Raw genomic sequence first — 56,572 nt, 5'->3', positions numbered from 1 at the left:
ACCTTCTATTCAAGTTACGTAACAATACAAACACTGTAATGGATTGTTTTATGAATTGTAAAGCAATTTTGAAAAAAGATTGACATGTGAAGCGCAGCTCTGATAATATCTTGAATTAAGAAATGCAAACAGGCACGAAACAATTACATATTGATTTCTCTTATCGAGAGTTGGGCGAGGGATTTGGCCTTTTGACCCCAACAGCAACCGACCGTAAATACCACTGTGAAGTGGGGCGCAGCAAGTAAGCGCCAAGACAATTGTCTTATAGGGCACGGTGCTAATTCCATCAGACGTATGTGCTGAGAGATAAGAGAGGCTTTGAGCATACACGCCATCAAGCCTCTTTCTCTCAGGAGAAAGAGGCTTTTTTATATGATTTGGAGGGATAGCAATTGGTTACACTTACGGCATCATATGAAGAATTAACAGAAAGCTCGGCAGTTGCACTCGCAATTAGACTTGGCTTGATCCAAGAAAGCAGTCATTTGACATGTACGGAAATCGGTGACGGGAATTTAAATTACGTCTTTCATATTTTTGATCACAAACAAGAAAAAGGATTGATCATCAAGCAGGCTCTGCCCTATGCCAAGGTGGTCGGAGAGAGCTGGCCGCTTACATTAGACCGCGCGAGAATTGAAAGTGCTGCCCTGATCAAGCAGTCAGAATATACGCCGCACCTTGTACCTGCAGTCTATTATTCAGATACAGCTCTTGCTGTGACGGCAATGGAGGATCTATCACACCTGGAAATCGTCAGAAAAGGGCTAATTGCCGGAAAACAATATCCGCATTTATCCGATCATGTAGGAGAATTTTTAGGAAAAACACTTTTTTACACTTCTGACTTTGCCACAAATCCTAAAATCAAAAAACAATTTGTGAAGCAATTTACGAATCCGGACCTTTGTGACATTACCGAAAAGCTCGTCTTCACAGATCCTTTCTTTGATAGCGGCACAAATGATTTCGAAGAAGAATTAAGAGAAGCTGCCGAAGCGCTTTGGGCAGATCTTGAAGTGCAGGCCAAAGCAGCCGAACTGAAGCGTATTTTCCTGACATCTGCTGAAACACTCGTTCATGGAGATCTTCATACAGGCAGTATTTTTGCAAGTGAGACGGAAACAAAAATCATTGATCCAGAATTCGCCTTTTACGGTCCCTTTGGATTCGATATTGGCCACTTTATCGCTAACCTGTTCCTCAATGCTTTGTCTCGTGAGAATGAACACGATCAGCAGCACCTTTTTGACCATGTCATCAATGTATGGGCGACATTCAAAGAAGTGTTCGCAAAAGCTTGGAAAGAAGACAGCATTGAAGCATTTAGTGTATCTGACAGTTTTTTAGCAACAACCTTTGACCGTATTTTAAAAGAAGCGGCAGGCTTTGCGGGCTGTGAGCTTGTCCGCCGAACAATCGGCCTTGCTCATGCCGCTGATCTCGATGCGATTCCATCACCATCTAGAAGGATTCAGCAGAAAAAAGCAGCACTAACGCTCGGAAAAACAATGATCAAACAATATCATGCAGTGGAAGCAGCGTCTGACCTCGTCGCATTATTCCAGCAATCTGTAAAGGAGTGACGGGTTTTGTCTAAAGAATTTGAAGTCCCCCGTTCTGTCGAATGGGAAGAAAACCATATTAACATTTTGAATCAGCAAAAATTACCGGCCGAAACTGAGTTTGAGCATTTATATACAAAAGAAGACGTGTATGATGCCATTGTCACGTTAAAAGTGCGGGGAGCACCTGCCATTGGCATTACAGCAGCTTTTGGACTGGCGCTCAGTGCCCAAGACATTGAGACAGAAGAAATTGATGTTTTTAAACAAGAAGTCATTCAGATAAAAGAATATTTAAACAGTGCTCGTCCAACCGCTGTGAATTTAGCCTGGGCTTTAGAGCGATTATTGCAGCGCATTGAGCGTGCAGCTTCGGTCAATGCAGCCAAAACAGACCTTGTCCATGAAGCCATTCAAATTCAAATTGAAGATGAAGAAACATGCAGACAAATCGGTCAAAATGCACTCCAGCTCTTTAAATCGGGTGATCGTATTATGACCATTTGCAATGCAGGCTCCATCGCCACGAGCCGGTACGGAACAGCCCTTGCTCCATTTTATTTAGCCAAAAAGAAAAATCTCGATCTTCACATTTTTGCCTGTGAAACACGCCCTGTTCTTCAAGGGGCTCGTCTGACAACATGGGAACTCATGCAAGGCGGCGTAGATGTGACGCTCATTACAGATAACATGGCAGCCCATACGATGAAAGAAAAGCAAATTTCCGCTGTCATTGTTGGAGCTGATCGTATTGCCCGTAATGGAGATACGGCGAATAAGATTGGAACGTTAAGTCTCGCCATTTTAGCTAAGCATTTTCAAATTCCGTTTTTTATAGCTGCACCGCTTTCCACCTTTGATGTATCAACCCAAGACGGGGCAGATATTCCAATTGAAGAGCGTGATCCGCTGGAAGTAAAGGAATTAAACGGCGTCCAAATTGCACCGCCTGATGTTCAGGTATTCAATCCCGCCTTTGATGTCACTCCTCACCATCTCATTTCAGGTATTATTACAGAGAAAGGGATTATCACGTCGAACTATACAGAAGAGATTGATGCTCTGTTCGCTGAAAGCACCTCACTCTAATCATAAAAAAAGCGCCGTGTACTTATTATTTAAGAGCACCGCGCTTTTTTATTTCATTCGTTTTTGCTAAGATTTCTTTTTTCTGTTCTTCTGTCAAAACGTTCATTTTGACACATAGTGATGTGACGGCATACATTTTATTCTTTTTGCCCCAAAACATTCCCTAGCGCCCTCCTTTTTCCCTCAACCAACTTTTTTAGCTTAATAAAAGGATATGTCGCTTGACAAACATTTGGAACAGGTCAATCGATTTATTTTTGAACAAATGGGATACCTTCTAATTCTAGCAGAACCGCTTTCATGTCTGTTTTTGTTCCTGCATAGCCCGTCAGAGAGCGGTCTTTTCCAATCACTCTGTGACAGGGAATAAAAATAGGTAATGCATTGCGTCTGTTCGCTTGTCCAATCGCTCTTACAGCTTTTGGGTTGCCAATCGCTTCTGCAATGTCTGCATAGCTTTTTGATTCACCATATGGAATAGTCGAAAGTGCTTCCCACACCTGCTCTTGAAACGGAGATCCCTTTTGCTTGAGCGGGAGATCGAATACTTGGCGCTCTCCCTTGAAATATTCATCTAGCTGCTTTTTCGCTTCTTGTAATACAGGCGTTTCTTCTTCTTTTAGATCGGCTTTCTGCTTTTTTACTAAAAATGGCTCATCATCAAACATCACCTCGATGATGGCATCGTCTTTTTCTAGTATGTATAATGCCCCAATTGGTGCGTGATAGACGGTATAATACACGTTAGTGCTCTCCTTCTTGTTTCTTCTGCCTCAGTGGAAGCGTGAGATGGAAGACGGTTCCTACCCCTTCCTCACTTTCTACCTCAATCGTTCCTTGATGCTCTTCAATAATTTTATAACTAACCATTAAGCCAAGTCCAGTTCCTCTTTCTTTTGTCGTATAAAATGGTTCCCCTAGACGCTTGAGCTTGTCCTCTGCCATTCCGCAGCCTTCATCCCGCAGTGAAATGACAATATGCTCTTCGCCCTTCCGCTGAATGCTCACATAGACATTTCCTTTTCTCGGCATGACTTCAATTGCATTTTTCAAAATGTTAATAAAGACCTGTTTTAATTGGTTTTGTTCACAATAAATGAGCGGAATCTCATCCAACACATTGAGATGCATTTGAACGTTGCCGAGGTTCGCCTGTGCGTGCAAAAGATCCATCGTGTCTTTCATAATTTGCACCACATTTTTTTCTTCATATACGATGGCTTGCGGTTTCGCTAAAATCAAAAATTCGGTGATGATGGATTCAATTCTTTTCAGCTCTGAAGTGATGACATTGAAATAGAGCGAATACTCCCCTTCTATATTTCCTTTTAACAGCTGTATGAAGCCTTTTAATGCTGTCATCGGGTTTCTAATTTCATGAGCAATTCCAGCGGCAAGCTCTCCCACCACATGAAGGGTATCTGATTTTCTCACCCGCTCTTCTAATTCCTTCCGCTCTGTCACATCTCTAAAGATCGCCAAATTCATATTATGAATAATGTTGCGTTTAAAAGAGAATTCCAATATACGCTGATCTGGATGGTTCAGCACAAACGGAACTTCATTGTCCATTTCATCTAACGACATCGCCTGAGCAGGCTGTGCCAAATGTTCAATTTGATAAGGCGCAAGGATATGGAAAAGGTTCATTTCCGTTAAATGATCGTCTTTCAATCCGAGCAGCTCGCTTGCGGATGGATTGACTTCGATAATGCGGTACTGGTTATCAAAAAGAACAATGCCGTCCATTGATCCATTAAATACTTTACGGAATTTGAGCTCACTTTCGCGCAGCTCCTCTTCCATTCTTTTTCGATCACTCACATTACGTAAAATGGTTAAGTGCTGTCCTTCTAATACCGCATGCTTTGATGTAAACTCGAGCTCTTTAAACTGACCATTTGCCATTCTGAACAACAGCTCTTCCCTTATTTCATGATTCCGAATATAACGTCTTCTAGTCGGCCTATATCTCTGATCAGATTTCACGAGAAAGTCTGTGAGTTTCTTGCCAATCAGTGAGTGCATAGGCAATTCAAAAATTCGGCAGGCTGATTCATTGGCTCTCACAATCTCTCCATCATCTGCCCATATGATGATCGCATCCATTGCATTTTCGAAAATTTCTCGAAAGCGTTCCTCACTTTTTAACAGCTTTTCTTCCATTAACCTTTTTTCTGTAATATCCCGCATGATGGACATATAAAAACCGCTCATGACATTTGATGTAATGGTGAGCTCGAATAATTTTTGCTGGCCAGATTGAAGGGTAACGGGAAGCTCTCCCTTGGCTTTCCCTGTTTCTTTAAGTGACGTTAAAAGGTGCTGCAAGGCTGGAAGATTTTCATCTTCGACAAATTCATTTAAATAACGATCGGTTAAATCGGTCTTTTGCAGCTCAAAGCTCTGACAAAAAGAGTGATTGGCGTCGATCATGCAGCCATCCTGATCAAAAATGACCATCCCGTCAATAGCTCGGTCAAACAAATCTTTGAACAGCTGCTCATTCATGGAGCGTTCTCGTTCTAGTATTTTCTTTGAGGAAATATCTCGCATGACCACGATATATTGCTGATTCACGACGTCATGCTCTGCGACAAATTCAATGTATTTTGTTTCCCCGTTTTCAAGCTGAATGGAGATTTCTCTTCTTAACGTTCCTTTTCGAAAAAATAAATCAAGGGAGCATTCAATTTTGTCTTTCGGGATGCCGTATAGGAAATCTAGAACGGATTTATTGAGGAGGTCTTCTTTCGATGTCTGTACAAGCCTGCATGTCGCTTCGTTGGCTTGGATAATATTGAGGTGCTGATCAAATATGAAAATGGCATCTAACGTCTTATTTAACAGCCTCTTTTGCTGCATCAACTCTGTTCGCAAATATTCGTTCTCTTTTTCTAATTTTCTGATATCTTCTGCGCCATCGAGCGTTTCAGTCATTCTCTTACACTCCTTTTCCAGCCTCATTCCTCTACAATATTTCTACAATATTTTCATTGTTCCTTCATTCGACTCATAAAAAAAAATAACTTTTTACACGAAGACTGTCTCATTTATTTCATTTGGATGACAGGATCGAACTGCGATTCTCTTTTCTTACGCTTCTTTTACAACCGTTCTACAATTTCACATCAAATAGCGAAATGAGCCAAAATGTATTTTAAAATGGGGCAAATACGGGAACAGTGCACATAGAACATTTATGTTTGAAATCAAGCAGGAAAGGTGATGTTATGGCATCTTCACGAGATAGTTATTTTGATAATGCAAAATTTCTTCTGATTTTTCTAGTTGTTTTTGGTCATTTGTTACGATCATTCATTCATGATAATGATTGGATGCTCTATTTATACAAGTTTATTTATACTTTTCATATGCCCGCCTTTATCTTGGTTTCCGGCTTCTTTGCAAAAGGCTTTAGAAAGCCAGGTTTTATGAAAAAAGTCGCCGTTAAGCTGATCATCCCATATTTAATTTTTCAGGTGATCTATTCAGTTTACTATTATCTCTTGCAGGATCAAAGCATGGCCAATTTAAATCCAATTGATCCGCAATGGTCTTTATGGTTTTTAATTAGTTTATTTTTTTGGAATTTGCTGCTCATTCCTTTTTCTAAACTTCCGTTTCACGGGGCGATGATCGTCAGTTTGTTGATTGCGTTACTTGTCGGTTACGTGGACAGCATCAGCAATACGCTCAGCTTATCGCGTACGTTTGTCTTTTTGCCGATGTTTTTAGCTGGCTTCTATTTGAAAAAGCAGCACTTTGAATTCATCCGTACAAGCAAAGGAAAGCTGGCAGCACTTCTTGTATTAATGGCTGTATTCCTGTTTTGCTATTTCTATGAATTTGATTATTCCTTCTTATTTGGATCACAGTCATATGCTTCTCTTGGAGATGAGGGATTGATTGCGGCGATGAAACGAATGGCATGGTATCTGCTTGCATTTGGCGCTACATTCAGCTTCTTTGCTTTAGTGCCAACACGCCGTTTCTTCTTTACAAAATGGGGCACAAGAACGTTATATGTGTATTTACTACATGGCTTTGTGATCAAGCTGCTTAGAACGACTTGGTTTGACGACTGGGCCCTGAATGCAGCAAGTGTACTGATGTTATTGCTGCTGACCATTCTGTTAACCTTTACCCTGTCTAGCACCTTTGTTAAAAACGTTGCACAGCCAGTGATTGAGCTCAAAATGAACAATCTTTTGCGTACAATCACCGGCAGGCAAGGCAGTTATATCAAATAAAAAACGATCCCGCGAGGATCGTTTTTTCTATTTTTCATCCATGTGTCCATTGTGACATTCAGCATCTTTCTTAGGTTTTACAAGAGTATCAATCCATTTGCTGCTGTTGATATCTCCAAGCTCACTGCCAAATTCCTCTTCTAAGATATCTGGGTCCATTGGCCTCTTATGGTCTTTCATGTCCTTGCTCTTCACATGCTTTTTAGTCATGAGATCCTCCTCCTTGTTTCCCTTTGTGAGAATTTCGGTTTGCCTGACGATCTCTTGATTGTTCATCAAATTGGGTTTGTCCTTGATCATGTGCCATGCTTTCTGTCGGTGTCATATTATTTGTCAGTGCTTCATTTTTCGCTGCTTTTCTTTTCATCTGAAATCAGTCCTTTTTTAACATATTTAGTTCTTCTCTTAATTGGTCTAGGAGTTCCTTCATTTGTTTGACCGTCACGGGCTTTTCTTCTGGCTTTAATTCATAGCCAATTTGTCCATTGGCTTCTAGGGTGGCTTTTTTGAGACAGCTGATGTCTGTAATGCCTTGCTGCTTTAAGCGCATTTTGAATTCATCCCTTGTGAGCCTCGTTTTCTTCAGCTTGTGATCAAGCATTTCTCCATCCTGCAAAATGACCACAGATTTCCCTGAAACCAATTTTTCAAAGAAATCAGATTGGATAGACAATTTTTCCATGATGACGAGTGCAATGATAAATGTAGCAGCGGCATAAATCGTTTCAAGTAAATTGTGCTCAATAAAGGGTTGGATAATAATCGATCCGATTGAAATCATGATCACTGTTTGTTGAACAGTTAATTGACTAATGGATTTAGGCCCTGCTATTCTCAGCAGCAAGGTACCAACTAGCAGCATGACAATTGCTTTCCATATTACATCCAGCACGTCTCGTTCACCTCTTACCTATAGATTGCGAACATCTCGCGTGATTTAGCCAGTTAGATAATGGAAATAAAAAAACAGCATTCGCTCGGAATGCTGTTTAGCCGATGATGACACGCTCTTTCGGATAATGGTAATTCGCTTCGCTTTCTCTTCGGCCAATTAAGTACAAGAAGCTTGGAATGCCGATCCGTCCAATAAACATGACCATCATAATGATACACTTACCGAAAACAGAGAGCTCAGAGGTAATCCCTAGTGATAGCCCTGTTGTTCCGAATGCAGAACAGACTTCAAATAAATTTTGAAGAAGCGTATTTTGCTCGGATAAGGTTAATAAGAATGTAGCGCCAAACACCAATATAAAGGCCATCATCGTCACCATTAGAGATTTGTTTATATCCGCTTGATGCAGCTCTCTTTTGAAGATTTTAATGGACTTATTTCCCCGAGCAAAATGAAACAGTGCGAGTAAATTAAGGGCAAAGGTGGTTGTCCGAATTCCGCCCCCAACCGAGCTTGGAGATGCCCCGATAAACATGAGCAGACATAAAAATAACAGCGTCGGTTCTGTCAATTGAGTAATATCTAATGTGGAAAGTCCACCACTTCTTGTGGCGGTCGATTGGAACAATGAATAAAACAAAACTTCGTGCCAGCTCTTCCCTAAAAACGTAAACCGGGCTTCAAGGGCATAAATCCCAATAGCGCCAACAATGACTAAGCTGCCAAACGTAATCGTTGTGATTTTTGTAAACAATGAGAACGATGCGTGCTTTCGGTCCTGATTAAATAAGTAATCCTTTACTTCTACGAGGACAGGAAAGCCAATGGCTCCAAAGATGATCAGCAGCATCGTAATAAATTGGACAAAATAATCATCTTTGTAAGGGATGAGCGAGTTCCCTGTAATATCAAAGCCCCCATTGGTGGTCGCACTAATACTTGAGAAGAAGCCATGTAAGAATGCTGCCTGCACATCGTAATATTTGAGAAAATACATGCTTAAAATCAGACCGCCTACAAACTCAATGAGCAAAATTAAATATAAGACCTGCTTCATTAATTTCACAATTCCTGATAAATTGCTCTGGTTTTGATCTGCCATGATGAGCTTTCTTTCTTTAATCCCGATCCTTTTTCGCATGACAATCCACACAAAGGTACCGAGCGTCATAATGCCGATACCTCCGATTTGCAGGACAAACGCAAGGATCCACATACCTGCCACACTAAATGTTTGGGAGGTATCAACAACGGTGAGTCCTGTGACACTTACCGCACTCACTGCCGTAAATAATGCATCGATAAATGTCCACTTCACCACCCCATCTTGATGAGCGACTGGCAAACTTAGAAGAATAAACGAGACGGTCACAGCAAGAAAATAATAAAGGGCAATCAGCTGGAAAGCCGATAGCCGGTCAATTAGCTTTTTAATTGGGTTCATTGTCATTCCTTCTTTTAACTTTCAATTTTCAATACTTATCATTTTAATGAAAAGAGACATGATTTTAAAGGTATTTTATGCTTTATTTACTTTTTCATCAAAAAAGAAAAGACATCCTGTAACAGAATGTCTTTTCGTCTCTCTTATTTTGCTTCTAGTCTTCTGATTCTTTCGTTTAAATCAGGGTGCGTTGAGAAAAGAGAAGCTTTTCGTTTACCACTGATTTTAAGCGTAGCAACTGCTGTTTGATCATCATCTTTGATTCTTGACGTATACGCCTCAAGTGAGCGAAGCGCATGAATCATTTTATCTTTACCGGCAAGGTCAGCTCCGCCGCGGTCTGCATGGAATTCACGGTGTCTAGAATATGCAAACACGACAAGGCTTCCTAAGATAGAGAAAATAATTTGGAAAACAATCACTGCGATAAAATGAACAATCGGCACAAGCTCTTCACGCGGAACAAAGCGGCTTGCGATCCATGCCGCAATTCTTGAAAGGAAGACAACGAACGTGTTGACGATCCCTTGAAGCAGCGTCATTGTCACCATATCACCGTTCGCAACGTGAGCAACTTCGTGAGCGATTACACCTTCAACTGCTGCATCATCCATTTCATGAAGCAATCCAGTGGAAACCGCAACAAGTGATCTTCTCTTAGAAGGACCTGTCGCAAAAGCATTTACTTCAGATGATTGATAAATACCAACCTCAGGCATTTTAGAAAGGCCTGCTGCTCTTGATAATCTGTGCACGCGGTCAACAAGCTGCTGCTCATCATATGTTAATGAATCCTTTTCAGGGTTTAACACACGCACACCCATCATCATTTTTGCCATCCAGCGAGACATTGCAAGTGACATGAACGAGCCAACAAAACCAACAACTGCACTGAATACTAGCAATGCCACAATATTAATTCCACCATCTGCTCCTATATAAGAACCAACACCAGTTGCTGCACTAATAACCGATAGTACAATACCAATCGTAGTGATAACAAGAATGTTCGTTAATATAAACAGAAATATTCTTTTACCCATACATAACCTCCGCTGTCATATTAAGTTCATTTGAACTTATTAATAAAATTATAAAAATAAACGTCTCAAATTGCAAGGAAAAAGGAATCATTTCCTATGTTTATCATAACGGCTTAAGCCCCGTCACTTCAAAATTTACGACATTTGCTACAGCTGAAAAGTGAACAAATTGTGACGCCGCTTTCTGGATTTTAGTTTATTTTGCATTTTCATCAAAAAGAGATTATGATGTTGAATTAGATCAATTATGACGTTTTTGACGTACAAACGAGGTGGAATAATGGGTGCTTTTAAATTAACGAGAATTGACATGACAAGTCTTCTCTATTCTCTAAAAGGAGAGGGAGATCTGACTCCGCTTCAGCTATTAAATTTATCTGTAAAAAAAGACAAACATCACGAACATGACGAGCTAAAAATCCCTTCTTTTTTTGAGAGGCTTGAACGTCGGAAACACAAATCAGAGCATGGACTCTCCACAAATGAAATTGTAGAATTAGGAAACCTATGCGAACTGACTTCTCTTAAATCGACAGCGATTCAAAACTGGATCAAACGTGATATTAAAGATATGATTGGCCACCCTGAGCTTGGAAAGAAGTACTCAATTGATCAGGTCGTTATTTTATTAATTGTTAGAGATTTAAAATCAGTTTTTGACTTTGATGCCATCCGTACCATCTTATCTGCCTTATTTAACACAATTACGGATCGAACTGATGATATTATTAGTCCACTGCGCTTTTATGAAGCATATGCGCATGTCCTTGATTTTATTTATCATCATACTCATTTTCCGTTAAAAGAAACAAACTTACGGGAAATCACAGAGGAACAGACAGATAAGCTCCGTGAAGAATTTTCTGAATTGACACAGCATCAATGGCATTTGATCAAAGGCATTATCAGTTCAACCGTTTTTTCTGTCTTTACTTCACACTTGCAAAGTACGGCACAAGAAATGATGTTTCATACATTGCAGCATCAGGATAAAGAAGAACCGAGGTGAATCATCACCTCGGTTTTTTGTGCAGCAATTGCCAGCATAATTGTACGCTGTTTTCTTCAAAATAAGAAGGCGCAACAAACATGAGGTGAAAGGAGGAATATGGACATGGCAAACCGAAATCAACTTCTTGTTCCTGGAGTAGAACAAGCATTAGATCAATTTAAATACGAGATCGCTCAAGAATTTGGCGTGACTCTCGGTTCAGATACAGTCGCACGTGCAAACGGTTCTGTTGGCGGTGAAATTACAAAAAGACTCGTTCAACAGGCTCAATCACAAATGGGCAATCAATCTAAATAAAAACATGGTGAAATACGCCGGAGCTATTCTGGCGTTTTTTTATTGTTCATATGTGTGCTCATCCCGGTTCTCACGATAAGGGGACGGGTACACCTTTTCCTTGCTTCATATGTTCTCTTTTTCGTTCAGCGGACGGCCGTTTCTGATCCCTGTCGTTTTTTTTTGTGTCCTTTTCAGCGCCACCACGTGATGTGCCGTTTGGATTTCTTTTGTCATCAGGTTCCGTTGAGTGATTTTTTTTTTGTTCTTTATCGAAAGAGCGATCCTTTTCTTCCTTTATTTGATTGTCTTTGCTTTCATCATCAGGTTTTGTTTGGTGAGGCTTTTGAATAGATCCTTGCTCTTCCCTCTCTTGATCCTTCTGCTCTTTGTCTTCAGCTTCAGGAGCCTCTTGATCTGGCTTCATCTCTTCGCTATCGTCTGTCTTGACGTCTTCTTGTTTGTCTTTGTCTGCTTGATCTTCATCATCTTTTTTAGGGTCTTCCTCTTTGACAGCATCACTCTCTGCTGCGTCTTCATCCTTTTGAATGTCTTCTTGATCTTTGTCTTGCATTTCTTGATTTCTGATATATGTGCCTGTTGAGATGCCTGCCTTTTGAGCTTTTTCTCTTGTTTCCAGGTCACTTTCCACAGTTTCTAGCTTGTAATCGCGCTTTTGATATTCACCAGAGATGGTGTTAATTTTACTTTTGACGTTGGTTTTATATGTATGGTCCTGCTTGTTTTCATAAACCGTTGAAATATAAATGCTCTTAGAGTGGTTCACGTAACCTTTTTTGTCACAGTCATCTATGATTTCCTGCACGACTTTGGTCATGTCGTTTTTTTCTAAATCCTTCATACTGGCCAGTACTTGTTTCGCATCTTTATTCAGTGGTGTGACACCGATCACTTGATAATCGTGATCAAGCTTCAGTTCAAAGCTTGGGTTAATGTCAATTGTCATATATGCATATGCTTTTTGACTTGAGAAAGATGGCATCATAGTAAAAATCACGACAATAATCGCTGCGATTGATAGGATTCCTGCATTTAACGGACGTAAACGAAGCAGGTCAAAAAAACCGGCTCTTTTTCTTTCGAGACGTGATTCATTCGGAAATGTCACTTCTTGACCGATTTCATAGTCTTGCTGTTCATATTTTGTCCGCAGAAATTGTCCATCAGGGGTCAGCAGCGTGACATATTTTTTGTTTTTCTCTACTATAATGCCTCTTCTCATGAATTAAGCACCCCTTTAAGGTAATCTTTCAAATACACATAATCACCCGTCATAATGATCGCCATCGCAATGATGTATTTTCTATTTCTCTCAATCGTTTTGCGGCTGACTTCCACTAGCTTTTCAAGCTGTTTGACCGGCAATTGTTTTTTCTGAAATAAAATGGTTCTGAGCTCATCGTGTTCAACGAGTGTGTGAGCTACTTTAATAGCATTTTGCCTGGCATCTGCATGCTTTGGTGAATGTTCAAGCAGCTCTTGAAACGTGAGACCGTATACTTTTAATCGTTCTTTAAAATGTTCTATTTCTTCTCTTCTATGTTCTTGTTCAATTAAACGTCTATATTCATTTGTAGACAGCTCTGCTTCAATCATGCTTTGAGAGTACTCGCCATTTTCACTTTCTTGCAGGTCCATTTGAACCGTTGGCGCATTTCTCGCTTCTTTTCGAATATAGTCGATCACTTTTCTTTTAATAATTAATTCCGCGAAAGCAAGGAGTGAATTTCCTTTTTCGGCAGAGTATTTTTCTATCGCTTCATTAAAGGCAATTAAGCCTATGCTGAATTCATCATCTTTTTCATCTATATATCGTTTACAAACGGATGAAACCGTCTTAGCGACAAATGGTTTGTATTGCTCTATTAATGCATTTTGCAGCTCGATATCACCTTGTTGAATACTGATAGCCGACTGCTCTAATGTTTGCTTTTTCTTTCCTTTTTTAAACAAAAGGCTAAGCAATGGTTTCACCTCAGTTCTCCCTATATTACTCATTTATGATAGCTAATTTATGAGGGAAGCGCAAAGGAAGAAATGAGGAATTCATTTCCTGTTACTCAATTATGACATGTATATCATCATCTACTTTACAATGTTTCGTCTAAAAGCAAAGAAATAAGGGGGTATCTCCCCCTTATTTGTAATATACGTGTTATGAAAATGAAATGATATTTCTTTCAAAAAACCTACTCTTCTAGGCGTCCCTCTTGTTTTTCCTTGTTTTGTTGCCCGCCTTTTCTTGATGGGCTTGATAAAAACCAGCCAAATGCTGCAATTGCGAGAAGCACTGTCCAGAAAATCACTTTCCATAATGCTGAATGAATAAAATGAGAGGACACGATACCAATGGCTGGATGTGACAATGTATAAAGCGTGAGCTTCACACCAACCCATCCGACAATGACAAAGGCTGCTGTTTCTAGGCTCGGTCTTGTTTTGAGCAGTTTCACAAAGACAGTAGCTGCAAATCGCATGATGATAAGACCGATGATACCACCTAAAAGAATGACAATAAATTGACCGCCATCGAGTCCGCCGATTTGCGGAAGACTCGTTTTCGGCAATGTCACGGCTAATGCGACGGCCGCTAAGATGGAATCTACAGCAAAAGCGATGTCGGCAAGCTCGACTTTTACGACTGTTGCCCAGAAGCCGCTTTGCTTCATGTTTGTGTCTGATTCCTTTTTCTTAAATACGTGCGATTTTAAAATATGGTGAATGGAAATATAAAGAAGATAAATTGCGCCAATGGCTTGAACTTGCCACACATCCACTAAAAACGAAATAAGAAACAGGGAACCAAATCGCATGACAAACGCACCCGCAAGTCCGTAAAACAATGCCTTTTTTCTTTGCTTTTCAGGAAGGTGTTTAACCATCACAGCCATGACCAGCGCGTTATCAGCTGCTAAAATCCCTTCTAATCCAATCAGTACGAGAAGAACCCACCCGTACTCTAAAATAGTTGCTGCATCCATCATCATTCCTCCTTGTTTTTATCTATTGTCCCACAACAGACAAAGGCTTATGAATACAAAAAAGACCTTTGCCTGTAATGGCAAAGGTCTTGCTAGACATGTGATATGTAGAATCATGCCAACAAAGCCGATGGAACGTAAGTCCATGTAATGACGACTTTGTTTCCGGTAGAACCGGACGCTACTCCCCTTTGGTGGGATTTAAGAATATTTAGATTACTTATATCATAATCAATAGACACTGTATTGTCAACAGGTGACTTTCAGTGATTAGACCGTTGGTGTTTCTGTTTTTCTTTTTCTACGTTTCAGCCATATATAAACAACGAACAACAACACAACCCCGATCCCAATCGGTAAAAGATATGGATCTAACATAGCGCCAACCTCTTTCCAGTTCTCCCCGAGCACAAACCCAAGATACACATACACAAATGTAATGGGCGTAATCGCCAAAAACGTATACAAGCAAAAGACCCACACATTCATCTTGGCAATACCGCACGGGATGGAAATAAGCGTTCTGACCCCTGGAATAAACCGGCCGCTAAAGGCGACGAAACCACCATGCTTTTCAAAGAAAGCATCCGATTTATCAAGCGACTCAGGTTTGACAAAAAAGTACTTCCCATATTTATTTAAAAAGGGTCTGCCGCCATAACGTCCTAACCAGTACAAGGTCAAAGGGCCAGCCACGCCGCCAATGGAGCCGGCAGCCACAACACCGATGAAAGCCATGTCCCCTTCTGAGACCCAGTAACCCGCAAGAGGCAGAACCACTTCAGCAGGAACAAATTCAATGCATAATGCGAGGAAGATGCCAAAGTACGACAAGTTCTTAAAAGCATCAGCTAAAGAAATAATAAAATCTTCGATGTTTATCAATCCCTTTCACACATAATCGTTTGACGATTCTATCTCTTTTAGAATCACACCATATATTAAACGAATAAAACCGAAGAAACGATTCACTTTTCGTCGTTTTTTTACATTAAATTTGATTTTACTATAAAAGACACGTGAAAAAAACGTTGATTGTGGTATTTAAGTGAAGGAAAAGTGAACACAGAAGCCATTCGATCCGATATATTAAGTATATGTCTGTTTTAAGATACTGGAGGTTTTCTCACATGACCCAATTAACAGGAAGCTACAACGGATGGCTTGTCTTTCTGTCAGTCGCTGTCGCCGCTGTGGCCTCCTACTCAGCTCTTCAGTTAGCCAGCCGAGTGATACAGTCAAGCGGTGCAAAGAAAAAGGTATGGCTGGTCATTGGTGCAATGATCATGGGGATGGGCATATGGTCGATGCATTTTATTGGCATGATGGCATTTCACATGCAAACCGGCATCACATATGAAACTCCCTTACTGATTTTATCGATTTTGGCGTCTTTTGTCGGTTCTTTGATCGCATTCTCGATATGCATTCAAGAGCAGCTCTCCATAAGACGGCTGCTCATTAGTTCAATCACCATGGGCTCAGCTATTTGCAGCATGCATTATCTTGGAATGGAATCAATGGCCAATGTCTCAATCAGCTATGATCCAGTCCTCTTTTTTCTTTCGTTTTTCATTGCTGCGCTGGCATCTTTCTTTTCACTGCATCTCTTTTTTCGGCTCCATCGATCCGAGAAAAAAAAGGAGGATCATCTGTTAAAAATAGCTGGTGCACTCGTGATGGGTGGGGCTATTTCTGGCATGCATTATACTGGTATGGCTGCTTCTACTATGTTTTTTCATCCAGATGGACAGTCCGCTACAGGCGGCTCTCTTGAAATGTCGCCATTCAGTCTGTCGATTTTCATCGGCTTGATGACACTGATTGTCCAAACACTGATGATCTTTGGTGCCTATATAGATCACCGAATCATGAAGCAGTCAGATCAGTTAAAGGAAAATGAACAGCGGTTTCAATCGCTCATTAAACATAATATCGATGGCATTATCGTGTTATCTGTCGATCGAAAGGTGCTTTCTGCGAACGACTCAGGTAAACAAATCTTAAAAATGTGCCATTCTTGGATTGGTGATGATGTCAGTCAATACGTGATGCCGACTGAGATGTGGGAAGAATTTATTTCCCGGTCAAAAAAAGCCATCACACGTGAAGCAGAACTGAAAGCAGCAGATCGTTTTTATTATTATCATGTCACTTACATACCTGTTCATGTCAACAATACACTTGACAGTATTTATCTTGTCTTAAAAGATTTAACGCAGCAGCGGATTGCAGAAAAAGAAATTCATGTCATGGCTCATTATGATGCGTTAACTGAGCTTCCTAATCGGCGCCACGCCATCAACCATTTAAATGATGTTCTCTCCGCTCAAGAAGAGACAGGAACATCGACGGCTGTTCTGTTTCTTGACTTGAATCGTTTTAAAATTATTAATGATGCACTTGGTCATAACATAGGAGACTTACTACTTAAAGCAGCTGCAAACAGACTGACACAATGTTTACCGGACAATGGCTTTATTGCAAGACTAGGCGGGGATGAATTTTTAATGATCTTCCCCCACATGGGACATGACACACACAAAATTGAGCAGCTTTCTCAAAATATCATTCGTCAATTTGAACGTCCTTTTTTCATCCAGAATCATCAGCTCATTACATCTATCAGCATTGGGATCGCCATCTCACCTCAAAATGGCAAAGATGGGATGGAATTGATGAGGAAAGCCGATATGGCGATGTATTTATCCAAAAAACATAAGCAAAGCCGGTATGAGTTCTTTACCGAATCAATGGAAAGATCAAGTGAAGACAGGTTAAATCGAGAGCTTGAGTTGCGGGATGCCATTCAGAGAGAACAGTTTGTGCTTCATTACCAGCCGCAAGTCAGTGCGAAAACAAGAAAGATGACTGGCGTAGAAGCTCTTCTAAGAATGAAGGCACCAGATGGTTCCTTAAAATCACCTGAGGCTTTTATTGAGCTGGCAGAGGAATCAGGGCTGATCATTGATATTGGCAGATGGGTCATTGATACCGCATGCAGGCAGGCTAAAACGTGGTATGACAACGGGCTGAAAATTCCTGTGGCTGTCAATTTATCTGCGAAACAATTCAATTCTGAAGACTTAATTGATTTGATTAAGCTGACACTGAAAAAATACAACCTGACATCGTCACTGCTCGAGCTTGAAGTCACAGAAAGTATGACAATGGACAATATCAAGCAATCAAAACAGGTGCTGACGTCGCTGAAACATCTGGGCGTTCGCATTAGTATTGATGACTTTGGTACAGGTCATAGCTCCTTAAGCTATTTAAAGGATTTGCCCATTCATCGACTGAAAATCGACAAATCCTTCATTGAAGATATTTTAAATGATTCGAAGTCTGAACAGATTACAGGTGCCATTATCGCGATGGGACATCAATTATCTCTCGAAGTCATAGCAGAAGGTGTTGAAACCTTTGCGCAGGCGCAGCTTTTATCTGCGCAAGGATGTGACGACCTGCAAGGTTTTTATTATGCAAAGCCCCTTCCAGCAACCGATATCGAAAAATTCATTGCCTATCCGGCGCATCAGCTGGACACATAAAAAAGGTGCCAATCATGGCACCTTTCAGCGTGTAGACAAACCCTCGCATTCGTTGTCAGTTCTGCGCTCCGATGCTCACGAATGTCAAATTCGCTCTGCTTCGGTGCTCGTCCTTCCTAGACTTCAAAGGTTTTCAGGTCACGCTGAAAAGAAGACAAAGGGCTAAAATAAAGATCATTTTAGCCCTTTGTCAACAATCTGAGAGGTTCCAATCATGGCACCTTTTCGTTCTATCTAAATAATAAATGTTGACTGTGAATGCCTGCTTTTTTCAATAGACTAATCAATTGTTCTTGTTCTTCACGCGAGAGGCCAGAGAACGCACGCGCAATCCGGAGAGAATGAATCGGGTAAATCTTATCAAGATAACTGCGCCCTTTATCCGTTAAATGGGCATAAACCGACCGTTTATCCTTTGGGTCCTGCTCTCTTTCAATGAAACCATTTCGTTCTAATTTGTCAATTACGTACGTCACATTCCCGCTGACAAGCAGGAGTCTTGAGCCGATTTGCTGAAGTTTTTGAGCACCTCTTGTGTACAGCAATTCAAGAACGGCAAATTCAGTTGGATTAAACCCATGCTCTTTGCTGTCTCTAATACTGTGTTCTGAAACGCTTTTAAATGCTCTTGCAAATACCTTGTAAAGTGTCATTGAACGTTCTACTTCTTCTTCATTAAACGATAGTCTCATCACATATCTACCTCTTATAATATTTTTTTAACTTCAAGGCTTTCTTGCGGTGCAGTTGGAGCCTTTCGTAAAAAATAGAAGTACGTTTTTGTAAACCCTTTCAACCACATAAGTGACTCCATTCGTGTTATGTATAAGATTTCGATATAAACTTTTAAAATCCTTCTTATTTTTCACAATCATCTCGAAAAAAAGCTTTATTAGCAAACCATCAAGATGCGACATAGTTTAACATAATCTGTAAAGGAACTGCGTTTCCTTACACTGTATTCGTCAAATTTCTACAAAATTCAATATTGCTATAATATTAAGCACGCAAAAAAAGAACCCTTTATGTGACATATGCACATTTCAAGGGATTTTCACAAATTACGCTCTGTTTTGTTGAAAAAGAAGTGATACTCTTTTTTTAAGTCACTAATTGTCATGTTCTTGGCCGCATCAGGGCTGTAAACTCCTAATGAACAGAGCTGCTTCGTATAATAATGTCTTTCCTTTGCTAAAGCTTCTGTTAAGATACGCCGCACCGATTATCCCCTCCTATCAAGTGATCTGGACCAGGTGCTTATGAAGATCTTTTATACAAATCATTTTGTACGACTCTTAGAAGAGCATGTGCATTCTGACCTGCCGCCTGCATGAATCGCTCCAGTAATTCATCCCTCTTCATATCTAATGCGATGATTTCTTTTGCCATACAGATGATCTGTGTTTGCTCCATCATTTGCTCCTCCTCCTATTTCAACTCATCATCATTATATGCACGCGCAACACTCATTTCACATTTGTTGTTATCTTTCCTTCCATGGTTTTTTCATTTTTTTGTTTTTATGTTATATTTTCTGACAAATGATAGGTTTTTTTCCTTCTCGTTCTGTATAATATGAAGAAAAGACTTGCAGGGGTGAGTATATGACGCAGGAAGATGTATCTTATAAAGATAAAAAAGTCATTTCAATCGGGATTGTCAGTGAATTAACAGGGCTATCCGTCAGGCAAATCCGATATTATGAGGAACGCAGACTCATCTATCCCCAGCGCTCAACAAGAGGCACGCGTAAATATTCTTTTTCTGATGTAGAACGTTTAATGGACATCGCCAACAAACGAGAAGACGGTGTGCAAACAGCCGAGATTTTGAAAGACATGAAGAAAAAAGAACAGGCATTAAAAAGCGGACAATATAAGAAAAAAATGCTGGAAGGCCAGATTAACGCACACTTCCGGTACAAAAATCGATAAACAAATAAAGATTCGCTTACTCTTTAAAATTACAGACAAGTGAATGTATGATAACGTAGTAAAAAGAGACAGCGATTGCATCACCATGATGACGAGGATGAAAAAAAGAGGATAGATAGAGCGAAGTTCTTTCAGCTCTTCTATCCTTTTAAATAAAATCATTTTAGCTTATACCTTGTCTTCTAATAAAATTTTTCATTGAGAGGAAGCATCAGTTCCTTCAACGACCCCTACAAAGTCAATCCGTACACCGCCTTTTTCAGGATCTTCTATTACCCGCAGGGCAAGTGCCTTTTTCTTCCCTGTTTTTTCATCTTCGTAATTCGCATGAAAGACATGAATGCTGGCTTCTTCTAATTGAAAATCTTCATAAGAAAGCGTCTCTATGCCCCATTCCTTTTTCAGCTTTAGAATGTCATTTGGGCTTGGGACAGCGCCTTCAACATAGATGTTTTCTATTTTTCGTTTATTTCCTTCGGTAATCGCTTCAATCATATGCTCTGCTGCCACAAGTCTTCTGTCTTTCCCCTCGTCTTCCCTTGAACATGCACCTAGCAAAACAATGCACATTAAAATGAATAAAAACTTCTTCATTTTTCTCTCCCACCTTCTCCTTAAAATGTAAAGGATGGAAGCGCTATATGCAATCTTTATTCAAAAAAGACTGTAAAACGTAACGTTTTACAGTCTTCTTGCTACATCAGTGTATGAAGGAATGCTGTTGCAATTCCAAAATAGATCAGTAAGGATAGAATATCATTCAATGTTGTGATCAGCGGGCCAGATGCAATGGCTGGGTCCACGTTTAATCTGTGTAAAATAATCGGCACGACCGTACCTGCCATTGTCCCAATAATCAGTGTTGCAAGCAGTGAGGAGCCGACAACAAAACCTAAAATCATATTGCCCTGCCACACCATTGCGACGACTGTAATAATAATGGAACAGACGATCCCAATGTAAATACTTGTTCTCAGCTCTCTAAAAATAAGACGCATAATGGTTTTTTTCGTTAATTCTTCTTTTGAAAGCCCTCTAATCACGACGGCAAGAGACTGTGTCCCTGTATTCCCTGTCATCCCGGCTATCATCGGCATGAAGAACGCTAAAGCAACGACTTGCTGAAGGGTATCTTCAAAATAATTTAAAATACTGCCTGAAATCAGCCCAATGAACAAGAGCAGAATGAGCCATGGAAGACGGCGGTATGCCGCCACAAATGCCGGCGTGTCGAACGTAATATCTTTACCAGAGGCAGCAAACTTCTCATAGTCTTCGCCTGCCTCTTGAATGACAACATCAATGATATCATCGACTGTAACGATTCCGACTAGGACATTGTTCTCTTCCACAACAGGAATGGCAAGAAAATCATACCGTTCAATCAGCTTTGCGATTTCCTCCTGATCTTGAAAGGCTCCAACAGCAATGACTCTTGTAAACATGAGATCCTGCACCTTTTCATCCGGTTCACCTAAAATAAGGTCACGGTATGAGAGAACGCCTACAAGCTGTTTTTGATCATTAATCACATATAAATAGTTGATTGATTCTGCAATTTCAGCAAAGCTTTTCAGCTTCACAACGGCATCCTGCACCGTATAATGCTGAGGAATCCAAACGTACCGGTTGGTCATGATCCGTCCCGCTGTCTCAGCAGGATAATTCATAAGAAGCTGGACGGCCTTTGATTCCTCTGCTTCCATGTTAGATAAAAGCTGATCCTTTAGCTCATCCTCCATCTCATCAAATAAGTTGGCTAGATCATCGTTATCCATTTTGTTTGTGACGAACGTAGCTTTGTCTTTCCCTACTTTTTCAAGAACGATTTCTTGGTATTCCCGCTCCAGCTCACCCATCATTTCTGTCACGTCATCGACTGGTAAAAAGCTAAGGAAGCGGCCGCGGTGTTTTTCTGGAAGCTCTTTAAATAAGTAAGCCATATCATATGGCTGAAGTTCTTCCATGATGTTTTTAAATTCTTTGCGTTTTCCATCTCTTAGTAAAATAATGATGCGTAAAATGAGTTCATCGTACGTAATATTTTGTATCATCGCTGTTACCTCCCCAAAGTCAGGAGATACCCGAATCCCTTAGAATGTGCGGGGGTCAGGATCTCCTCTATCTGATGTCTCAATCTGATCTTTTGACATATTCTCTATGTGTCTCGAATCGGGATGATCCATCCCCACACCTCCTTTTCCCATAAAAAAGCACCTTCAACCGAATGAAGGCGCTTTGTAAGCATAACAAAATAAACACTTGCTCCTTCAATCGTAGAGCTTTAGCACTGTATGGCATAGGAAAAATCCAGCTGCATTAAAAATCACCTTATGTCGATGATTTCTGTTGACCCATTGGCGTCTTTGGACATTTTTGGGCAGCAGCGTATCTCCATACAGGAGCCTCACCTAACGAAGTCTCATATTGTTGACACACTGAGATTACAGAAAAAGCGCAGTGATGTCAATAAGCAAGATGCCAAGTTTCCTCATGTATTCGCTTACTTTTGAAAAAAAGAACGATAGACAAAGTTTGACCATCGCCCTTTTATGTCTTTTATTCCTCTTCTGGCTGATTCATATCCTCTTGGGAGAGGAGATGAAAGGAATCATGCAAAAACAAAGCATATCCTTCTCCATCAGGATGCGGAACATATTCCGCATGGTCCATTGTCTGCTCTTCTTCTTTTTTCTTCATATTCTCTCGCCTCCTTTCCCGTAGTTTGTCCCAATGAAAAAACCTTACACATGAAAGTGTAAGGAGTGATTAGTATAAAACAGCTGAACTCATAAAGGTGCGGCGAATGTCACATTGACAATGCGCTGACAACTGTCGCTTTAGCTAAAAATGAAATATTGTTTACAGAAAAAAAGGATCTCTCTGATTAGGGTACAACCATTGATTGATAACACAATGTATAATACTAAGTATAAGAATTGAATATTGGGGGATAAGATGATGAACCAAACTAAACTGAACATGCACATTTCAAATGATTTATTAAAAAAAGTAAGAGAACAATTTTTATATATTGATGAGGACCCTATCCTAAAAAAGGAACGACTTTTTTTTGATAATGCAGGTGGTTCTCTTCGTTTAAAACAGGCAAATCATATATTTTCAATCATTGATGGCATCCCAGATTGTTCTGAAAGAAATCATAAAACAGCAAAAAACTTGATTGATATCCAGAAAAAGGGGATTGTTGATCTTCAAACCATTTTTAACGTGAAACAAGGAAGCTTCGCTACATATCTGACAGCGTCACAAGCTATCTTTGAGACTACGGGTATCATTGCAGAACATATTAAAGGAACAAATATTGTCACAACATCCTTAGAACATCCAGCAGCTTATGACGCAGCTAGTTTTTATGCAAATAAATTAAACAAGGAGCTGAGAGTGGCCAAGTCTAATCCTTTAACAGGTGGAGTGAACGTAGAAGACATCTTGGCATTAATCGATCAAGATACTGTTCTTCTAAGCGTCATCTATGCTTCGAATATCTCTGGTGCTATTTTAGACATTGAACAAATTGTACAAGAGGCAAGAAAAAAGAAGCCAAACTTATTTATCATGGTTGATGCCGTTCAACATGCACCTCATGGTTTAATTGATATTGAAAAAACCCCTGTTGATGTGATAAATTTTGCCCCATATAAATTTTTTGGTGTTAGAGGCTGCGGGGTTGCTTATTTATCGGAAAGAGCTGCTCTTCTCCCTCATCATAAGTTAAAAGGAAAGAAAGAAACTGAATGGGGTCTAGGAACTCCAGCACCTGCGCATTATGCGGCTATTAGTGCAATTGTTGATTATGTGTGCTGGCTTGGAAGTCATTTTACAACAGTGAATGCCAGACGACAGTTATTCGCAGCAGGTATGGAAGCTATCGGAAAACAAGAAAGGGCTTTATTAAAAATAATGCTAGACGGGACACCCAACGTAAAAGGGCTAAGAGAGATCGAAGGAGTGACCGTGCATCTTGATTACCGTGATTTATCAAAAAGAGATTTCATCGTGGCCATATCGTTAGAAGGAACAAACCATGAAGATGCAGTAAGACAATATGAACAGCACGGTGTGATCGTATATGAAAGGTTGAATACAAGCATTTATTCTAAAAGGATGCTGGATTCCTTTGGAATTAAAGGGGCTATTAGAATATCACCTCTCCATTGTCATAATATTCAAGATATTGAGACATTTTTAAGAACAACTGAAATGATAAGCAAACAACATAAAAAGCATTAACATGCTTGGTGTACAGATACATGGAAGTACTCTATTCAGTTTAAAAGATGATATTCATTTGTACTTGTATACAATCATTTAAGCAAAAATAGCGGTCTGAACCAGCTATCCATGATGGATAAATGGTTCAGACCGCATACAAATTTATCTTAGGATTGCTGGCGGCTTAATCATCCCATTCTTGCTTCAGGATTTTGCCTGTTTTAGCGGAAATCTCAAAATCAACTTCCTCGCCGTTTGGTGTGGTGATTTCGACTTCATACAAGTACACACCATTTTCTTTATCTAAATCAGAATCTGTGACTGTTCCTTTTACTTTTGCAAGGGCAATTTTTTCAGCCTGCTTTTTAGTGATTTTCACATTCTGTTTCTTTTCTTTGACTGGATCATTCAGCGCTTTTCCTGTTTTGGCATCGACATATACTTTATATTCAAAGCCGCCTTTTTTAATCTCGACCTCATACACCCATTTTCCTTTTTTACGCTCAAGATCGACATCGTCCACATACCCTTTCACCACTTTTAGGGCTGCTTTTTCAGCTTGTTTCTTTGAGACAAACGATGATTTCTTTTGCACCACCTGCTCGGCGTGTGCTGTTTGATTTGTATTTTGCGCTTGAAGTGTGAAACCACCTGCGACAAGAGTTCCTGTTAATGCTGTAGCTACTAGTACTTTTTTCATCATGTTCATGTCCTCCTCTGTTTGATTTCTCCTTTATCTTAAAGAAACAAGATGATAAAGGAAGGAAAGAAACATGAGAAAATCATGAGAAAAGGATTAGTTTTCGTACGTAATACCTTCAATATCTCCTGTATATGCGTTCACAAGCACCTCTGCCTCTCGCCCGTCAGGCAAATCCAGCTCCACCTCAAAGACGAGCATACCGCTAAATGTTTCAAGATCTGCATCATCCACTGTCCCTCCGACTTCTTTTACCGCAATTCGGATGGCTTCTTCGACCGTGATTTTTGTCATTTTCTTTTCTTTAGAGGTTGGGCTTTTCTTTTCTGCTTCAAGCACCTTAAACGTTTGCTTGTCGACATCGACTTGATATAATTCTTTTTTTGATTGGATCGTAAAAATAAAACGATCGGACTTTTCTTTCTTTTGAATGACAGTCCCGCTTACTTTTTTAACAGCCGCTTCCTCTGCCTGGAGCTCAGCATTTTTTTCATTTGGCTTTTGATAGCTTTTGATCTGTCTGATTTCTTTCATTTGACCGCTTGCAGAAGATGCAATGATTTGATAGATCCCATTTGAATTTTCCAGCGTCAATGTATAGTCCTGTTTATGATTGATTAAATCAATATTTGTAATGTTTCCATTGTAGTCTTTTGCGATGATTTTTTTGATTTCTGCTTCACTTAATATTTTTTGATCAATGGTTTGAATCATGAGCATTGCAAAGGCTGCAAGAACGACGAGACATCCTGCGAGCGCAAGCACCATTTTCGTTTTTCTAGACATGCAGCGCCTCCTTCCTATTTCCTATTTTATAAGGAGGAAATGAGAAATTGATGAGAAAAGACCTATTTTATTTCTGAAAAAGAATGGTCATGGTTGTCCCTTCGCCGATATGACTGTCCACCTTCAGGTCGGCCCCGTGCTCTTCCGCAATTTGCTTCGCAATTGAAAGACCAAGTCCGGTTCCGCCCGTCTCACTGTTTCTTGCTTCATCCACACGAAAAAAGCGGTCAAAGATTTTCGGCAGATCCTTTTCTTTTATGCCAATCCCATGGTCAACGACTGAAATAAACGGTTTCTCTCCCGCCCATCCGCATGTCACATCAACTGGCTCTGTACTATATTTAACTGCATTATCAATCAAGATGGTCAAAAGCTGTTTGATTTTCTCTTCATCCCCCTCAGCGACGAGCGGCTGATCTGTTTGCACAAGAGATTGAATGGTTCGATTGGTTGCGACTTCAAGTGTATGACATACCTGCTTGCATAAATGACCAAGATCAACTGGCTTCATGTCCAAGTAAAGCGGCTGACCATTTTTCGCAAGTGTTAATAATTGATCTGTCAGCCTTTTCATTTTTTTCGCTTCATCATGAATCGCTTGAGAGGATTCTTCTATCACTTCTGGACGTGTCTGTCCCCAGCGTTTTAGTAAATTACTGTAGCTCATAATGACGGTAATCGGTGTCTTCAATTCATGAGAGGCATCATGCAAGAATTGCTGCTCTTTCTCATAATGCTTCTCGAGTATTTCTGACATTTCATTAAAGGTTTGTCCCATTTGATACAATTCATCCTTTGAATCGCCTGCTAGTTTGATTCGCTTAAACGCCTTCTCCTTCATACTTGCCTTCATGGTGCTCGTCATTCTACTAATAGGGCGTACGATTTGTTTTGTTAAAATGTGGCCAGCAAAATAGGAAAGCACTATAATTAAAACGCCAGCAGCGATTAAAATCATTCTTAATAACGCCAAATTTTCTTCCGTATTTTCGATTTCTTCATATACTTGAAGCGACACAATCTCTCCATTTGTCCAAATGACCGGAATCGCAGCGAACGCAGTCATATGCTTGTTGTATTCTTTTATTTCTGCTGTCTGACCAGTTTCATATGTAAAAGGCAGTGAGCTAAACGTTGATTCCTTTGTGACAGTCAGCTTTGACTCATCCTTTTCTGTCACAACACGGATCATGCCATTTTGAGGCAGGTACGCCTTCAGCAGCTCCGAGGATGGAAGACCCTCTTCTTCTGATTTTTTTAAAGCAATGGCAATATTTTCAGCGACCTCAGACAGCCGGGACATATCTTTTTGCGTCAAGGTTATCGAAAAAATAAAATAAATGGCTGTATGAAACAGAAGCACCATTAAAAACAAGGACAACGATGTATAAAGCTGGATTTTATTTTTTAATCTCATTCTTTATCCTTTCATCACATAACCCACACCTCTCACTGTGTGAATCAGCTGTTTTTCGAATGGGTAATCGACTTTTTTCCTTAAATAACGAATATAGACATCCACTACGTTTGTGTCACCGAAGTAATCAAAGCCCCAAACGGCTGTTAAAAGCTGATCTCTTGTGAGCACTTGCTGCTGATGCTTCAGCAAGTGGACAAGCAGGTCATATTCTCTCGGTGTGAGCTCAAGCATTTGCCCGGCCCTTTGTATGTCTCTTGTTTTCTCGTTGACGGTCAAATCTGCTATGCTAAGCTCTGTTTCCTTTTCTTCTTGCGCCTTTATATTCAACCTTAGCTGTGCACGAATTCGCGCTAATAATTCTTCTATGTCAAAAGGCTTTGTAATATAATCATTCGCCCCAAGATCGAGGCCGCTTACTTTATCAGGCACACTCCCTCTTGCTGTTATCAAAATAATAGGTGTCGCTGTATTTGTCTTTCGAACCCTTCTCAGCACTTCAAGACCGCTTAATTCTGGAAGCATGACGTCAAGCAGCACCAAATCGAAGCTTTCCTCTTCAAGAGCCTGGAGTCCATCCATTCCTGTCTCTTTGACTGTCACCTCATATCCTTCATATTCAAGCTCTAGTGACAGCACCCTTGCAATTTTCTTTTCATCTTCGACTACGAGTATCTTCCCTTTGTTCATCTCTATCTCTCCTATCTGAAAGGCAAGCTTGTCTTTTCATTATTATATGTTGCCTTTCGCATTTGGAACAGTCAAAATCTTCATGTCTATTTTTTATGAAAGAAACATTTATTTTTGAACAAAAACATTATACATAATTTTTATATCGCATTTATTGCTTGATTTCCTTGTTTTTTAGTTTGCCTCTTTTAGTCCTTTTCACCCATTTTCATCTGTACAGGTGCAAACTCACTATGCAGCATTTCTTTCTTTTTCATATGATATCAAGAGTTTTCCTCAAAAGCTGAGTTCTTTCGTCAAGAAGTGAGGAGAACTGCACTTTTGATAATAGATTGATTATTTGAAAAATTATTACAATTGACCCTTTCCGATCAAAAGTTTCTTTTATACAATAACATTACGCAGCCTGAATCTACTTTGAAAACAAAATAAGGAGGGCTTTCTTATGAAAGGTGAAATTCGCTTAATTCCGTATGAAGTAAAAGCCAATGTGATGGAAGCGAAAGAGACGCCGGAAAGTATTCAGGAGATTAAAGCACCCGAACTTTGGTCAAGTGGCTTCAAAGGAAAAGGCATAACCATTGCTGTCCTCGATACAGGTTGCGACACGGAGCATCCCGACTTAAAAGATCAGATTATCGGAGGCAAGAACTTTACCGATGATGACAACGGAGATGCTGAAAATGTGAAAGACTACAACGGACATGGCACCCATGTAGCAGGGACGATTGCAGCAACAGATCAAAATGGCGGAATTCTAGGGGTTGCCCCTGAAGCCAAGCTGCTGATCGTGAAAGTTCTTGGCGGTGAAAATGGCAGCGGGAAATACGAATGGATCATTAATGGCATCAACTATGCCGCTGAGCAGAAGGTGGATATTATCTCCATGTCTCTCGGTGGTCCAAGCAATGAGCCCGCCTTGCAGGAAGCCATTCAAAACGCGGTGAAAAGCGGTGTACTTGTTGTGTGCGCAGCAGGAAATGAAGGGGACGGGGATGAGCGTACAGAAGAGTTCTCCTACCCAGCAGCATACAATGAAGTCATTGCCGTCGGCTCTGTCTCCCTTGCAAGAGAATCCTCTGAATTCTCCAATGCCAATAAAGAAATCGACCTCGTCGCTCCAGGAGAAGACATTTTATCCACTCTCCCTAACCATAAATATGGCAGACTCACAGGCACCTCAATGGCAGCCCCTCACGTAAGCGGTGCACTAGCCATTATTAAAAATGCCGAGGAAGAAGCGTTCCAGCGCAAGCTGACAGAGCCTGAGGTCTATGCTCAGCTTGTCAGAAGAACCCTTCCACTGAAGCAGTCGAAAGCCCTCGTCGGAAATGGATTTTTATATTTAACTGCGCCTGATGTCCTTTTAGAAAAAACATTGGAAGCAGATCTTTTATCTCTATAGCTTGAATAGAGGTCCTGAGAATAGATTGAATTTTCTCAGGATTTTTTTAATTAAAATTATTCAAAATTTACTTTGACGAAATGAAGTGGACGTTATATAATCGAACACAATAAATTCATAGTTTGAGAGTCGGTAATTCGATCACACGTCGAATTTTAATTGGGAAGACCGGTGAAAATCCGGCGCGGTCCCGCCACTGTGAGTGAGGAGAGCTTTTCTCATGAATCCACTGTCATAAGGATGGGAAGGATGAAAAGCTTGCAGATTCACCAGCCAGGATACCAGCCGCTCTATTACATCAAACCCCCTACGGTTGATAGGAGATGTCGGAAAAAGCGTCAGTTATGCTCACGCCTTATTTCGCACACACATTTTGTCTTTTTAAACCAGACATTTGCCCTCATCAATCTTCACTATGAGTGTAAATGTCTTTTTATATTTAGAGGAGGAATTGGAATTGACAATTGTTAAAACAAGTAATCTAGGTTTTCCGCGAATTGGTTTAAACAGAGAATGGAAAAAAGCACTTGAGTCTTATTGGAAGGGTCAAACAGACCGCGAAACCCTCTTAAGCACACTGGATGAACAATTTTTAACTGCTATTAAAACGCAAATTGATCAACAAATTGATGTTGTTCCTTCTGGAGATTTTACCTTCTACGATCACGTGCTCGATACTGCAGTCATGTTCAATTGGATTCCAGAGCGCTTCCGCAGCTTGAAAGACCCGCTAGATACATACTTTGCGATGGCAAGAGGAACAAAAGATGCTGTCTCAAGTGAAATGACAAAATGGTTTAATACAAACTATCACTACATCGTTCCAGAATACGAAAAAAGCACCGAATTCAAACTCACACATAACAAACCGCTTGAAGCTTACGAAAAGGTGAAAACGGCGTTTGGTGTTGAAACAAAACCTGTTGTACTTGGTCTTTATACATTTGTCTCACTTTCTAAAGGCTATGAACCAAATGAAGTAAAAGAGATTCAGCAGCGTCTCGTGCCGCTTTATACTCAGGTTTTAAAAGAACTTGAAGAAGCTGGCGTCAAATGGGTTCAAATTGATGAGCCAGCACTTGTCACCGCTTCATATGAAGACGTGAAAGCCGTAAAAGAAATCTATCAAACGATTAAAGAAGCCGTACCTGCCTTAAACATTCTTCTTCAAACATACTTTGATTCAGTAGATGCCTATGAAGAGCTTGTCACATATCCTGTTGAAGCCATCGGTCTTGATTTTGTCCATGATCAAGGGCGCAATCTTGATCAAGTGAAAAAGCATGGCTTCCCGAAAGATAAAATTTTAGCAGCAGGCGTCATTGATGGAAGAAATATTTGGAGATCAGATCTTGGAGAAAGATTGTCATTCATTTCTGAGGTCATTGCTGACGCTCAGCCGAAGGAAGTATGGCTGCAGCCATCAAGCAGTTTGCTGCATGTACCAGTTGCAAAACACCCAAGCGAACAGCTTGAAGAGAAACTATTAAACGGACTGTCTTATGCCACTGAAAAGCTGGATGAATTAACAACATTAAAAGAAGGCTTAACAAAAGGAGCCGCAGCGATTGAAGCCGCCATCAATGAAGCCACGCAAGCACTTCTTACTTTAAAAGAATTTGCAAAAGGAACCAATGCGGATTTCACAGCAGAACGCAACAATCTTTCATCGAAAGACTTTAAACGTCCAGCTGCCTTTGAAGAGCGCCTTCGTATCCAAAACGAATCTCTTGAACTGCCGCTTTTGCCAACAACAACCATTGGCAGCTTCCCGCAGTCTGCTGAAGTGCGCAGTGCTCGTCAAAAATGGCGTAAAAATGAGTGGACAGATGCAGAATATGATGAATTTATTAAGAAAGAAACAAAAAGATGGATTGATATTCAGGAGGAAATCGGTCTGGACGTTCTCGTACATGGAGAATTCGAACGTACAGACATGGTTGAATACTTCGGTGAGAAGCTAGCCGGATTTGCCTTTACGAAATTTGCTTGGGTACAATCCTACGGATCACGCTGCGTGAAGCCGCCAATCATTTATGGTGATGTCGAGTTTACAGCGCCAATGACCGTGAAAGAGACGGTTTACGCACAAAGCTTAACGGAGAAAAAGGTCAAAGGAATGCTGACAGGACCTGTCACCATTTTAAACTGGTCTTTCCCAAGAACAGATATTTCCCGGAAAGACATTGCCTTCCAAATCGCTTTCGCATTACGTAAAGAGGTAGAAGCGTTAGAAGAAGCAGGGATTCAAGTTATTCAAGTGGATGAACCTGCGCTAAGAGAAGGTCTTCCGCTCAAAGAAAGTGATTGGGCAGAATATTTAAACTGGGCAGCAGAGTCGTTCCGCCTATCAACATCATCTGTTCAAAATGAAACGCAAATTCATACACATATGTGCTACAGTAACTTCGAGGATATTGTCGATACGATCGAAGACCTTGATGCCGACGTGATCACAATTGAACATTCACGCAGTCATGGTGGATTCCTCGATTACTTAGAGAAACATCCGTATTTGAAAGGACTTGGACTCGGTGTATATGACATCCATAGCCCGCGCGTTCCATCTGTCGAAGAAATGAGTCAAATCATTGATGATGCGCTGAACGTATGTCCGACAGATCGCTTCTGGGTGAATCCTGACTGTGGTCTAAAAACGAGACAAGAGCCTGAAACCATTGCTGCTTTGAAAAACATGGTGACGGCTGCTGAAGTCGCTCGTAAAAAGCTGGCGCAACATGCATAATTGATTCCCTCTCCCCTGCCGAACATGGCGGGGGTTTTTATGCGCAGATTGTCCTGTTTGACCATCTACTAGGATGTTTCCTTTTCTAGCATGATTCGTTTATACTAGAGAAGTCAGTCGAACAAAGGGAGGAAGACAATGAATCACGAAGATTTTTTACAACGCGCAATTGATCTTGCAGTAGAAGGAGTCAATAGTGGTACTGGCGGCCCTTTTGGAGCAGTCATTGTCAAGGATGGACAGATTATTGCCGAGGGAAGCAACAATGTGACAACAACAAATGATCCAACCGCACATGCAGAAGTCACAGCTATTCGAAAGGCGTGCCAGACGCTACATACATACCCATTAGAAGATTGTATTTTATATACAAGCTGTGAGCCTTGCCCGATGTGCCTTGGCGCTATTTACTGGGCTAGACCAAAAGCGGTGTATTTTGCTGCTGGACATCAGGATGCAGCGACTTCTGGTTTTGATGACTCGTTTATTTATGAAGAAATCAACAAGGATTACGAATCAAGAAATATTCCATTTTATCAGCTGACACTTCAAAAAACCCTTGCACCGTTTGAAGCTTGGGAAACATACGAACAAAAGAAAGAATATTAAAAAAAGACACCTGCTGGTAAGCAGGTGTTTCTGATTTTCAGCGTGATAGAAAACCTTTTTTATTCAGCCACTTCAAGCTCTACTTCGATGTTCCCTCTTGTTGCTTTTGAATATGGACAGAATTCATGCGCAGCCTCGACAAGCTCTCTCGCTTTGTCATGGTCAAGGCCTTTTGCAGACACAATCAGCTTGACACCAAGCTTAAAACCGCCATCACTTTCATCTTTTAAAAGACTGACATGTCCCTCTACTTCTGATTCAATGTCTATCCCTTGCTTTTTCGCTACTTGTTCAAGTGCCCCTCCGAAACAAGCTGCATAGCCGGCTGCAAATAATTGCTCTGGATTCGTACCAGTTTCTCCGTCTTTCTTTGCATTAGGCATGACAATGTTATGATCGAGTACACCATCTTCTGAACGAACATGTCCTGCTCTTCCATGCTGCGCCTTTACTTTTGCTGTGAATAATGGTTTCATCTTCATCTCCTCCTTTATCTATTTATTCTTTTCACGTTCTATCCATTTCTCAAACATTTATCGCACATTAAAGAATTTTTCATTTTTGGGCTGTATTTATTTTAAAAAGGAAGAAAATCTTATACAATAATAAGTATGACAAAAAATAGTTGGTGACTGACATGACAAATGAATTCGAGCATATGAAGCTGGAAAATCAGCTTTGTTTCTTGTTATATGCAAGTTCAAGAGAGATGACGAAGCAGTATAAACCGTTATTAGAAGAGTTAGACATTACGTATCCGCAATATTTGGCACTGCTTTTATTGTGGGAGCATGGGACATTAAATGTGAAAACGATGGGAGAGCTTTTATATTTAGACTCCGGTACACTCACACCTATGCTGAAACGGATGGAGCAAAACGGACTCATCATCCGCGAGCGCTCGAAAGAGGATGAACGTTCTGTGCAAATTCGTTTAACGAAATATGGTGAACAGCTAAAAGAGAAGGCTACTGCGATTCCATTTCATATGCTGTCTGGGACAGGCAGATCGGAAGAAGAGTTAAAAACACTGCGCGCCTCTTTACATGAGCTTTTGCAAAAATTAACACAACCAAAAGGCTGAGGGAACATACCCTCAGCCTTTTATGATGTCAATTATTGTGCGACAGCTACTAGTTCTACTTCGATATTTCCTTGAGTTGCTTTTGAATATGGGCATACGCCATGTGCTTTATGAACAAGCTCATCTAATGCTGATTGCTCGATTCCAGTTCCTTTTACTTCTAGCTTAACGCCTAGTTTGAAGCCGTCATCTGAACTATCTTTCACTAAGCTCACATGTGCTGTTACTTCACTTTCAAAACGGATACGCTCTTGTCTCGCGACCATTTGAAGGGCTGAATCAAAACATGCAGAGTAGCCTGCTGCGAATAATTGCTCTGGATTTGTTGCTTTTTCAAGTTTTTTCGCTCTTGGTGTTCCAGGCATTGCTACATCATGCTCAAGCACACCATCGGTTGAAACAACCTTTCCTTCTCTTCCTCCGACAGCTGATACCGTTGCAGTAAATAAAACGTCTGACATGAATATAACCCTCTTTCTCTCTAATAATATTTTCTACAATTGAATTGTACACAATTTAAATTCGAGAGTCAATGAATAAACACTCTTTTTTTAAGATTTCCTTCTCACCTCTATTTTATGAGCATGTCACGCAGATTCATTTTTAGACAGTAAAAAAAGCCCTTGAATAAGGGCTTTTCAGATTGTTGACAAGAGCTTTTAGATGATGTCATGCTGCGCATTTGGTTGTTCTAGCGTGTGGTTTCTGTTATCCGGGTCGGCATTTGCTGCTGCCAGCCATAACGCCAGGATGGTGATGCTTGTACAGACGACTGCCCATTTTTTAAAATTCATATAAACAATCCCCTCTCTGAATATAGATTCGAGCATGTTCCGCTTCTCCGTAGAACATGGAAGATTTTTCATAATCCTCCATTTCATTATAATACTTTGCGGTGTCTAATGCCAGTTCCTCTATATCTGGATATGCATAGGCGGACTCTAAAAAATGAAAAATTCGTTTAATATGCTCCGCATCTTGCTTTAAGTACAATGCTTCTAAAAATATCGTCTTCTGAATATGGATGTCATCCTGAAGTGCTTCTGCTCGTTTCATACATTCTTCTCTGTAGTGTAAGGCTTCTTCGTGTTTACCTTGTTTGTATAATATCTGAGCGGCGGTATAAAGAGGGTCTATAGATCGACGAAGGTGATCGGATTGATTTTGGTCAAATAACGAGATGGATTCTTTCATTAGTTCGAGTGCGCGGTCAAGATCTCCCATTCGGTAATAACTGTTGCCCATATTAAACAAAGAGGAAGCAATAAAACGCACATTCTGAAAGTCTCTTGATCTCGCAAGTGCTCTCTCGAGATGTGGTAATGCCTTTTCATGTCTTCTCATATCATCATAGTTACCGGCCACAATAAATTCGCACTGGATCGTGCGAAGTGCATATAGCTCATGCTGAATATAGACATCCAGCGCCAGTTTGGCATGGTGCATCGAAATATGTGTTTGTTTCATGTGATAATATATTTCTGACATTTTAAAATGAAATTCCGCACGTTCAATATCATCTGACACAAAAGAAAGCTTGTGCTCTGCCTTTTGATAAGACGAGATGGCAGCAATATACTGCCTACGGCCAAATTCATACATGCCTCTGAAAAAATGATAGTAGTATTCAAGCATGCCTGTGACATGTGTTTGATGCTCATCTATTTCTTTCGAAAGCTCGGAAAAGTTGGCGCGAAGCTTTCCTTCCTTTAATGGCTTTAAGTAATCGAGCATGACCTCATGCCTGAATTCCATTAAAGAAAAATAGAGAAGCAAATTCTGATCTTCTTCCATTGAATCAAGAGAGGTGCGAATTTCCTGCTTTAATTGTTCTGCTTGTTCTGAATCAAATCTGCGGATTAATTCATACCACTTGTTGATTTTCACTCCAATATCCGAAGAGGGAATGATTTTCGCCATACGTTGCCTTCTCCAATCTTCTCAAAATATAAAACATTACCATATTTTATCATACTTGACCGAAGAAATACAAAAATGAAATGAAAGGAAAAAGAGAGCCTGCTGTCACAAGACTCTCTTTTGAATTCGTTATTCTCTTATTTGTCCTTGACCACGAATGACAAATTTTTCAGAGGTTAAAGCCGGCAGACCCATCGGCCCTCTTGCATGCAGTTTTTGTGTGCTAATCCCTATTTCTGCTCCGTAGCCAAATTCAAAGCCATCTGTGAACCGAGTAGAAGCATTGTGATAGACAGCGGCAGCGTCGACAGCTGTTAAGAAAAGTGAAGCATGCTGATCATTTTCCGTAATGATCGCTTCAGAGTGCTTGGAGCTATACGTTTGAATATGCTGAATCGCTTCTTCTATGCTCTCTACGATTTTAATACTGACAATCGGCGCTAAAAACTCCGTTTCATAGTCCTCTGTGGTCGCTAATGAAGCACTAGGCGCAAGGGCACATACGGCTTCATCGCCCCGCATCTCTATCCCATTTGCATGCAGGGCTTCAAATAACGAAGCGCCATATGTTTTTGCCCATGTTTCATGAATGACAATGCTCTCGATCGCATTGCAAACAGATGGCCTTTGGGTTTTAGCATTCAGCACAATCTGCTCAGCCATTTCGTTTTTCGCTGTTTCATCAATGTAGATATGACAGTTCCCTGCACCTGTCTCAAGCACTGGCACGGTAGACTCTCTCACGACAAGATCAATTAAATTTTTCCCGCCGCGCGGAATAAGGACATCCAGATATTCATTTAAAGTGAACAGCGTTTTCGCCGTTTCACGGCCTGTATCTTCAATCAATTGCACACTGTCTACTGGAATATCCGTTGTCTGAAGCGCTTCATGGATCACCTTGACAATCGCTTTATTACTATGAATGGCAGAGGAGCTCCCGCGAAGAATAACAGCATTCCCAGTTTTGAGGCAAAGGGTGGCAGCATCTACTGTCACGTTTGGTCTTGCTTCATAAATCATTCCAACCGTTCCGAGAGGCACACGCACCTTTTCGATGAACAGACCGTTTTCTTTTTGAATGGTTTCTAATGTTTCACCAATTGGGTCTTTTAAGTGAATCAGCTGAAGAGTAGCGTCTGCAATGGCGTCAATTCTCTCTTCTGTGAGTGTAATCCGGTCAATAACAGAAGGCGTGAACTGATTTTCCTCGGCAGCCTGAACATCCTTTTTATTCTCCTCCAATAAATAAGCGGAAGATGCTTTTAGTGCATTAGCGATGGCATGTAAAGCAGCATTTTTTTGCTCCGTCGTTTTTAGCAGCAGCTGATCTTTGGCTGTACTTGCTTTTTTTGCTTTTTCAAGAACTTCATTCATCGTATTCCCTCCTCAATTTTGTACATGCTGTACCCAGTGATCTCTGTGTATAACCTCAGGCTTCTCATTTGAAAGCTCATCACTTCGCATCCCTTTAATGCCGAGAAGCTCATCGGATGCGTACAAGGTTTGTCCCTTACCCACTAATCCGTTCGGACCGACCACTTCAACGACCTCTCCTTTAGAAAAGTCACCAGCGACATCAATGACTCCAGCCGGAAGAAGGCTTCTGCCGTTATGCAAAATCGCCGCTTCCGCTCCTGCATCTATCATGATTTTCCCAGAGACGGGTGAGTGGAATTGAATCCATTGACGGCGGTTGTTGACGGCTGATAAGTCCTGTTCTCCGATATACGTTCCGTCACCTTGACCCGCTAGAATATGAAGCAGCTTGTCTTCTCCAGTACCTGTGCCAATGAAGACTTTCACGCCAAGTGAAAGTGCGGTTTGTGCAGCAGACAGCTTTGATTTCATCCCGCCTGTTCCCACTTTTGAGCCTGTGCTCTTCGCATATGAAAACAATTCTTCTGAAATGTGTGTCAATACATCAAAACGCTTCGCCTCAGGATGCTCATTTGGATTTGCATCATATATTCCGTTAATGTCCGTTAAGATGATCAATTGGTCTGCATGGATTAATCCACTGACAAGAGCTGACAGCATGTCATTATCCCCAAAGGTAAGCTCCTCAATGGAAACAGAATCATTTTCATTAATGATCGGTAAAATTTTTCTTTCCAGCAGCTCCATCATCGTAGCGTAAGCATTTCGATATCTTGTTCGATCTGAAAAGTCATTACGGGTTAAAAGCATTTGTGCAGGTGTCATGTGAAACTGTGAAAATAGCTCTGTATATTTCTGCATTAACAAGCCCTGTCCAACCGCTGCTGCTGCCTGTTTCCCCTTTAAAGTCACAGGTCTTGATGGATACCCTAAGCTGCCAAACCCTGCTGCAACGGCTCCTGACGAAATTAAAATGATTTCATGCCCAGCCTCTTTCAGCTTTGCTATCGCTTTCACATGATCCTGCATTTTTTGTTCATCAATGGCTCCTTTTTGCTCTGTTAATGAACTGCTGCCAATTTTGATGACGATCCTTTGCTTTTTCATTATTGATTCCCTCCGCTATACCTTTAGGCACAAAAAAATCCCTTTTTCTCCTTATGTAAAGGACGAAAAGGGATTTTCCGTGGTACCACCTTCATTGAATAAGCATACATCTAGCTTATTCCACTCAACTCCTGTAACGCCAGGCACGCGCTTAGATTTTTCCTCTAAGGCTCAAAGGGCAGGTTCAGCAGCTGTCTGCGGCAAATGTTTCAGCATATCATTTGCTCTCTTTACGCATCAGTTCCTGCTTACTATTCCTTTTCAACGCTCGTTAATTTTTTTATATTATCACCAATTGCTCAGGAAAAGTCAAGCCGTCAATTAAATACAATCGTTTTATTCTCATGCACAATTATTCGATCTTCTAGATGCCATTTGACGGCACGTGCAAGCACACTCCGCTCAATTGTTCGGCCAATATTTTTTAATGCTTCTGCATCATCCCGGTGATCTACACGCTCAATATCCTGTTCAATGATCGGTCCTTCGTCTAAATCATTGGTCACATAATGAGAAGTCGCGCCAATTAATTTGACTCCCCGCTCATATGCCCGCTTATATGGATTTGCACCAATAAACGCTGGCAGAAAAGAATGATGAATATTAATGATTTTGTTCGGGTGCTGTTCAATAAATTCAGGCGTTAAAATTTGCATGTATCTAGCAAGCACAATGGCATCAATATCATACTCTTCTAATAATGCGAGCTGCTGTTTTTCCGCTTCTTTGCGAATGTCTTTGTTCGCCTTCACAAAATGGAACGGGATTCCAAGCGATTCCACTGTATCTTTTGCCGTTTCATGATTGCTGATCACGACCGCAATTTCAGCCATGACATTTCCGCTTTGCCATTCCCATAGCAGCTCATGTAAACAATGAAGCTCTTTTGACACAAAGATCGCCAGCTTTTTAAGCTCACTTGCACGCGACATGCTCCACGTCATTTGAAATGATGCTGCAATTGGCTCAAACTGATGTTTCAGCTGATCCATATTTGCCGAGATGTCTTTCCAATCAAATTCAATTCTTAAAAAGAACCGGCCGCTTTCATGATCTGTTGTGTATTGGCTGGATTCAATGATATTCGCTCCTTGCTCAAATAAAAAGGAAGAAACAGCTGATACAATTCCAGGCTGATCCGGACAGCTGACAAGCAACCTTCCTTTTTGCTCATGCTTTTGTCTGTGTAATTCAAGTTTCTCTGTTATCAAAGTTCTCATGTATCATGACCTCATTTACGTTTTCATTCTAATGAAATATTATACTGGACTGGAAAGAGAAAAAGCAATGTAGAGTCCTATTTTTTATTGAATATTCATTCAATTCTGCACCTGGCGTGATATAATGTGAATAGACCTTTTATCATAAAAGGAGAGTGATGTAAATGAAAAGTATGACTTTGTTTGGTAAAGTGAGCTTTTGGCTCGGCATCGTTTGTCTGATCACAGGTATTTCCCTTTTTATAGCCGGTGAAAGACTCATTCCTTTTCTCACATTTGGTGTGTGTTTTCTGCTTGTGAGCCAGCTTTACCGCAAAAATGAAAACGATTCCAATCATCATTCAATGTAACAAAAGGCTGGCATCTATCTGCCAGCCTTTTCTTATTCAATGATTTTCAATCCTACTGCCGCAGATAAAATCAGGGCGATGAAGAAAATACGTTTTGCGTCTTTCGACTCTCCGTAAAACAGCATACCGACCATGGCGCCTCCAGCAGCTCCGATTCCAGTCCAAATGGCGTACGCCGTTCCCATCGGAATCGTATTCATCGCAAGAGACAGCATCAGAAAGGACATCGAAAAGCCAGCTGCAATGAATAAAATCCATTTGACATGCCGGTCTTTTTGGAATTGATTCATCATGGTCACACAAAGCATTTCTAAGATGCCTGCCCCAATGAGTAAAAGCCAGCTCATGATTCAGCCTCTCCCTTCTTTTCACCTGTTGTCAGCTTCAGTCCTAATACACCGCACAAAAGCATGACAATCAAAAGCAGTTTGACAAGCTGAACCGGCTCACCAAGCACCATGCCTATGAGGACGGTACCTGCTGTCCCAAGCCCGGTAAAAACGGCATAAAGTGTGCCAACTGGCAGTACACTTGTTGCTTTCATGAGTAAATAAAAGCTCACGATAATACAAACGATGGTTGCGCCCCATTCTATGAGCGAGTGAGCATATTTCAGCCCCATCACCCAGCCGACTTCAAATATGGCCGCAATAAAGACATTTCCCCATTTCATCTGATCTTCTCCTTTCTGAACGATTCCAACCAACAAAAAAAGCCTGGAAATCGATCGTTTGATCAAATCTCCCGGGCTTTTATCCCTCCGTGTCCATATGGCCTCATCTAAGACCCTATGTGTTTTCTCTCGGTCCAGACTGCACCAGCGCACGGAACCCTAGAAAACCAATTCATGATATACAGACCTGACTTAGAGCAGATTCTGTATTAAAAATCTTATCACACCCCGATATGCCGGTCTACCAGTTTGCTCTCCCTCTTCAAATATACTTGTTCATTTTTCGAAAGAAATGATATGGGACCGGCGTATACTAAATAATAGACAAAGGAACGATCACTTCGCTGATATAATGAAATAAGATTGATGTGATGAACGATCCAAGATGACGCTTTGTTTACCAGCCCAAAGTACGCTGAATCACATTTTATAGGAAACCAAGAGGTGGATCGTATGATGATAACCGACGAACAGAAACATGAATTTTATCAAGCACTGGTTGACAAGAACCCGCAATATGACGGCACATTCTTTGCCGGCATTAAGACCACTGGTATCTTCTGCCATGCCACATGTACCGCTAGAAAACCAAAATATGAGAACTGTGAGTTTTTCTTTACAGCAGAGGAAGCACTGCTAGCAGGATATCGTCCGTGCAAGCGCTGCACACCATTAACATACCCTAACAGCATTCCAGAAGAAGTCAAAACACTCGTTTCTGCAGTTGAAACACATCCTGAAAAACGCTGGAAAGAAGAAGACTTTCATCAATTAGGGATTCACTCTGCAACGGCACGGCGGAAATTCAAAGAAATCTATGGTATGACCTTTGTTCAATATGCGAGATCACGCCGAATGGGACTTGCCTTTAAAGAAATTCTGAATGGAAAAAAAGTGATTGATCAGCAGGTCGCCTTGGGCTATGAATCTTCGAGTGCCTTCAATGATGCATTTACGAAAATTATGGGAAATCCCCCTAAAAAGACGCAAACCAAGATTCTCCACGCTAATTTTATTTCTACACCGATCGGGCGGATGATCAGCGTGACAGATGCGACGCATGTGTATTTACTGGAATTTGTGGACAGGCGGGGACTCGAAAAAGAAATTGAGAACATGAGAAAAAAGCATCAAGCCCGTATTTTAGTCGGGGAAACAAACGTCCATCAGCAATTGGTAAAGGAATTGACCTTATATTTTGAGAAAAAACTGACGCAGTTTACAGTACCACTTTCCTTGCATGGCACCCCTTTTCAAATGAAGGTGTGGGACCTGCTCACACGTATTCCTTCAGGCGAAACTAGTTCTTACCGAGATCTTGCTATGATGCTGGGCGATCCTCATTTGGTCCGGGCGGTTGGTAATGCAAATGGTGCCAACCAATTAGCGATTATCATTCCATGCCACCGCGTCATTCAAACAAGTGGTGAACTCGGGGGCTACGGCGGCGGGGTTGAACGGAAGAAATATTTGCTTCAGCTAGAACAGCGTATATAAAAGAAAAAACGGCTCTGCTTATTCGGTAAGCGAGCCGTTTTCTTCGTTACGGATGATGCTGTAGACATCAATGATTTGGTCCCATTTCGAAATGGTTTTTTCTTTTTTCATGCCCATTTTTAAAGCGACCTTTACCGATGCTTCATTGTCTGGGCGGATTAAGCTCACCATTCGTCTGACTTTCATTTCATCAAAGCCATAGGTAAGACAGCCTTTTGCGGCTTCAGCAGCATAGCCATTCCCCCATGCTGCTTTCTTTAGCATATAGCCGATTTCAAGTTCTGTTTGTCCTTCAATGTTTTGCAGAACAATCCCGCTTTGTCCAAGTGGTTCATTCGTTTCTTTCTCTTCAATGATCCACAAAGAGGTATGATACATGCGGTCATTCTTTTGATTCCATGCAATCCACTCTTTCGTCTGCTGCTCATCCTTCAAAGAAGGATAATACTTCATCACTTCTTCATCTTGGAACAACATATCATATAAAAATGGCGCATCATGTTCATTCATCGTTCTCAGTCTAAGGCGCTCTGTTTCAAGCACTGTCCGTGTTTGAAGTTTCATTTATGATCCTCCCCTCACTTACTGACTAAAAATATCTCCGAACAATCCATTTGAATCTGGGGCAAAGTAATGGAATCCCGCACCGGTTAAACTAGCTGCCAGCGCTGTCCACATGATTAAACTGACTGTCATCCACACTGCGACTTGCTTTCTTTTCGTTCCGAAGCTCATGCACATAAACGCGGCTAAATGACTGCCAATGATAAAAGGACCAACAAGTGCCAGACCTGGGAGACCATAACGTTCCCAAATTTTTCTCGCCCTCTGCTGCTTTTTTTCTCCTTTTTCATCAGTTTTGCCCTCTTTCTTCTTTAACCGCCATGCTTTAAAACGGTCTACGAAAACAATGAGAAGTAAAACGGTAAAAAAATTGCCGATGAATCCAATGACTGCTGCCGGTACAGGATGCATGCCACTTAAAATGGCCAACGGAACGACACCTACCACTTCAAAAAAAGGCAAAGCAGCCAATACAAACACAAGTACATATCCCCATAAAATATCCAAGCACAGAACCCCTTTTCATTTTTGTCCTCTTCCCATTGTAATGAAAAGTACGTTACCATTTCTACATTTTTTTAGAAAAAGAAAAGCACATCTTATAGGATTATAGATGTGCTCTGTTTTTTACATCGTGTTTTCACTTTTCTTGTTCGCCCGGCGTAAGACAATGAGCATAAGCCCTATTAAGATCACAACCGATAGTAGACTTTGCAAGAGAAGCACGCTTGGTGATGTCCAGCCAATCCATTCAAATAGGAGCTGCGGTCCGAAAAAGATGATCGGAATCAATGAAACGACATTCGCCTTTAAGATCGCATTAAAGACAATGATACATAGCAGCATGAGCAGGATGACGCCCCATCTTTGACCTGAGGTCAGGACAAGTAATGGTGTGCCGAGTTTTTGATCCAATAGTTTGATTGTGACCATTGAAGTCAACTGAAAGATTCCTAAGATCCAAAAATAAAGAAATGCCCGGCGGCTTGTCTGAAAGGCAGACGCTCTAAACATCACAATGATCATGATGACATTGGCCACTAAAACGAGCGGATAGCCAATCAATGCATACCAAGAATAGGATAAGCTTTGACTGATCGCATCTGATAAAATCATATAGAAGAGTGATCCAATTAAGAAGGCACTGACGAAAGGAACCCAGTCTTTATGGTTTCCTGACAGCTCTTTTGCGAGTTCATCAGCATAGCTCCGCGGATCTCCGCCAAACACAGCCTCCCCTGTTTTACCATCTTTTTCAGCCTCAACCGCATGTGTCGTCAGTTCATCCATTAGCTCATCAATTTCGTCCTCATTTTTCCCCTTTGAGATGAGATATAATTTCAGCTCTAGTAGGATGTGTCTTGTTTCTTTTGATACCATAATCTCACTTCCCTTTTTGTAGTAAACAGTTTACATTTTTTGAAAGCTCACTCCAGCGGGTAATAAACTCTGTGAGCGCTTGTTCTCCAGCTTGTGTGAGCGTATAGTATTTCCTTTTCGGTCCGCTCGCTGATGCTTTTGTGACAGTGGTCACGAGCTGTTCCTTTTGCATACGCAGCAGGATCGGATAGATACTTCCTTCACTAATTTGATCAAACCCGTAATGCGCGAGCTTCTTTGTCATTTCATACCCATAAATCTCACCCTCAGAAATAATCGACAGCAGGCAGCCTTCTAAAATTCCTTTTAGCATTTGTGTGGATGTTGTCATCTTTGTTCCTCCGATTCCAGTACCTTGCATCACAAGATAGCATCATCTTACCACACACTATCTTGTCATGCAAGATACTATCCTAGAAAAAAATCACCGCTGAAAGGGTGATTTTTACGCCCATGGTTTATCTGTTCCAAGTGCGTCAGCCAGTGCCTTGCTATGCTTTCGGCGGCTTTTTCTTTCCTCTGCCCGCTGCTTCGCTGTTTGATGCAGCATGATTTCTTCCTCTGTTTCCGGTACGACTTGTGGAACTCGTTTTGGCTTTCCGTTTTCATCTAGCGAGACAAAAGTCAGAAATGAAGTCGCTGCAAGTCTGCGCTCTCCAGACATCAAGTTTTCTTTCATGACTTTGACGAACACTTCCATGGAAGACGTGCCGACCCACGTCACATAGGATTCCAAGCATACTGACTCTTTTTGTCCAATCGGCTCTAAAAAGTCAACAGAATCCATCGACGCCGTGACCGTTTCACTGCGGCTGTGTCTTGCTGCCGAGATGGAAGCAATGTCATCTATATAACTCATTAATTTCCCGCCAAATAAGGTTTGGTGGTTATTCGTATCGAGAGGGAATACCCTGCTGGTTTTAACAACTTTCGATTCCTTGCAGTATTTGAAATTTTCTTCACTCATCATCATAGCTCCTTCTTGCTGTTTTCGTGAATGCGGAACGACTTTTATTAAACACTATTCTTTTAGGTTTGTCTAAACTTTTTGCTTTAGTCTCTTGTGAGAGATTTTCTTTCGGAAATGTTTCAACCATGACTAGAACGAGGAATAATAGAACTATGAACAAACAAGGAGGCCCTTTGATGGATTCTATGAGAGCAGAACAAATACACAAAATGCCGCAATGCATGAGTGAATATGACGATTTACAAGAAGTCCTTTTATGCAGTCCCATCTATATGGAAATCAAACAGATCATCAACGAAACCCAGAAACATTTTGCGCGAGAAAATATTTCTCAAATGAAAGCCGTTGCTCAGCATAAGCAATTGATCCAAACCCTAAAGAACCATCAAGTACGCCCCATCATGCTTCCGGCAAATGACCGCTTTCCTGAGCAAGTCTTTACTCGGGATATTGGGTTTACGATTGGACATACACTATTTGTTTCAAGCATGGCCGCACCGGTCCGGCAAGGGGAAGAACAATTGTTAAAAGAGTGGGCACAGGGAAAAGGCTGGAAAACTGTCACACTGACAAATGGAACGATTGAAGGCGGCGATGTGCTTGTGGATCAAACACGCGTATTTGTAGGAACGAGCAAAAGAACAAACCCAGCCGCTATCCATGAGCTTAAAAAAGAACTGCCGGATCATGATATCATTCCCATTCATCTTCCTCCTCACATTTTGCATCTCGATTGTGTGATGAATATTCTGTCTCATGATGAGATATTGATTTATCCTGAAGCGTTCAAAAAAGAGGATCTTCACCTGCTCAAAATGCATTATGATCTGATTGAAATAAGCGAACAAGAGCAATTCACACTCGGACCAAACGTTTTATCCATTGGGCAGAAAAAAGTGATCAGTTTGCCTATCAATCAACAAACAAATGCTGCATTAACCGCTCACGGGTATACTGTCATTGAAGTGGATTTTTCAGAAATCATTAAATCTGGCGGCTCTTTCAGATGCTGCACATTGCCGATTCGGCGTTCATCCACTAAAAAAGCCAGCGTGTAGAACAGCTTGTCTACTTGCTGGCTTTTTTTCTGCCTATTTTTATGTTCGATCGTATAAATGACAGGCGACATCATGCCCTTCTTCTACTGCTTGTAATATTGGTTTTTTTTCAGCACACACATCCATCGCTGCAGGACACCTTGTTCGAAATACACAGCCGCTTGGCGGGTTCACTGGACTTGGAATTTCTCCTTTTAAAATGAATCTTTTGCGCTTGTCCTCCACGTCAGGATCTGGAATGGGGATCGCAGACAGCAAGGCTTGTGTATATGGGTGCAGCGGGGTTTGATATAATGCATCACTGCTGGTTAATTCGACGAGATGACCTAAATACATGACACCGATTCGGTCGCTGATATATTTGACCATCGACAAGTCATGCGCAATAAAGAGAAATGTCAGCCCTTCCTCTTTTTGCAGTTTCTTCAGCAGATTCACGACCTGCGCTTGAACGGAGACATCTAGTGCAGAAATTGGCTCATCTGCCACAATAAATTTCGGCGCTAAGGCGAGTGCTCTCGCAATACCGATTCTCTGCCTCTGTCCTCCGCTGAATTCGTGGGGATAGCGAGTGGCAAAATCATAGCTAAGTCCTACTGCTTCAAGCAGTTCTTTCACTCGGGCAATCCTTTTCTTTTGACTTCCGTAAAGGTGGTGAATCTCCATTGGCTCCAGCATAATATCTTTTACAGACAGCCGCGGATTTAAGGAGGAATACGGATCTTGAAACACCATTTGAATTTGCCGATTAAAATCAAATGATTCTTTTTTAGAAAGGTGATGAAGACTTTTCCCTTCATATAAGGCTTCCCCATCTGTCGGTTCATAAAGACGCATAAGCACTTTTCCAAGTGTGGATTTTCCGCAGCCAGACTCGCCAACAAGGCCAAACGTTTCGCCTTGTTTCAGCTGAAAAGAGACACCGTCTAGCGCTTTTAACGTTCTTCCTTTCGATAGATGAAAATATTTTTTGAGATTGTTTACTTGTAAAAGTGGTTCAACTGCCATGACCATTCCTCCTCTCGCTTGGCAAATATCGTCTTGCACCTGCCCATTCCTTTTCATATGAAGTGCCAGAAAGGGAAAGAAGTTCAATTTCCCTGCCGGTTTTAGGCGAGTGAAGCATCATACCGTCACCTGCGTAGATACCAACATGGCGGACAGCTCCCTTTCCGTTGTCATTTGCGAAAAACAGTAAGTCGCCTTGTTCTAAATGGCTTGATGCGACCGGTGTTCCTTGCACTACCTGGTCACTTGCGTCTCTCGGCAAAAGATATCCGCACGCTTTGTACATGCTGTAAGCAAAGCCCGAACAATCATAGCCAAAGCTGCTCATGCCCCCCCATAAATACGAAAGACCAATAAATTGTTTCCCCGTGTCTACAACATCTTTGCCGGTCATAGAGGAAATGGATGAAACTGGCTGCACATCTGCTTTGTTGATTTCTCTTGTTCCTGCTGGTGTGACAACACGAAAGCGATCACTCGTTTCTTCTATAGCTGCCAGCTCTGTTAAAAAACTAATCTCCATGTCCGCTTGCCCGTTTCGATAGAGCACGGCTTTTTTCTGACAAACGATATGAGATGCAGCTGGCGCACTTCCCTCTGTAACTTGCTGTAGTTGGTTAGCAGGTATATAGCCAGGATAGCCTTGCGGATGTTTCCGGCTGGCCTGCTGCGGAATGACGACTTTCATCCAGCCGTCTGTCTCTTCTAATCCAATGACTCGTTCGCCGAGCAGTACTTGCGATTGGATTAGATTTTCTTCACATAAAGCCAATTTTTCTTCATATGTTTGCCGGTCAATCCACTCTTTGATCTTGAAGGAGCCCTGAAGTACCTTTTGATCGATTTCTCTCGGTGACTGCGGCGCTGTCCATACATTCGCAACTGCAACCTTTGATTCAAATATCATCATGAGACTCCTTTCACCCCTTGAATGCCTAACCCATGATGCGGCGGGAAAAAGATATCTTTTCCTTTGTACACGATTCCACCTTCTATCATGTCCTCTTGCAGCATCAGCGGGGCATCAAAATCGTAGCGGGTGATATTCGGCTGGCTGGCGGCGAGATGAGCGGCTGCTGTAATGCCAAGTTTTGACTCAATCATACTGCCAACCATGCACTTCACGCCGTATGCTTCTGCTAGAGCATTGATTTTTAGGGCTTCTTTTATGCCGCCTGATTTCATTAATTTTAAATTGATCAGATCACAGCTGCTCGTTTCAAGCACCTTGATCGCATCATGAAAACTGAAAATGCTTTCGTCTGCCATAATCAATGTATCTGTTGCTTCTGTCACACGGCGCAGGCCTTCGATATCTTCTTTCGGAACCGGTTGCTCTACTAGTTCGATATTCAGCGCCTCCATTTTCCGAATGGCTATGATCGCTTCCTTCCACGTCCATCCTTGGTTCGCATCGAGCCTGATCTGAATATCCGGCCCGACCTTTTCTCGAATTCGCTTGATACGCTGAATATCCGTATCTATGTCATCTTTTCCTACCTTGATCTTTAACGTCTGAAAGCCTTCAGCTGCGTATTGCTTCGCATCTTCCGCCATCTCAAGCGGACGGTTTACACTGACCGTATAATCGGTTTCAAGCTGACTGCGATATCCGCCAAGGTATTGATAAAGCGGAAGTCCTGCCTGCTTCGCTAAGCCATCATAAATGGCCATGTCAATCGCTGCCTTTGCGCTTGTGTTGCAAGCAAGCACGCGGTTCATATGAGAAAAAATTTGTTCATATTCTGACAAGGAAACCCCGAGCAAAATCGGTCTGATCACTTCGCAGATGGCATAGTCGATGCTTTCCAGCGTTTCACCTGTAATCACCGTTGTCGGGACTGCCTCTCCGTAGCTGACGTCACCTTGATCATATGTGATGATAACGATCAGAGATGCTGCATCATACACCGTTCGTAAAGCGGTTTTGAAAGGCTTTTTTAGCGGTACACTCATTCTGCATGTACGAACATCGACGATTTTCATTTGATCGCCTCTTTCGCTGCAACGCCTGGAGAAATGTGCAGTTTTTTTCCTGTCGCATCTAGTGCAGCCTGCGTGCCCATTGGAATGGCAAAGTTCGGCGAAGAATGACCGATTCGGAAGCCCCCAAGTGCAGGTTTCTTTTGCGGCACAATATAGGTATCCCATACTTGATTCAATGTGAGGGACTGATCTTTCTTTTTTGGCTCACATTGATGAAAATCTCCAATGATGAATCCAGCCGCATCATCCAATTTTCCAGCAGATGTGAGGTGCTGCATCATTCGATCGATTTTATAGGGCTCTTCGTCAATATCTTCAATGAACAAAAGCTTTCCCTTCGTATCGATTTCAAAAGGTGTACCAAGTGTTGTCACGATGAGGGCAAGATTCCCTCCTACAATCTCACCTGAAGCGGTGCCAGGATAAAAGGTATGAAGGGGTGACAAGTGGTGTGCATACGTAAAGGCTTTCGGTGTGAACAGCTGCAAAAAGGTATCCTTCGTATACGGATGGACCTCCTCAAGTCCCACATCAGAGGAAAGCATTGGACCATGAAAGGTCACAAGACCGGTCTGCTGCTGGATGGCCGTATGTAAAAACGTAATATCACTATAGCCCCAAAAGATTTTTGGATTCCGGCGAATGAGGTCATAGTCAATGGCTTCCGCAAGTCTTCCAGTCCCGTATCCTCCGCAAGCACAAATAACCGCCTTCACTTCTGGATCTTGAAACATGCGATGAAGATCCTCCACTCTTTCATGATCATAGCCTGCTAAATACCCATACCGGCAGTCGATATACTTTCCTTTTTTCACCTTTAGCCCGAGGCTTTCTAAAAAGGCAATCCCTTTTGCTAATTTCAGCTCATCAGGCGGGCTTGCTGGTGCAATAATCCCCACCGTATCCCCTGTTTGAAGTGCCACTGGCAGCTGGCTCATGCCATATCCCCTCTTTCTCTTTGTTTCTTTCAATCTATGGGCTTCTGCTTCATAACATGAACGAATAAAGGAACAGACGCTTTTATCTAAAAGCGTCTTTTGATCCTAATATCACTCTCCATCTACCTGTGCCCATTTCAAATCGATATACCCAACGGGGTGGCGGACAATTCCCTTCACGCCTTCTTTTTGTAAATGGACTTGGTTATAAAAATGAATCGGAATGATCGGTGCTTCTTCAATGAGAAGTGCCTCTGCATCATGAAGGAAGCTGTTTCTCTTTTGTTCGTCTGCTTCCTGGCTCGCTTTTTTGATCAGCTGATCATAGGTATCATTAGACCATCCTGTCCGGTTCATGGCATTCCCTGTTTGGAAGCTCTCTAGGAAGTTGATCGGATCTGCATAGTCTGCTAAAAATGAACTTTGTGAGAATTGGAATTTCAGCGCCTTTTGATCTTCTGCAAATACATTGGCTTCCATGTTCGCAAGCTTCACATCTACACCTAACGCTTCTTTCAGCTGCTGCTGGATGGCTTCCGCTTTTTTCTTGTTCTCAGGCTTTGTACTATATGTTAATGTGACGGCTGGCAGTTTCGAATAGTTCTCTTCTTTCAGCCCTTTTTCTAATAGCTTCGCAGCTTCACTCTTATCATTCTTCACAAGATCACCGCCAGCTTCTCTGAAATCCTCACCCTTTGAATCTAGGATGCCTGGCGAGACGAAAGCGCGTGCTGGCTTCTCTTCATTTTTCGTCACATAATCCACAATATCTTGCGGGTTGATCGCCATTTGAAAAGCTTTGCGAATGTTCTTATTTTGAAATGGTTCTATGTTCACATTTAGACGATAAAAGAACAATCCAGCCTGGTCTTCAATTTGTACATCTTTATTTTTCAGCAGATTTTCACTTTGCTCTGCTGGAACAAAGGCAGTATCTAAATCTCCTGATTGATACATTTGATAGTCTGTGTTTCGATCACTGATCATCAGCCACTTCACCTGATCCAGCTTGACCGTTTTGTTGTCCCAATACGTCTCACTTTTTTCCATTGTGAAGCTCTCATCATGCTTCCACTCTGTCAGCTTGAACGGTCCATTTCCAACAAAGGTTTTGGCGTCTTTTGCCCAGTTTGGATCCTTCTTAGCTACCTGTTCATTGACTGGGAAAAAGGCAGGGTTTGCGGTCATATTTAAGAACGATTTCTGCGGATAAGCCAGTGTGACCTTAAGCGTTTTGTCATTTACAGCGCTGACTTTCACGCCTTCTTTCTTGCCTTTTCCACTGTTAAAAGCCTCTCCGCCTTCAATCATGTACGCTAAGAACGATGCAGAAGAGCCTGTTTTCGGATCAAGCAGCCGTTTCCACGCATATTCAAAATCACTCGCTTTCACTGGATCACCATTTGACCACTTGATGCCATCTCTTAAATGAAACGTGTACGTTTTTCCATCCTCTGATATCTCCCATTTTTCCGCCATTGCAGGAGATGGTTCGTGCTTTTCATTCAGTCTTGTTAACCCCTCCATTAAGTTATTGAGTCCTTGCCACGATACATTATTAAAACCAATCGGCGGATCAAACGACGTCGGTTCATTTTCGTTATTTAAGGTTAACACTTTCTTTTCACCTTTATTGCTTGATGATCCTTTCCCTGCTTGCTCATTGGCTGTACATCCTGCGAGCAGCATGATCGTGAACAAACATACACTGATGATCCACCCTTTTTTTCTCATCAAAAACTCCCCCTTTGTGTTGAAGATAAAACCGTTTGATTCGCTCGATCATCTTGGAGCCAGCAATGCACTGTATGGGTAGGTGACCGCTGCGTTTCATGCGGCATGATATGATCACACACCTTCATGGCAGCCGGGCAGCGATCTGTATACGGACAGCCCTTTGGTGGAGCAAATAAATCAGGCGGGCTTCCTTCAATTGGAATGAGTTCATCTTTCATATCAAGTCTTGGAACGGATTGTAGAAGTCCTTTTGTATAAGGATGCTGCGGACTGTAAAAAATATCTCGCCTCGTTCCGACCTCCACCATTTTCCCCCCGTACATGACCGCCACTCGGTCTGCGACTTGTGCTACGACCCCTAAATCATGTGTGATTAAAATAATGGTGACACCTGTTTTTCTCTGAATCTCTTTAAACAGCTCTAATATTTGTGCCTGTATGGTCACATCCAGCGCGGTCGTCGGTTCATCTGCAATCAGCACTTTGGGCTCGCAAATCAGTGCCATGGCAATCATGAGCCGCTGCCTCATTCCCCCGCTGAACTGGTGAGGGTATTGCTTTAACCTTTCCTTCGGCTGCGGAATGCCGACCAAATCAAGCATCCGAATGGCGGCTTCTTTCACTTCTTTTTTCGTCAGCTTTTGATGCTCCTTTGCCGCCTCCATGAGCTGGTCCCCTATTGTCAAGGTTGGGTTCAGTGCGGTCATTGGATCTTGAAAGATCATCGAGATATCGACACCTCGTATGGCGCGCATTTCTTTTTCAGATAATGACAGCAAATTGCGGTCTTCAAACCAGATTTCTCCCTGATCGACATGAGCGCTGTAAGCTGGCAGCAGCCTCATAATGCTTTGTGAAGTCACACTTTTCCCGCAGCCTGATTCTCCCACAATGGCAAGGGTTTCTTTTTCATATACATCCACATTCACTCCGCGTACCGCTCGAACTGAGCCGCCATATGTCCGAAAGCTGACGTGCAGATCGATGATTTGTAGAACTTTTTTCAAAGCGCCATCACCTCTTCATCTTTGGATCAAGCGCATCTTGCAAGCCATCACCTAAATTGTTAAAGCAAAACATCGTGAGTGAAATAAAAAACGCAGGGAAAAATAAACGCCACCAATGTCCGTTATCTGACAGTACTGTCGGCAGCGCATCATTGGCCATCACGCCCCAGCTTGCAAACGGTGCTTGAATGCCTAAACCAAGAAAGCTTAAGAACGCTTCAGCAAATATCGCGGTCGGCACAGTCAAGGTCATCTGAACGATAATCGGCCCCATCGTATTCGGCAGCAGGTTGCGGCGAATGATACGCAGGCTCTTTGCACCAAAGGTTTTTGAGGCAAGGACATATTCCTGGCTTTTCAGCTGAAGAACTTGACCTCTTACGATTCTTGCCATTCCAATCCATCCGGTGACAGTGAGCGCTACAATAATGGTGACAAGCCCTGGCCCCATCAGGACCATTAATAAAATGACAACGAGTAAATAAGGAAGACCGTAGAGCACCTCGACAATTCGCATCATGACATGGTCATATCTCCCGCCCTTATAACCGGCAATCCCTCCATAAATCACGCCGATGGCAAAATCAATAAGGGCTGCCATGACGCCTACGAATAACGAAATACGCGCCCCGTACCATGTACGCGTAAACACATCTCGTCCAAGCTCATCCGTTCCGAACCAGTGAGCAGCTGATGGAGGCAGATTTTGCATCGAGAGACGTTGCTCTGTCACACTATTAGGCGCAAGCAATGGGCCTAATAGCGCCATGATAAAAAGAAAAATCAGTACCGATAGACTAAACATGGCAAGCTTATTTTGCTTCAGCCGTCTCCACGTGTCTGCCCAATACGAAAGAGAGGGTCTTTTAATGGCATGGGCCTCCGTTTTCTTTTGCTCTCTCGGAGAAAACCATTCGTCTGGCACTTCATGATGCGGATTCGGTTGATCCTGCTGCAAATGTATACTCATGCCTTTCCTCCTTTCTGATGCAGCTGAATCCTTGGATCAAGCAGGCGATACGCCACATCGACAATGAAAAGAAGTGTGATTAAAATAATGCTGTAAAAAACAGTGGTCCCCATGATGACAGGATAATCACGGTTGTTAATACTCTCGACAAAGTATTTTCCCATTCCAGGAATCGCAAATATTTTTTCAATGACAAAACTTCCAGTTAAAATGCTTGCGACAAGTGTCCCAAGAATGGTCACAACAGGCAAAAGCGCATTCCGAAGCGCATGTTTAAATACAATTTTAAAGGGAGAAAGTCCTTTTGCCTTGGCGGTGCGAATATAGTCCTGAGACAGCACTTCAATCATGCTCGATCTTGTTAAACGGGCAATAATAGCCATTGGACCGACAGCAAGAGCGATGGTTGGCAGCACCATATGCATCGGACTTGTCCACATCGCTGTAGGAAAGATTTTCAAATTCACAGCAAGCTGCTGAATTAATAAGGTAGCAAAGATAAAGTTTGGAATGGATATACCGAAAACAGCAATGGTCATGGCGATATAATCAATCAAGCCATTATGCCGGAGGGCAGCCATGACCCCCAGCAGGATGCCGGAGATGACAGCAATCAATATTGAGATAAGACCAAGTTCTAATGAGACTGGGAAGCCTCTTGCCAATAGATCATTGACACTTTCTGAAGGCTTTTTAATGGAAGGACCAAAATCAAAGGTAACGATGGATTTTAAATAGATGACATATTGAACATACAGTGGTTCATCTAAGTGATAGTAGCTTTCGAGGTTTCGCTGGACGGTTTCGTTTGTATTTCGTTCTTCATTGAAGGGCGATCCTGGGATGACCTTCATTAAAATAAACGTTAAAGTCGTAATCGTTAAGATCGTGGCAATCATCGCAATAAAACGCTTGAGCAAAAAGCTGGTCATCTGCCGTCTCCCCCTCGCTTAACAAAATGTTGTACGTGCGGCAAGCTCTGTCATGACAAGCATCGCTTGGTAGGCTTCTAATATATTCTCTGCTTGATACGTCACCGTTGTTGTTCCTTCTATGATGGCAGTACCCGGCATTAAATTCGCCCATTCAGCTTGTCCATAATTGGCAAACTCAATCTTCAGCAGCGGCTGATCAGGAGGCGTCAGCGGCTTGATGTGATGAATCTGTTTCATTGCGGCTTCCACTTGCTGCGAGATTTGTTGATTGACTTTGGCAGGCGTGAAACATTTCACAGCAGACCTTGATATGGTCTCTTTCACTGCTACTGTTTTCACACCAGGCAGCAGCTTTTCCGCTTCAAGTGCTGCTTGATCATCTCCGCAAACAAGAATCACCGGCACACCATAGTAGCCTGCAACATACGCATTAAAGCCCATTTCACCAATTGGGTGATCATTTATGTAAAAATGTCTGACACCAAAAATCATACTGTGTGACATCACACCTTTCATAGATGCCCTCGCATGATAGCCTAAAAAAACAGCAGCGTCATAGGTTTGATCTAATCCTTGAACCATTGAATAAGGCTTGACGTCACCAGATATAAGAGCAGCCTCTTCATGCAGTTCTTCGATCAACAGATTATTCATTTTAGAATGACTGTCATTGACCAAAATATCGGTTGCGCCATGCTGAAGAAGTGCCTCTACACAGGCATTCACTTCACCCGTCATGATCTTTCTGCCCCGTTCATAATTGTGCTGACGGGCATCGACAAATGTATGATCAGCTAGACCAGTAATCCCCTCCATATCGACAGATACATAGAGCTTCATCCCCATCCCCCTTTAATTAAACTTAAAATTTGTGTATATTTTTCTAAATTTTCTAAAAAATTATATGATTACTTGATTGATTTTTCAATACAATGTCTGAAAATAAGGAAATTAGACTCAGATAATACAGGTCAAAAGGCTTTATAGCAAAGGATTTTTTTAACAAATAAAACACCACTACCTATGTCTTTAGTGGTGTTTGTCAGCTTCGTCAATCTGTGATTTCAGCTGTTCATATTTCTTCATGGTTTGTGTAAATAGATCATCAAACATCTGAGGTGCCTGCTTTTGAATGACCTCAGCACCTTCACCTGTAATGCCCCCTTTTGTCGCCACTCTATCGACGGTTTCAGCAAAGGTGAGGCCGCGTTCTACAAGGACTTGACCTGTGCCTAAGAGGGCATACGTTAAAAATTCATACGCTTCCTCTAAGGAAAGCTCACTATTTCTCACAGCAGCTCTCGCCATTTCTTCAAAAAGAGCAGCGATAAAACCAGGAGAAGAGCTCGTCAAATTACTCGCCGCATCAAACCGGTCTTCCTCTACTTCACGGACGATGCTAAAAGCTGAAAGGAGACGGTGCAAACGCGCCTTTTCTTCCTGACCTGCGGTTTCACCATGCGCAACGAGGGATACGCCCGTTCCAACAGCTGACGTGAGCGTTGGGATGTATCTCGAAACTGGTTGAGTCGTATGCTTTGATAACTTGTCTAACGTCACAGCCGCGGCTACTGACACAATATGTACCGATTTGGCTGCTGAAGGCAGTTGATCGAGCACATCAAGTACAACAAGCGGCGGCACGCAGACAAAAAGTACATCACATGAGGCAGAAAGTTCGTCTAATGAGCAGATATTTATTTCTTGATGCTTGTCTTTGAGCTGATGCAGGCGGTCCGTTTCACTTCTTGTATGGATCATGATTTGATGGGCATTGAGTACCTCTTTTTCCAGCCATTTTTGCACCATCATATCAGCCATGCTTCCATATCCAATCATTCCAATTGTCTCCACAGTTTAATCTCCTCTATTTTGCTTAGATTCACTACTTATTTTAACAATTTCCCACAATGTTTTCATTTTTATCCCACACTTTTTTCTTACGATATAGTCAGTATCCACCACTTAAGGTAAACCCCATCGAACCATACATGAAAAATTGAAGAAAGAGAGTGATTCGAATGACACATCACAAAAATGAAAAACACCCTTCTCATGAACTTCAAACAATTGAACAGCCACAAAAACAAAAGAAAAAGCCCAGTGGCTGGTTTAAGCCATTCGTCAGC

Annotated in this window: 61 protein-coding genes, 1 pseudogene, 5 riboswitches and 1 other annotated feature (1 of these 68 running past the window's edge); of the genes and pseudogenes, 16 read left to right on the top strand and 46 right to left on the bottom strand. The window is 41.6% G+C overall.

The window, feature by feature from the left end; all coding sequences use genetic code 11:
- The first annotated feature begins 157 nt into the window (after positions 1–157).
- Positions 158–316: riboswitch (SAM riboswitch) on the top strand.
- Positions 317–395: 79 nt separating this feature from the next.
- Positions 396–1,589, top strand: a complete 1,194-nt coding sequence (mtnK, locus tag C6348_RS02145; protein ID WP_106041708.1) for an S-methyl-5-thioribose kinase — start codon at positions 396–398, stop codon at positions 1,587–1,589.
- Positions 1,590–1,595: 6 nt separating this feature from the next.
- The gene (gene mtnA / locus C6348_RS02140; protein WP_106041706.1) at positions 1,596–2,657 is read left to right on the top strand and encodes an S-methyl-5-thioribose-1-phosphate isomerase; all 1,062 of its coding nucleotides are present in this window, start codon (positions 1,596–1,598) and stop codon (positions 2,655–2,657) included.
- 25 nt (positions 2,658–2,682) lie between these two features.
- On the opposite strand, the gene C6348_RS19140 is transcribed toward mtnA, so the two are convergent.
- From C6348_RS19140 to C6348_RS02130, 3 genes are all read right to left on the bottom strand, one after another.
- Entirely contained in the window at positions 2,683–2,817 is a 135-nt protein-coding gene (locus C6348_RS19140; protein WP_262417168.1) for a hypothetical protein, read from the bottom strand.
- A gap of 91 nt (positions 2,818–2,908) precedes the next feature.
- The gene (locus tag C6348_RS02135) at positions 2,909–3,400 is read right to left on the bottom strand and encodes a methylated-DNA--[protein]-cysteine S-methyltransferase (RefSeq protein WP_066030983.1); all 492 of its coding nucleotides are present in this window, start codon (positions 3,398–3,400) and stop codon (positions 2,909–2,911) included.
- A gap of 1 nt (position 3,401) precedes the next feature.
- Positions 3,402–5,597, bottom strand: coding sequence for a PAS domain-containing sensor histidine kinase (locus tag C6348_RS02130; protein WP_106041704.1), 2,196 nt, complete (start codon positions 5,595–5,597; stop codon positions 3,402–3,404).
- A gap of 293 nt (positions 5,598–5,890) precedes the next feature.
- On the opposite strand from C6348_RS02130, the gene C6348_RS02125 reads away from it, so the two are divergent.
- Positions 5,891–6,910, top strand: coding sequence for an acyltransferase family protein (locus C6348_RS02125; RefSeq protein ID WP_106041702.1), 1,020 nt, complete (start codon positions 5,891–5,893; stop codon positions 6,908–6,910).
- Positions 6,911–6,937: 27 nt separating this feature from the next.
- Here the strand turns inward: C6348_RS02125 and C6348_RS02120 are convergent, their stop codons facing one another.
- The 5 genes from C6348_RS02120 to htpX form a co-directional block, all read right to left on the bottom strand.
- Positions 6,938–7,120: a hypothetical protein gene (locus C6348_RS02120; protein ID WP_034662925.1), complete on the bottom strand. Its 183-nt coding sequence runs from the start codon at positions 7,118–7,120 to the stop codon at positions 6,938–6,940.
- A complete protein-coding gene (locus C6348_RS18830; protein WP_088004399.1) occupies positions 7,113–7,277 on the bottom strand; it encodes a hypothetical protein in 165 nt (54 codons plus the stop codon). Before C6348_RS18830 ends, C6348_RS02120 begins: the two co-directional genes overlap by 8 nt.
- 6 nt (positions 7,278–7,283) lie before the next feature.
- A complete protein-coding gene (locus C6348_RS02115) occupies positions 7,284–7,802 on the bottom strand; it encodes a DUF421 domain-containing protein (protein ID WP_034662926.1) in 519 nt (172 codons plus the stop codon).
- 97 nt (positions 7,803–7,899) lie between these two features.
- Complete coding sequence (locus tag C6348_RS02110; RefSeq protein WP_080869518.1) at positions 7,900–9,249, bottom strand: TrkH family potassium uptake protein; 1,350 nt, start codon at positions 9,247–9,249, stop codon at positions 7,900–7,902.
- A gap of 143 nt (positions 9,250–9,392) precedes the next feature.
- Positions 9,393–10,292 carry a protease HtpX gene (gene htpX / locus C6348_RS02105; protein WP_106041700.1) on the bottom strand — a complete coding sequence of 300 codons (900 nt, stop codon included), beginning with the start codon at positions 10,290–10,292 and terminating at the stop codon, positions 9,393–9,395.
- 280 nt (positions 10,293–10,572) lie between these two features.
- Between htpX and C6348_RS02100 the strand changes: the two genes are divergently transcribed.
- Both C6348_RS02100 and C6348_RS02095 read left to right on the top strand, forming a co-directional pair.
- Positions 10,573–11,301: a DUF1836 domain-containing protein gene (locus tag C6348_RS02100; protein WP_060596106.1), complete on the top strand. Its 729-nt coding sequence runs from the start codon at positions 10,573–10,575 to the stop codon at positions 11,299–11,301.
- Between the two features lie 105 nt (positions 11,302–11,406).
- On the top strand, positions 11,407–11,601 hold the full coding sequence (locus C6348_RS02095; RefSeq protein ID WP_003211343.1) for an alpha/beta-type small acid-soluble spore protein: 195 nt from the start codon (positions 11,407–11,409) through the stop codon (positions 11,599–11,601).
- Between the two features lie 39 nt (positions 11,602–11,640).
- Here the strand turns inward: C6348_RS02095 and C6348_RS02090 are convergent.
- From C6348_RS02090 to C6348_RS02075, 4 genes and pseudogenes are all read right to left on the bottom strand, one after another.
- A pseudogene (locus tag C6348_RS02090) lies at positions 11,641–12,823 on the bottom strand (anti-sigma factor domain-containing protein).
- Positions 12,820–13,575, bottom strand: a complete 756-nt coding sequence (gene sigI / locus C6348_RS02085) for an RNA polymerase sigma factor SigI (RefSeq protein ID WP_034662939.1) — start codon at positions 13,573–13,575, stop codon at positions 12,820–12,822. The pseudogene C6348_RS02090 and the gene sigI overlap by 4 nt, the downstream one beginning before the upstream one ends.
- A 215-nt stretch (positions 13,576–13,790) precedes the next feature.
- Complete coding sequence (locus tag C6348_RS02080; protein ID WP_106041698.1) at positions 13,791–14,582, bottom strand: TerC family protein; 792 nt, start codon at positions 14,580–14,582, stop codon at positions 13,791–13,793.
- 31 nt (positions 14,583–14,613) lie between these two features.
- Positions 14,614–14,784: riboswitch (yybP-ykoY riboswitch) on the bottom strand.
- A gap of 68 nt (positions 14,785–14,852) precedes the next feature.
- Positions 14,853–15,467: a DedA family protein gene (locus tag C6348_RS02075; protein WP_106041696.1), complete on the bottom strand. Its 615-nt coding sequence runs from the start codon at positions 15,465–15,467 to the stop codon at positions 14,853–14,855.
- Positions 15,468–15,712: 245 nt separating this feature from the next.
- On the opposite strand from C6348_RS02075, the gene C6348_RS02070 reads away from it, so the two are divergent.
- Complete coding sequence (locus C6348_RS02070; protein WP_106041694.1) at positions 15,713–18,136, top strand: bifunctional diguanylate cyclase/phosphodiesterase; 2,424 nt, start codon at positions 15,713–15,715, stop codon at positions 18,134–18,136.
- A 230-nt stretch (positions 18,137–18,366) separates the two neighbouring features.
- Here the strand turns inward: C6348_RS02070 and C6348_RS02060 are convergent, their stop codons facing one another.
- The 3 genes from C6348_RS02060 to C6348_RS18825 form a co-directional block, all read right to left on the bottom strand.
- A complete protein-coding gene (locus C6348_RS02060; RefSeq protein WP_088004396.1) occupies positions 18,367–18,831 on the bottom strand; it encodes a MarR family winged helix-turn-helix transcriptional regulator in 465 nt (154 codons plus the stop codon).
- A gap of 359 nt (positions 18,832–19,190) precedes the next feature.
- Positions 19,191–19,355, bottom strand: coding sequence for a hypothetical protein (locus C6348_RS02055; RefSeq protein ID WP_034662950.1), 165 nt, complete (start codon positions 19,353–19,355; stop codon positions 19,191–19,193).
- A gap of 38 nt (positions 19,356–19,393) precedes the next feature.
- Entirely contained in the window at positions 19,394–19,549 is a 156-nt protein-coding gene (locus tag C6348_RS18825) for a hypothetical protein (protein WP_189293898.1), read from the bottom strand.
- A gap of 191 nt (positions 19,550–19,740) precedes the next feature.
- Between C6348_RS18825 and C6348_RS02050 the strand changes: the two genes are divergently transcribed.
- A complete protein-coding gene (locus tag C6348_RS02050; protein ID WP_012009715.1) occupies positions 19,741–20,070 on the top strand; it encodes a MerR family transcriptional regulator in 330 nt (109 codons plus the stop codon).
- A gap of 195 nt (positions 20,071–20,265) precedes the next feature.
- On the opposite strand, the gene C6348_RS02045 is transcribed toward C6348_RS02050, so the two are convergent.
- The 3 genes from C6348_RS02045 to C6348_RS18820 all read right to left on the bottom strand — a co-directional run bounded on the left by C6348_RS02045 (position 20,266) and on the right by C6348_RS18820 (position 22,770).
- Positions 20,266–20,664 (bottom strand): hypothetical protein, encoded by a 399-nt coding sequence (locus tag C6348_RS02045; RefSeq protein ID WP_034662956.1) that lies wholly within the window; start codon positions 20,662–20,664, stop codon positions 20,266–20,268.
- Between the two features lie 101 nt (positions 20,665–20,765).
- Complete coding sequence (mgtE, locus tag C6348_RS02040) at positions 20,766–22,124, bottom strand: magnesium transporter (protein WP_034662959.1); 1,359 nt, start codon at positions 22,122–22,124, stop codon at positions 20,766–20,768.
- A 208-nt stretch (positions 22,125–22,332) separates the two neighbouring features.
- A riboswitch (M-box (ykoK) riboswitch) is annotated at positions 22,333–22,496 on the bottom strand.
- Positions 22,497–22,629: 133 nt separating this feature from the next.
- Positions 22,630–22,770: a hypothetical protein gene (locus tag C6348_RS18820; protein WP_003212346.1), complete on the bottom strand. Its 141-nt coding sequence runs from the start codon at positions 22,768–22,770 to the stop codon at positions 22,630–22,632.
- A gap of 261 nt (positions 22,771–23,031) precedes the next feature.
- On the opposite strand from C6348_RS18820, the gene C6348_RS02030 reads away from it, so the two are divergent.
- Complete coding sequence (locus C6348_RS02030) at positions 23,032–24,324, top strand: aminotransferase class V-fold PLP-dependent enzyme (RefSeq protein ID WP_223251508.1); 1,293 nt, start codon at positions 23,032–23,034, stop codon at positions 24,322–24,324.
- Positions 24,325–24,490: 166 nt separating this feature from the next.
- Here C6348_RS02030 and C6348_RS02025 read toward each other — a convergent pair whose 3' ends face one another.
- From C6348_RS02025 to C6348_RS02010, 4 genes are all read right to left on the bottom strand, one after another.
- A complete protein-coding gene (locus C6348_RS02025) occupies positions 24,491–25,009 on the bottom strand; it encodes a PepSY domain-containing protein (RefSeq protein WP_034662966.1) in 519 nt (172 codons plus the stop codon).
- Between the two features lie 93 nt (positions 25,010–25,102).
- Positions 25,103–25,792, bottom strand: a complete 690-nt coding sequence (locus tag C6348_RS02020) for a PepSY domain-containing protein (protein WP_106041690.1) — start codon at positions 25,790–25,792, stop codon at positions 25,103–25,105.
- 67 nt (positions 25,793–25,859) lie between these two features.
- Positions 25,860–27,209 carry a HAMP domain-containing sensor histidine kinase gene (locus tag C6348_RS02015; protein ID WP_106041688.1) on the bottom strand — a complete coding sequence of 450 codons (1,350 nt, stop codon included), beginning with the start codon at positions 27,207–27,209 and terminating at the stop codon, positions 25,860–25,862.
- A gap of 3 nt (positions 27,210–27,212) precedes the next feature.
- The gene (locus tag C6348_RS02010) at positions 27,213–27,899 is read right to left on the bottom strand and encodes a response regulator transcription factor (protein ID WP_034662974.1); all 687 of its coding nucleotides are present in this window, start codon (positions 27,897–27,899) and stop codon (positions 27,213–27,215) included.
- Between the two features lie 445 nt (positions 27,900–28,344).
- On the opposite strand from C6348_RS02010, the gene C6348_RS02005 reads away from it, so the two are divergent.
- The 3 genes from C6348_RS02005 to guaD all read left to right on the top strand — a co-directional run bounded on the left by C6348_RS02005 (position 28,345) and on the right by guaD (position 32,659).
- Positions 28,345–29,304 carry a S8 family peptidase gene (locus C6348_RS02005; protein WP_003210884.1) on the top strand — a complete coding sequence of 320 codons (960 nt, stop codon included), beginning with the start codon at positions 28,345–28,347 and terminating at the stop codon, positions 29,302–29,304.
- Positions 29,305–29,416: 112 nt separating this feature from the next.
- Positions 29,417–29,608, top strand: a riboswitch (cobalamin riboswitch).
- Between the two features lie 153 nt (positions 29,609–29,761).
- Positions 29,762–32,050 carry a 5-methyltetrahydropteroyltriglutamate--homocysteine S-methyltransferase gene (gene metE / locus C6348_RS02000; RefSeq protein ID WP_106041686.1) on the top strand — a complete coding sequence of 763 codons (2,289 nt, stop codon included), beginning with the start codon at positions 29,762–29,764 and terminating at the stop codon, positions 32,048–32,050.
- Positions 32,051–32,188: 138 nt separating this feature from the next.
- Positions 32,189–32,659 (top strand): guanine deaminase, encoded by a 471-nt coding sequence (gene guaD, locus C6348_RS01995; RefSeq protein WP_106041684.1) that lies wholly within the window; start codon positions 32,189–32,191, stop codon positions 32,657–32,659.
- A 59-nt stretch (positions 32,660–32,718) separates the two neighbouring features.
- Here guaD and ohrB read toward each other — a convergent pair whose 3' ends face one another.
- The gene (ohrB, locus tag C6348_RS01990) at positions 32,719–33,135 is read right to left on the bottom strand and encodes an organic hydroperoxide resistance protein OhrB (protein ID WP_034662985.1); all 417 of its coding nucleotides are present in this window, start codon (positions 33,133–33,135) and stop codon (positions 32,719–32,721) included.
- A 161-nt stretch (positions 33,136–33,296) separates the two neighbouring features.
- Between ohrB and C6348_RS01985 the strand changes: the two genes are divergently transcribed.
- Positions 33,297–33,743 carry a MarR family winged helix-turn-helix transcriptional regulator gene (locus C6348_RS01985; RefSeq protein ID WP_106041682.1) on the top strand — a complete coding sequence of 149 codons (447 nt, stop codon included), beginning with the start codon at positions 33,297–33,299 and terminating at the stop codon, positions 33,741–33,743.
- Positions 33,744–33,775: 32 nt separating this feature from the next.
- Here C6348_RS01985 and C6348_RS01980 read toward each other — a convergent pair whose 3' ends face one another.
- The 6 genes from C6348_RS01980 to purU form a co-directional block, all read right to left on the bottom strand.
- Positions 33,776–34,204, bottom strand: a complete 429-nt coding sequence (locus tag C6348_RS01980; RefSeq protein WP_034662992.1) for an organic hydroperoxide resistance protein — start codon at positions 34,202–34,204, stop codon at positions 33,776–33,778.
- A gap of 198 nt (positions 34,205–34,402) precedes the next feature.
- A complete protein-coding gene (locus tag C6348_RS01975) occupies positions 34,403–34,537 on the bottom strand; it encodes a hypothetical protein (RefSeq protein ID WP_034662996.1) in 135 nt (44 codons plus the stop codon).
- Positions 34,527–35,663: a Rap family tetratricopeptide repeat protein gene (locus C6348_RS01970; RefSeq protein ID WP_095285060.1), complete on the bottom strand. Its 1,137-nt coding sequence runs from the start codon at positions 35,661–35,663 to the stop codon at positions 34,527–34,529. Before C6348_RS01970 ends, C6348_RS01975 begins: the two co-directional genes overlap by 11 nt.
- Positions 35,664–35,792: 129 nt before the next feature.
- Positions 35,793–37,040 carry a glutamate-5-semialdehyde dehydrogenase gene (locus tag C6348_RS01965; protein ID WP_106041680.1) on the bottom strand — a complete coding sequence of 416 codons (1,248 nt, stop codon included), beginning with the start codon at positions 37,038–37,040 and terminating at the stop codon, positions 35,793–35,795.
- Positions 37,041–37,052: 12 nt separating this feature from the next.
- Complete coding sequence (gene proB, locus C6348_RS01960) at positions 37,053–38,150, bottom strand: glutamate 5-kinase (RefSeq protein WP_034663006.1); 1,098 nt, start codon at positions 38,148–38,150, stop codon at positions 37,053–37,055.
- A gap of 55 nt (positions 38,151–38,205) precedes the next feature.
- Positions 38,206–38,424, bottom strand: a binding site (T-box leader).
- A gap of 43 nt (positions 38,425–38,467) precedes the next feature.
- On the bottom strand, positions 38,468–39,370 hold the full coding sequence (gene purU / locus C6348_RS01955; protein ID WP_106041678.1) for a formyltetrahydrofolate deformylase: 903 nt from the start codon (positions 39,368–39,370) through the stop codon (positions 38,468–38,470).
- Between the two features lie 164 nt (positions 39,371–39,534).
- On the opposite strand from purU, the gene C6348_RS01950 reads away from it, so the two are divergent.
- Positions 39,535–39,720 (top strand): hypothetical protein, encoded by a 186-nt coding sequence (locus C6348_RS01950; protein WP_034663011.1) that lies wholly within the window; start codon positions 39,535–39,537, stop codon positions 39,718–39,720.
- Positions 39,721–39,752: 32 nt separating this feature from the next.
- Here the strand turns inward: C6348_RS01950 and C6348_RS01945 are convergent, their stop codons facing one another.
- Complete coding sequence (locus C6348_RS01945) at positions 39,753–40,067, bottom strand: DMT family transporter (RefSeq protein ID WP_034663013.1); 315 nt, start codon at positions 40,065–40,067, stop codon at positions 39,753–39,755.
- A complete protein-coding gene (locus tag C6348_RS01940; protein WP_034663015.1) occupies positions 40,064–40,393 on the bottom strand; it encodes a DMT family transporter in 330 nt (109 codons plus the stop codon). Before C6348_RS01940 ends, C6348_RS01945 begins: the two co-directional genes overlap by 4 nt.
- A gap of 66 nt (positions 40,394–40,459) precedes the next feature.
- Positions 40,460–40,567, bottom strand: a riboswitch (guanidine-I (ykkC/yxkD leader).
- 279 nt (positions 40,568–40,846) lie between these two features.
- Between C6348_RS01940 and C6348_RS01935 the strand changes: the two genes are divergently transcribed.
- Positions 40,847–41,890, top strand: a complete 1,044-nt coding sequence (locus C6348_RS01935; RefSeq protein ID WP_034663018.1) for a bifunctional transcriptional activator/DNA repair enzyme AdaA — start codon at positions 40,847–40,849, stop codon at positions 41,888–41,890.
- Between the two features lie 18 nt (positions 41,891–41,908).
- Here the strand turns inward: C6348_RS01935 and C6348_RS01930 are convergent, their stop codons facing one another.
- The 5 genes from C6348_RS01930 to C6348_RS01910 form a co-directional block, all read right to left on the bottom strand.
- Complete coding sequence (locus C6348_RS01930; RefSeq protein ID WP_106041676.1) at positions 41,909–42,454, bottom strand: GNAT family N-acetyltransferase; 546 nt, start codon at positions 42,452–42,454, stop codon at positions 41,909–41,911.
- 18 nt (positions 42,455–42,472) lie between these two features.
- Positions 42,473–42,961 carry a small multi-drug export protein gene (locus C6348_RS01925; RefSeq protein WP_106041674.1) on the bottom strand — a complete coding sequence of 163 codons (489 nt, stop codon included), beginning with the start codon at positions 42,959–42,961 and terminating at the stop codon, positions 42,473–42,475.
- 120 nt (positions 42,962–43,081) lie between these two features.
- Positions 43,082–43,834 carry an HAAS domain-containing protein gene (locus tag C6348_RS01920; protein ID WP_106041672.1) on the bottom strand — a complete coding sequence of 251 codons (753 nt, stop codon included), beginning with the start codon at positions 43,832–43,834 and terminating at the stop codon, positions 43,082–43,084.
- Between the two features lie 4 nt (positions 43,835–43,838).
- Positions 43,839–44,165: a PadR family transcriptional regulator gene (locus C6348_RS01915; protein ID WP_012009682.1), complete on the bottom strand. Its 327-nt coding sequence runs from the start codon at positions 44,163–44,165 to the stop codon at positions 43,839–43,841.
- 114 nt (positions 44,166–44,279) lie between these two features.
- Complete coding sequence (locus tag C6348_RS01910; protein ID WP_060596084.1) at positions 44,280–44,801, bottom strand: acyl-CoA thioesterase; 522 nt, start codon at positions 44,799–44,801, stop codon at positions 44,280–44,282.
- 179 nt (positions 44,802–44,980) lie between these two features.
- On the opposite strand from C6348_RS01910, the gene C6348_RS01905 reads away from it, so the two are divergent.
- Positions 44,981–45,862: a dimethylarginine dimethylaminohydrolase family protein gene (locus C6348_RS01905; protein WP_106041670.1), complete on the top strand. Its 882-nt coding sequence runs from the start codon at positions 44,981–44,983 to the stop codon at positions 45,860–45,862.
- Between the two features lie 39 nt (positions 45,863–45,901).
- On the opposite strand, the gene C6348_RS01900 is transcribed toward C6348_RS01905, so the two are convergent.
- The 10 genes from C6348_RS01900 to proG all read right to left on the bottom strand — a co-directional run bounded on the left by C6348_RS01900 (position 45,902) and on the right by proG (position 56,297).
- Complete coding sequence (locus tag C6348_RS01900; protein WP_106041668.1) at positions 45,902–46,870, bottom strand: ABC transporter ATP-binding protein; 969 nt, start codon at positions 46,868–46,870, stop codon at positions 45,902–45,904.
- The gene (locus C6348_RS01895; protein ID WP_106041666.1) at positions 46,860–47,777 is read right to left on the bottom strand and encodes a C40 family peptidase; all 918 of its coding nucleotides are present in this window, start codon (positions 47,775–47,777) and stop codon (positions 46,860–46,862) included. The genes C6348_RS01900 and C6348_RS01895 overlap by 11 nt, the downstream gene beginning before the upstream one ends.
- Positions 47,777–48,856 (bottom strand): dipeptide epimerase, encoded by a 1,080-nt coding sequence (locus C6348_RS01890; protein WP_106041664.1) that lies wholly within the window; start codon positions 48,854–48,856, stop codon positions 47,777–47,779. Before C6348_RS01890 ends, C6348_RS01895 begins: the two co-directional genes overlap by 1 nt.
- On the bottom strand, positions 48,853–49,794 hold the full coding sequence (locus tag C6348_RS01885) for a S66 peptidase family protein (protein WP_106041662.1): 942 nt from the start codon (positions 49,792–49,794) through the stop codon (positions 48,853–48,855). The genes C6348_RS01890 and C6348_RS01885 overlap by 4 nt, the downstream gene beginning before the upstream one ends.
- Positions 49,795–49,905: 111 nt before the next feature.
- A complete protein-coding gene (locus tag C6348_RS01880; protein WP_106041661.1) occupies positions 49,906–51,528 on the bottom strand; it encodes a peptide ABC transporter substrate-binding protein in 1,623 nt (540 codons plus the stop codon).
- Complete coding sequence (locus C6348_RS01875) at positions 51,528–52,538, bottom strand: ABC transporter ATP-binding protein (protein ID WP_106041659.1); 1,011 nt, start codon at positions 52,536–52,538, stop codon at positions 51,528–51,530. Before C6348_RS01875 ends, C6348_RS01880 begins: the two co-directional genes overlap by 1 nt.
- A gap of 7 nt (positions 52,539–52,545) precedes the next feature.
- Positions 52,546–53,508 carry an ABC transporter permease gene (locus tag C6348_RS01870; protein ID WP_044138912.1) on the bottom strand — a complete coding sequence of 321 codons (963 nt, stop codon included), beginning with the start codon at positions 53,506–53,508 and terminating at the stop codon, positions 52,546–52,548.
- The gene (locus C6348_RS01865) at positions 53,505–54,440 is read right to left on the bottom strand and encodes an ABC transporter permease (RefSeq protein WP_106041657.1); all 936 of its coding nucleotides are present in this window, start codon (positions 54,438–54,440) and stop codon (positions 53,505–53,507) included. Before C6348_RS01865 ends, C6348_RS01870 begins: the two co-directional genes overlap by 4 nt.
- An 18-nt stretch (positions 54,441–54,458) precedes the next feature.
- Complete coding sequence (locus tag C6348_RS01860; protein WP_106041655.1) at positions 54,459–55,283, bottom strand: M55 family metallopeptidase; 825 nt, start codon at positions 55,281–55,283, stop codon at positions 54,459–54,461.
- A gap of 189 nt (positions 55,284–55,472) precedes the next feature.
- Positions 55,473–56,297 carry a pyrroline-5-carboxylate reductase ProG gene (gene proG / locus C6348_RS01855; protein WP_066030998.1) on the bottom strand — a complete coding sequence of 275 codons (825 nt, stop codon included), beginning with the start codon at positions 56,295–56,297 and terminating at the stop codon, positions 55,473–55,475.
- 167 nt (positions 56,298–56,464) lie between these two features.
- Between proG and C6348_RS01850 the strand changes: the two genes are divergently transcribed.
- On the top strand, positions 56,465–56,572 hold the start of the coding sequence (locus C6348_RS01850; RefSeq protein ID WP_106041653.1) for a S1C family serine protease. It continues 1,209 nt past the right edge of the window; the window shows 108 of its 1,317 coding nt (coding positions 1–108); it begins with the start codon at positions 56,465–56,467; the stop codon falls past the right edge of the window.

Source organism: Bacillus sp. YBWC18 (assembly GCF_002998775.1).
Lineage (GTDB): Bacteria > Bacillota > Bacilli > Bacillales > Bacillaceae > Bacillus.
Note: the sequence above shows the minus strand (reverse complement) of the source record. Positions and strands in the feature narration are given on the sequence as shown.

Excerpts from the sequence above, each read along its gene's own strand:
- C6348_RS02025 (WP_034662966.1), bottom strand. The coding sequence starts at position 25,009 with ATGATGAAAAAAGTACTAGTAGCTACAGCATTAACAGGAACTCTTGTC.
- C6348_RS02010 (WP_034662974.1), bottom strand. The coding sequence starts at position 27,899 with ATGAACAAAGGGAAGATACTCGTAGTCGAAGATGAAAAGAAAATTGCA.
- guaD (WP_106041684.1), top strand. The coding sequence starts at position 32,189 with ATGAATCACGAAGATTTTTTACAACGCGCAATTGATCTTGCAGTAGAA.
- mgtE (WP_034662959.1), bottom strand. The coding sequence starts at position 22,124 with ATGATACAAAATATTACGTACGATGAACTCATTTTACGCATCATTATT.
- C6348_RS02125 (WP_106041702.1), top strand. The coding sequence starts at position 5,891 with ATGGCATCTTCACGAGATAGTTATTTTGATAATGCAAAATTTCTTCTG.
- C6348_RS01930 (WP_106041676.1), bottom strand. The coding sequence starts at position 42,454 with ATGAAACTTCAAACACGGACAGTGCTTGAAACAGAGCGCCTTAGACTG.
- C6348_RS02130 (WP_106041704.1), bottom strand. The coding sequence starts at position 5,597 with ATGACTGAAACGCTCGATGGCGCAGAAGATATCAGAAAATTAGAAAAA.
- C6348_RS02030 (WP_223251508.1), top strand. The coding sequence starts at position 23,032 with ATGAACCAAACTAAACTGAACATGCACATTTCAAATGATTTATTAAAA.
- C6348_RS01910 (WP_060596084.1), bottom strand. The coding sequence starts at position 44,801 with ATGAGTGAAGAAAATTTCAAATACTGCAAGGAATCGAAAGTTGTTAAA.
- purU (WP_106041678.1), bottom strand. The coding sequence starts at position 39,370 with ATGAGAACTTTGATAACAGAGAAACTTGAATTACACAGACAAAAGCAT.
- C6348_RS02020 (WP_106041690.1), bottom strand. The coding sequence starts at position 25,792 with ATGTCTAGAAAAACGAAAATGGTGCTTGCGCTCGCAGGATGTCTCGTC.
- C6348_RS18825 (WP_189293898.1), bottom strand. The coding sequence starts at position 19,549 with ATGGAGCAAACACAGATCATCTGTATGGCAAAAGAAATCATCGCATTA.
- C6348_RS01890 (WP_106041664.1), bottom strand. The coding sequence starts at position 48,856 with ATGAAAATCGTCGATGTTCGTACATGCAGAATGAGTGTACCGCTAAAA.
- C6348_RS02110 (WP_080869518.1), bottom strand. The coding sequence starts at position 9,249 with ATGAACCCAATTAAAAAGCTAATTGACCGGCTATCGGCTTTCCAGCTG.
- C6348_RS01860 (WP_106041655.1), bottom strand. The coding sequence starts at position 55,283 with ATGAAGCTCTATGTATCTGTCGATATGGAGGGGATTACTGGTCTAGCT.
- C6348_RS02015 (WP_106041688.1), bottom strand. The coding sequence starts at position 27,209 with ATGAGATTAAAAAATAAAATCCAGCTTTATACATCGTTGTCCTTGTTT.
- proB (WP_034663006.1), bottom strand. The coding sequence starts at position 38,150 with ATGAAAAAGCAAAGGATCGTCATCAAAATTGGCAGCAGTTCATTAACA.
- C6348_RS01870 (WP_044138912.1), bottom strand. The coding sequence starts at position 53,508 with ATGAGTATACATTTGCAGCAGGATCAACCGAATCCGCATCATGAAGTG.
- C6348_RS01940 (WP_034663015.1), bottom strand. The coding sequence starts at position 40,393 with ATGAAATGGGGAAATGTCTTTATTGCGGCCATATTTGAAGTCGGCTGG.
- C6348_RS01900 (WP_106041668.1), bottom strand. The coding sequence starts at position 46,870 with ATGGCAGTTGAACCACTTTTACAAGTAAACAATCTCAAAAAATATTTT.
- C6348_RS01965 (WP_106041680.1), bottom strand. The coding sequence starts at position 37,040 with ATGAATGAAGTTCTTGAAAAAGCAAAAAAAGCAAGTACAGCCAAAGAT.
- C6348_RS19140 (WP_262417168.1), bottom strand. The coding sequence starts at position 2,817 with ATGTTTTGGGGCAAAAAGAATAAAATGTATGCCGTCACATCACTATGT.
- C6348_RS01915 (WP_012009682.1), bottom strand. The coding sequence starts at position 44,165 with ATGACAACATCCACACAAATGCTAAAAGGAATTTTAGAAGGCTGCCTG.
- C6348_RS02045 (WP_034662956.1), bottom strand. The coding sequence starts at position 20,664 with ATGAAGAAGTTTTTATTCATTTTAATGTGCATTGTTTTGCTAGGTGCA.
- C6348_RS02050 (WP_012009715.1), top strand. The coding sequence starts at position 19,741 with ATGACGCAGGAAGATGTATCTTATAAAGATAAAAAAGTCATTTCAATC.
- C6348_RS01970 (WP_095285060.1), bottom strand. The coding sequence starts at position 35,663 with ATGGCGAAAATCATTCCCTCTTCGGATATTGGAGTGAAAATCAACAAG.
- C6348_RS01950 (WP_034663011.1), top strand. The coding sequence starts at position 39,535 with ATGAAAAGTATGACTTTGTTTGGTAAAGTGAGCTTTTGGCTCGGCATC.
- C6348_RS01945 (WP_034663013.1), bottom strand. The coding sequence starts at position 40,067 with ATGAGCTGGCTTTTACTCATTGGGGCAGGCATCTTAGAAATGCTTTGT.
- C6348_RS02005 (WP_003210884.1), top strand. The coding sequence starts at position 28,345 with ATGAAAGGTGAAATTCGCTTAATTCCGTATGAAGTAAAAGCCAATGTG.
- C6348_RS01880 (WP_106041661.1), bottom strand. The coding sequence starts at position 51,528 with ATGAGAAAAAAAGGGTGGATCATCAGTGTATGTTTGTTCACGATCATG.
- C6348_RS18830 (WP_088004399.1), bottom strand. The coding sequence starts at position 7,277 with ATGAAAAGAAAAGCAGCGAAAAATGAAGCACTGACAAATAATATGACA.
- C6348_RS02070 (WP_106041694.1), top strand. The coding sequence starts at position 15,713 with ATGACCCAATTAACAGGAAGCTACAACGGATGGCTTGTCTTTCTGTCA.
- C6348_RS18820 (WP_003212346.1), bottom strand. The coding sequence starts at position 22,770 with ATGAAGAAAAAAGAAGAAGAGCAGACAATGGACCATGCGGAATATGTT.
- C6348_RS02080 (WP_106041698.1), bottom strand. The coding sequence starts at position 14,582 with ATGGATGCAGCAACTATTTTAGAGTACGGGTGGGTTCTTCTCGTACTG.
- ohrB (WP_034662985.1), bottom strand. The coding sequence starts at position 33,135 with ATGAAACCATTATTCACAGCAAAAGTAAAGGCGCAGCATGGAAGAGCA.
- C6348_RS01985 (WP_106041682.1), top strand. The coding sequence starts at position 33,297 with ATGACAAATGAATTCGAGCATATGAAGCTGGAAAATCAGCTTTGTTTC.
- C6348_RS01920 (WP_106041672.1), bottom strand. The coding sequence starts at position 43,834 with ATGGTATCAAAAGAAACAAGACACATCCTACTAGAGCTGAAATTATAT.
- C6348_RS01975 (WP_034662996.1), bottom strand. The coding sequence starts at position 34,537 with ATGAATTTTAAAAAATGGGCAGTCGTCTGTACAAGCATCACCATCCTG.
- htpX (WP_106041700.1), bottom strand. The coding sequence starts at position 10,292 with ATGGGTAAAAGAATATTTCTGTTTATATTAACGAACATTCTTGTTATC.
- C6348_RS01935 (WP_034663018.1), top strand. The coding sequence starts at position 40,847 with ATGATGATAACCGACGAACAGAAACATGAATTTTATCAAGCACTGGTT.
- C6348_RS02095 (WP_003211343.1), top strand. The coding sequence starts at position 11,407 with ATGGCAAACCGAAATCAACTTCTTGTTCCTGGAGTAGAACAAGCATTA.
- C6348_RS02100 (WP_060596106.1), top strand. The coding sequence starts at position 10,573 with ATGGGTGCTTTTAAATTAACGAGAATTGACATGACAAGTCTTCTCTAT.
- C6348_RS02120 (WP_034662925.1), bottom strand. The coding sequence starts at position 7,120 with ATGACTAAAAAGCATGTGAAGAGCAAGGACATGAAAGACCATAAGAGG.
- C6348_RS01905 (WP_106041670.1), top strand. The coding sequence starts at position 44,981 with ATGGATTCTATGAGAGCAGAACAAATACACAAAATGCCGCAATGCATG.
- C6348_RS01865 (WP_106041657.1), bottom strand. The coding sequence starts at position 54,440 with ATGACCAGCTTTTTGCTCAAGCGTTTTATTGCGATGATTGCCACGATC.
- C6348_RS01885 (WP_106041662.1), bottom strand. The coding sequence starts at position 49,794 with ATGAGCCAGCTGCCAGTGGCACTTCAAACAGGGGATACGGTGGGGATT.
- C6348_RS01895 (WP_106041666.1), bottom strand. The coding sequence starts at position 47,777 with ATGATATTTGAATCAAAGGTTGCAGTTGCGAATGTATGGACAGCGCCG.
- C6348_RS01980 (WP_034662992.1), bottom strand. The coding sequence starts at position 34,204 with ATGTCAGACGTTTTATTTACTGCAACGGTATCAGCTGTCGGAGGAAGA.